This is a genomic window from Leptospira koniambonensis (assembly GCF_004769555.1).
GTDB classification, from domain to species: Bacteria; Spirochaetota; Leptospiria; order Leptospirales; family Leptospiraceae; genus Leptospira_B; species Leptospira_B koniambonensis.
Map to the genome: position 1 here is coordinate 1 of NZ_RQFY01000004.1, position 57671 is coordinate 57671.

Here is a 57671-nt window from a genome sequence, read left to right on the forward strand (position 1 = left end):
GGGCTGCATCTTTCGATATTATTGTAGAATGAGAGTAGCTAATTTGTTTTCAATAGTGTTCGAGATTATTAATATTATGGCGAACTCATCACCATAATCTAATCTCAGCTAATAAAAAAATTTAATTTCTCATTCGCAGTTATATTCGTTGTAAAAGAACTGATTATTTGCCGCAGCGAGTTTCTATTTTTGAGGGAGAAGAATCTCCGTCTTTTGAACTCGTTTGGCCTTGCCGGCGATTTCCCATTCGGAAAAGGCCGTAAAAACCAATGTAGAGAATTGAGTTGGCCGGTCAAGGAAAAACGCGAGTTATCTCTTCTATTTTTTTAGGGAAAACGAAGAGGATTTTTCAGAAAAAATGCTCTGTTTTTGCTTTCTAAACGCCGAACGACGAAAACATATTAGAAATCTATAAAATAGTATAGAAATATGGGTTTCCTGTCCAAGAAAAATCTTAATTTTTCGACTTAGCACCCGGGAAGCTTTGCATCAATTTTGGGATCTCTCTCTTGAGTTCGCTCTTAAGATCATCTAAATCGTCCAATGTGTCTTCTGCCCAACCTCTCCAAACAAGCTGATTCGTTTTACGATCCACTATATCCACAAGAAGAGTCCCGTCCTTAAACTCCTGGATATAAGTTTGAGAAGGTACGTAGTAAGGAACATTATTATAGCCGTAAGGATACATGGAATTATAACCCCCGAAATACGGTGACATTCCGTAAGGAGTTCCGGCGTAATAAGGAGTGTATCCATAACTTAAACCGGAAAATGCAGGAGAGCGATCTTCTACAATTTTATTCTGTATAATACCATGATATTCCACGAGAAGGTCCGGCTTTTTAAGATCCAATTTTAATCCCTTGGATTCCAATTCCTTTTGTAATAGATTTCGGATCTCTTCCTGGACCTTGAAATCTCCGAAATATTGCTGATCTCCCTTTTCACTCGAAGGATACCAAGTAAATGTCTTATACTTTGTAAAATCCAAAGATTTATCATAAGAAGATTCTATTTGAGCAGCGGAACAATCTAGCATCAGCAAAAGGAAACAAAAGAAGATATTTGAGGTACGAAATAAATTCATAATATATGAATATATGGTTTTGTTTTACTTTTCAACTAAAACCGGACTTTTCGATCGTATGTAATGCTTTTTTTAATATCGAGTTCCCCGCGATAGCGATGCGAAGTGCTTTAGTCCGGAACGCGAAAGCGTTACGGATGAGCGCGAATGCGCGAACACGTAGCAGCGCGACTCTCGCGTAGCGAGAGGATCGCCCAAAGTTTTCGTATATTATTTCCGGTCTATTTACTCTTCTTCAGCCGAATAATTTTCGCCGATCGAAAATGCGCAAATCCGGGATAAATGTGTATATGGTAAGCCTGTTTCTTCGGCCCATTCATTCAGTTGTTTTTGGATGAGGATTAGATCCTTTTTGGATTTTCCAGATTTAGAGAGAGGAAGGCCTGCATCACGTAAACATAATATTACATCCGAAGAAAGAATGAAGGAATCTCTTCCGATAAAACGTAAGAAATATTGTCCCGTCATTTCGCCCAACCTGGATCCTCTTTTGGAAAGAAAATCCAATAAACCGATTTGATCCTGGATTGGCCAATTCGCTAAAAATTTTCCGAAACTCCCGTGTTCTATCGCAACGTCTATAACGAACTGGGCGTTCTTTCTTACGGAAGAGATCTTTTGTGCGTTACGAATAATCCGTTCGTCGGAGCTTAAGCCGTCCCAAAATCGATTCGGCTGCTTGAGTAATTTGGCCGGATCGAATCCTAAAAACGCGTCTTCAAATTCGGGCCATTTATTTTCTACAACTTTCCATACGAATCCCGCAGAGAAGACTCGTTTGGTCATTTCGCTGAGGATACGATCGTCCGAGATACGACTAAGTTTATTTTTAGGAGGTACTTTAGGGAGGAGAGTTTGCAGTATATTCTCTCCACCTTTTCTTTTAGCTGCCCGTTTTCGGATCTTTTCAAAAGAGATCATATATATTCCTCGATAAAAACTTAGAAGACCTCGGCCCTAAGATAGAAATACAGATGCCAGTTTTTATTCAATTATTTCACGGCAATAATATGCAGAAGGTATCACGAAAACAGCTGAAGAATTATTCATAACCGACGGTTATCTTTGTAGGAATTCCAACATGAGGAACGGATAAGAATATGTGTTGCGAAAAGATTAGAGATATGATAGGAGATTTTTCGGCGAGTTTGGGTACCACCGCACCGGCCCCCACCCAATAAGGGCGGGGATTTTTTCTACAAAATGGCGGAACGCGGAATCCTCATTCGTAAATCTAAGGATGAAGTTCGGGATTTACTCGCAAATTTGCAAGGACCCTTGATTATCAAAAATAAAAGAATCCGAACCGTCTTCATACGAAACCGCCCAACCTTTAATATCATAACTGATATCGTTAGATAAAGCTTGGATCCCGATCGGAAGTTTGGAATTAGGTCCGAAAGAATAATCCGCGAAGCTTCCGTCCACATCCAATGGGAATCCTTGAAAATTATAATCACCGTATATTCTTTCCGAAGAATTTTCTTGATCAGTAATCTTCAATAGACGATGAGCGGCGTCATACACATAGCTGCAATCGTATAGGATATTACTTGGATTGGATGTTTGGTAGCCGCGATTCCTACCCAAGCCGCGTTGAGATGGGAAAAAACAAAACCCTCCTGGTCCTCCCGGTGGATTGATCAATCCAAGTTGCGCACCTTCGATGGAGGAATATACTCTGCTTTGGGTGTCGTCTGCGGATTCGCATAAATATTCCTTTCCAGATGCGGAACATTCATACTCGATCACTACATTGCTAGTATTGGAATCAATGACAGATACTTTCTTCGGAACATTGACACATTTTTTACTCAGTAGAGCCGCGAGTATCGCAGATGTATCTCCGTTTGAATCTCCTTCACAATTCAAAATAGGTAATAGTAATACAGATAAAAGTAAGATCCGAATTTGTTTTTTCATTTATAGTCTCCGATTCGTTAAAAAGTTTTTTAGTTTTTTCGAGAAGGATGGTACCACGTCGGAGAGCTGGGGACAAGATCGGTAACTACTAGGGATCTTTCGTTTTTAGGTAGTAATACGAGGGTTACAGTCAATGGATACAGTGTACGCGTGTTGGAATTCCAACATGAAAAGTCTGTGTAAAATGTAGTTGCGGGATTTGCGAATATATGATAGGAGATTTTTTTTGTGCGACTTGCGGGTACCACCGCACCGGCCCCCACCCAGAAAAGGGCGGGGATTTTTTCTATAGAGCCGCGGAACGAGGAATCCTCATTCGCAAAATTTTACTGGCCCGCTGTCACAATCCTCTTCCTCGAGCGTCTTTCTTTTAAAAGAGGAAAGAAATGAACACAAGATTCAACTACGCCAAAGTATATCCCCAAGTTTTGGAAAAAATGATGGAGATGGAAAACTTTGCTAAGAATTCAGGGATCGAAACCAAACTTTACGAGCTAATTAAGATCAGAGCTTCTCAGATCAACGGATGCGCTTTCTGTATTAACATGCACACTGTGGACGCCAGAAAATTAGGAGAAGAAGAAAGAAGGATCTATCTTTTGAACGCTTGGAGAGAAGCTCCTTATTATTCAGAAAAAGAAAGAGTCGCTTTGGAATTAACAGAATATGTGACTAAAATTTCTGAGCAGGGAGTTTCGGACGATTTGTATGCAAGAGTTAGAACTCAGTTCGAAGAGAAAGAATTCATCGCTTTGATCGTTGTGATTAACACTATCAATTCCTGGAATCGGATCGCAATCTCAACCGGAATGACTGCTCCGAACTAAAACCGGTCTCTGCTGAAGACTTCATACGTGCCTTTGGATCGATTTTCGATCGAAGGACGTATGAAATTCATTTTGAACTATCGCAGTGGATCTCTAATCTAATTTAGTAGCTTCTAAAGTTTTTGTTAAAGACTGGGAAGTACCTTTCAATCTTTCTAAACTAGTTCTGAGTTTTTCTGTGATTTCAGACATTTCCATGGATCTTCTGCTTAGATACTCTATACCGCTCAGAATTTGTTTTGCTCCATTCGATTGTTCTAATGTAGAATTTTTCATTTCCTTAGAAAGATCTCGGATATGTTTATTTTTATCTTCTACTTCAGTTGAAAGGCTTTTTTGTTTGTCTACTGAATCTCCCACCTGAGCAAGTGCTTCTCCGATAGAACCAATTCCTGAAGTCAATTCACGGAATGCCTGGACCAACTCTCCGAATTTTTCAGAACTTGTATCGGAAGCTTCTCCCAAGGCGCCGATCTGTTTTACTATCTCTTTTGCATTTCGAGAAGAAGAGTCTGCAAGTTTACTTACTTCTTCTGCGACTACTGAAAATCCTTTTCCTGCTTCTCCTGCCCTCGCAGCTTCAATAGCTGCATTTAAGGAAAGTAAATTTGTTTTTCCTGCAAGATCCTGGATCACTCCTAAAATTTTACTCACTTCTTGGACAGTCCCCTTAAATTGAGAGAACACATCTAATGCAACTCGTACGGTGCCCTCTCCTTCGATCGCAGTTGCTGCTGAACCTTCGCCCAGACTTCTGGCAAAAGAAACTGCTTCGAACACTCGTACCATTTGGTCTTTCCATTTATCTATAGATATAGAAGTATCATCTCCAAATTCATCCTGCTTTTCAGCCATTTTTGCGATGGATTCTATACTTGCTCCCATCTCTTCCAAAGTGGCGGATGTTTCTTCTACCATACTTGCAAGATCTCGGCTGCTATCTTCGTTAGCTTTGGCAACATCTTCTACGTCTATTAAGGATTTACGAAGTTCTTCGGCTACTGTTTCAGAACTATGGAGGATCTCTTTTGCAGAATTATAATTTCGGATAGCTCTTTCTTCTGCGTTTTGTGCCTCTTCTACCAATCTTCTTACAAACTTGGTCGCATAAGAGATGGTTACTCCGAATGCAAATAAGAATACTCCCATTAAAATTACTAAAGGAGATCTTAAACGGATCATTCCTTCATAACCCATGGTGAGAAGTTGTGGATTCAGAATTGTAAGAGCTAACGACATCGCAGTGAATTGCACTGCTAAAACTGTAGAAGTGATAAAAGTGAATCTAGGATTAAACCTAAAAATGGTTCCGGCTAAAATTAAAAAATAGATCCCGTAGTTAGCGGGGCTCAATATACCGTTCGGTTTCCATTGGTCTTCTGTTCCGAAATATCCTGCCTGCACGATTGCATAACCGATAAATTCCATGAACACTGTTGCATATTTCAGCCAAGGTCTATAGCCGAAGAACTTCATTACAAAAATGGAAAAGAAGATAATGAAGGAATATGCGAAAATGCCGCCGATATAATAACCTAAAACCGCCTGGATCCCGCTTTTCCAAACTAGGCCGAATGCAGTTCCGAAAATAAAAACTATGGTTAAAAATATTCGCAGATAATTTGCGGCAACTTCTCCTTGGCGCTCCAATTCCAAATTTCTATTCATTATTCCTCGGTTAGGCGATTTTAGTTTTTGGCCCAAAATCGCTTCAAATCGACCGAGTGTCAAGCAGGGATATTATGCAGATCTAAATTAGAAGAATTAAATGTCGATTGGGACCATCAAAGCTAGCTCAAGTGTGCTCATATGGATCGTATATCCTGAATCTTTGAACAACGGTCCATGCCAACTAAGCCTGGCTTTTATAAATCCGAATTTAGGCGTTTCTACATAGAGCATGTAAGCGAAAACTTGTTTATCCTTTGCATTAATGCTGGTTCTGGACAATGCACTCAAAGCTAATAATTCTAGAGGATTGTATTTATCCTGCAAAGTTGAATAAACCAATAGTGATACTATGTCTGTAGAAAAATGGGTGCCCTGACTTGCAAGATACGCTCCCATCAATTCTAAATTATTTCCTTGGCTTAAATTTACTAAAAGATAATTGAATATTGGATCTCCCCTTCTCAGATCCACTAAACCAGAACTCATTTGTATAAAACTCAATGTATTTAGGAATGTATCTCTATCACCCATTGCTCCGTACATTTTTCCGATCGTTTCTCCGGGATCTCTAAAATCTACATTTCCCCTTATTCTCATATCTGCTAATCCGAAACCGAAGCCCATACGAAATCCATCTACTTCAGGATTTCCCCAATAGAATGTAGGTATTATATAATTATAATCTACTCTAACGTTAGTTCCCAGATCTGCAGTGACTGTATTTTTATCATTCTTATCGGAGTTACTACTACTGCCGCTCGAAGAAGAGGAGCTAGAGCCGGAAGAAGAACCTCCCCCTCCATCAAAGGAAGGCACTGAATAAACTTGTTTATCGAATTCTTTTCTAGCAGAGTGAAACAAAAGTTGTACCCCGAAAGCCTCATTGATCTTATAGTCCTTACTTCTAATATCAAAAAAGAAATTCGGTCTTTGAGAGTCTGTGGTCATTGCCGCGGATCTTCCTCTTCCGCTTATATCTAAATCTGAAATGAAATCGTAACTTCCTCCGGGTTGTATGGAAAAAAATCTGGCCTTAGGAGTTTTTGGGACACCCAAGTCCCGATCAAACTTATTTGCTTTCTGTCCAGAATCATAATGATCTCGGATCTCTTTTAGCACATCCTCGTCTAAATCTGTCTTTGTAGGAGAAGCGAAATTGGGGATTGGAAATAAGATACAGAATAAAAGTAAAAAATAAAATTTTGCCTGGATGTTTCGCTTCATGTATATATAAAGATGAATATTGCTTCTTTCAATCCAATCTGAGTCAACTAACAAAACGGATTGAATAAGTAATGCTGTCATTTAAGATGGAACCAATGGACTGGAGATTTAGATCATTACTTTTACTTACTATATCCTTTCTAAGCTTAGGTTGTCTAAAAACATTTCCAGTTTTGGAAGATCCAGCACCAGGGGCAGAAGGATTAGTTGCTTTCGGGCTCATCGTCGCCAAAGGCGGTATCTCAAATGGGATATTCACAGGCATTGAAGAATCCGGTTCCAAAGACACACATGTCTCTTCTATTGCAGGGGACACCTTTCGCATAGATTTAGAAGATCCAGGCAAAGAAATGGAAGGAGATGGGAACTACAGATTTTTATGGGTCCAAAAATTAAGGTTAGGTAAATCAGAAGAAGGAGTCCCTAAATATTTTGTAATTACTAGACTCCCTCAAAACCAATCCTTAGTTTTAGACAGCGCTTCTTATACTTACACCACTACTCATACTTATACAACTGTGAATAAATATGGACATGTACAAACACATACCTCCACAGTTGTTCATTCAAGTTCCATTCCGATAGAATACAATCCATTAGAAAAATCTAAATTTTCTTTTTACAATCCTGGAGGATTAGAGATCCGATTTATAGGAAATTTTATCGCACATCCTAAAGATGAAAATCGAAACTTAAGCGGTCTTTATAAGGGCACTTATGTTTTAACAAACATTGATACTTATCTGACAGAAAACCCTGATTCAAATGCTGGTTTTAAAAATAGATTTTATGGCAAAGAGGAGATAAGTGCAAAAGGTGCTGAGATCCATTTTCTAAAAAGATTTATTAAAGAAAACCGATCTCGCTATTGGCAGGACATCGCTATTAAAAGACTTTTTAGCTTGGATCCGAAAACCAGAGAGGCTGCGATCAAAGCAAAGATCCCAATTCCTTCCCAAGATTTAAGTTTAGAAAATCCGATCCAACAAAATTAAGGCTTAGAGATCAGAGTATTGATCGTTCCACTAAAGCCTGTCTCCAAAACAGTCCAAGAAGAAGGTTCTAATCCTGTTTCAGAATATACTATTCTTCCGGATCTTCCCGCGCCTACGAATTGTTTTGCAAAAGAATTGTAAGTTACACTTAAGAAATCAGGCATTCCATTATCGTATGTACAACTTCCAATAGAATCATACACATTCCAGTTTGCTCCGGAATCCGTAGAATTCATCCAAGTACATGCATCAGCTAATGCTACTATAAGATTCCCCTTATATGCAGCGGCATTTAATAATAGACCATAAGTGTAATCGGCCATCAGTACATTTGTGACTACTTCTACCCATTCGCCTCCGGGCAATTTTCGATTCACATAATTTGCGCTATCACCTTGCCCAAAAGTAAATCTGGAATGATTTGGTCCCCCATAAAACCAAGAAGTGTTTGGATTATAGTTTGGAGGTGTATCCGGAAATGCAGCATAACCCATATAATCCGGTAGATCTGCATCAGATACCCAAACGGCAGAAGAAGAATTGTATTTTAAGATCGCATCAGAATAAGAGCCAGTCTCTCCAGAACATCTTGCAACTCCATTGTCTACTTCCAAATAACAGGTAGTAGTCAAACCCCCATCCACAGTTGGAGTCGGTCCTAATTTTTTAAAGGCCCAGTTCATTCCGTCCAAACTGACTAAACCATAATAATCTTCGTTTGCTCCAGTTCCCATCTTATGACCGGAAGTGAAGAATAATCCAACACCTCCCACATTACCAAACACAACGGACCTAAGAGGAGTATTAGAATAAGTTGATGGACTTGGAGTTGGACAAGTATGTCTCACCCAATCCACACCATTTGCACTACTCCAAAGACCACAATTGTTTGAATTAGTCTGATAAGTATTTGTCAAGGTCCCGACTGCTACCCATCTTCCATTTCCTTGAGCCAATCCATAGATCACACCGCCAGAGCAGCCTGTAAATGAAGTCGAAGCACCTTGCGAAATATTCCAACTAATTCCATCGTTAGAAGTAAAAAGAGAACAATTGTCTCCAGCGGCCATAAACTCTGGCCCCGCATCTCTTCCGTTAATCGCTTCGGAAAGGCTAATGTCCATGAGTAAGCCTATAGGAGATTTTGCGGAATCTATATCGATTGATTTTGCTTGGTTGCAAGCCCAGATAGAAAAGAAGAATAGAACGAAATAAATACGCTTCATGGCAGGTACTCCCAGCTTTTATACCACAAACCAGCGTATAGAAAATTGCTAAATTTTCACTAAAATGAGGGATAGAACAAGCTCTAAAACTTTTTTTCTCTACCTAATAGTTCGGCTAACAAAACACCTGTGAGCACTAAACTACATCCGATCAAACCAGTAGCATCTAATCTTTCTTCCAAAGTAAAATAAGCAAGAATAGCGGAGAAGACTGGCTCCAAAGAAAAAATCAGCCCTGCTCTTGTGGGAGAAATTCCCTTTTGGTATTTTGTTTGTAAGAATGTAGTTCCTACAGAAGAGATCAAGCCATTATAAAACAATGCAGGCATTACTCTTGAATCCATTTTGATAAACAAAGGTTCGAATTCGGTCCAGTCCAGAATGAATGCCAAAAGAAAAGCAAATACGCTCGTCACTAATGTTTGGGATAAAAGAAGAATGTCCAAAGGACAGGACTTACTCGCCTTATCCACATAGATAATATAAAGAGAGAAGAAAAATGCTCCACCTAAAGTAAGAACATCTCCTAGATGATAGGATATTACAAATTTATGATCTTCTCCAACCGACTCAGCCGAAAGAAAGAATAGTCCAAACATTACTACAATCACCCCGATCAAGTTTCCAGAACTGGGCAAACGTCTTAAGAATAAAGTTTGTAAAATAGGAGTGATGACTACTAAGGTCCCAGTCAAAAATCCGGACTTAGTGGCAGTAGTATATTTTAAACCAATTGTCTCGAATGCAAATCCCATAAACATCCAAAAGCCCAATAGGAAAGCTAAGAAGTATAAAGATTTGTTTGTTTTCCAATTCGGATAAGATACTGGGTGCTTTCTATTTTTAAGAAGAATATAAATTACAAAAACAAATGTAGCGATCGCAAATCGAATACCAATAAACAAACAGGAAGAAATAGAAACTAAACTTAGCTTTGTAGCGGAGAAGGTTCCACCCCAAATCAAGGTGCAAAAGATTAAGGCTGCCTCGTTTTTATATCTGGTCATGATCTTATTGGGCAGGAGCTTTTTTCTTTAAAACAATATCTATAGCTTTCCAGGATCTCCAAGTAGTTCCTTCCCAGTTGAATGTTTCGTATCCTTCTTTTTCAACCTTTAACTTAATACCACGTATTCCAGGAAAGGATTGGAAGAACATTCCATCTTCTTTACGAGAAGTCCTAACTTCTCCATGATAAAAAAGAATCTTATCATATTTGATGTTTGCGACTATAGGATTCCCATGTTCATCTTTGATCTTGAAGTATAATTTACTTCCGTCTGCGATTTCCTCCAAAAGAATTGCCCAAGCAGGTCTCAAAGATTCTACAATTTTAGGAACATCTGAATAAGGTGGATTCAAATGAGAAGATTCTATTAAATAAGCAAGTGTTCCATACTTAAAGAAATAATAATCTTGGTCTACTCCGTCTACGCCATAGATATTTTTCTTAGCGCTGAAATTATGATTTGGATTTTTACTTTCTACAGAAGAAGCGATCCTCTTTCCTAAATTCCAAACCAGATCAGGTTCCGGATTTGAAGTCCCATCAATTGTGTACGGAACTAAAATGCAATTTGCAAATGCATGATAACTGATAGAAGCTGCAAACCTCTCCTTCTCCGCTAAATTCATCATTGCTTGTGTCTCAGGCTCCGAACCCGCGTAAGGTCCTCTAAAAAATACACTATTCGATACGGAAGAAGTTTGATTCGATTTTGTTTTTCCCCAAAAGAAAGGATAGTTACGATTTATATCCACTCCTGGATTATCTTTTTCAGTTACCTGTCCCCAACCAGGATATCCGTTCTTTCTTCCCATGGAAATATTTTCATGCCAAAACACACGAGAACCATCTGGGTTTACGATTGGAACTACCCAGATCTTCAACTTTGCGAAAATATCTGAATACTTCTTCTTATGAGCTAAAAGTTCATAGATCACATCATAACAATGTTCTACAGAAACAACTTCATTAGAATGATGGGCGCAATTGAATAGAACTGAAATTTTATCTTCATCTGGAATATTCGTATCTGTGAGTAAAATTGCTGGGATTTCTCTTCCCCTAGCCGATTTTCCTATTATCTTATACTGAGAGTGTTTAGGAAAAAGTTTGTGAACCCAAAACAGATAATGAGAGTTTAAAATATTATCCTTATAACCTTTTTTGATATCTGCTAATGCAAAAATGGATTCTGATAATGAATCCTGGTAATTTCCAGAATAATATTTAAATGGCATTCCTTTCGCAATATTGATCCCTTCTTTAGGGAAACCATAAGTCTTTAGTTTTTCCCTGTGGATCACTGCATAACTATGATCCTTCTCAATGAATGTATAAGGGACTTCCCATGAAGTGGCCTTCTCAAATTCTTCTCTTGCGTTTTTATCTATTTTCAGAAGAACAGAGATAGATCCGTCATTTAATGGGCGAGAAGGAATGGTTTCCCTGAGTACAGAACAGGAAACTATAAAAGAATAAAATAGGAAGCCGAGTAGAAAGACCCGAAAGAAGCCCGTCACAGTTTAAATTTCGGAAAACGAATTGGAAAGAAAAGAAAGAATTCTATTATTGAAAGGAATATTTAGTAACTTACTTAGGAAGGAAAACCGCTAATTCGGGAAAAGTAATAACCCTTCCCGAACCAGAAATGAATATTAAATTATTTTTTCTGCCAGAATTGGGAACGACCAATCAAGGAGAATCCGATATAACCGCGGACTTCTAATTTTTTTCCGCCATCGGTTGCTTTCAGACTACATTTGTACCAAGTTCCATCGTTTGGATCAAGAATACGTCCGCCAGTCCATTTGTCTCCGTCAGCTCCTAATCCTTTGATGATTACCATTCCTAAGATAGGTTTATCTTTTTCAGGTCCATCACATTCAGTACAACGAGCAGGTTTTCCATCTTTATCATTTGGATCGATAAGGGTTAGGATTTTTCCGAAAATTTTTCCGTCCTTCTCATAGATCTCAACTGTAGATTCTTCCTTTGTTCCTGCATCGTTGAATGTTCTCCAAACTCCTGTAACCGGAGCAGGATCTGCAGAAAGACTAAATGCTCCCGCAAAGAATAATACGAATAAGAATATTGCGCTCGTCCTCTTCATTAAATCACCTCGTTAAAATAGAAATAAAACGGGGAGAAATCTCCCCGCCTGCTTGGAATTTTATTTTTTAAGCCAAGTCTGAGTTCTACCGATCAAAGAAAAACCGATGAACCCTCTAACGTTCAATTTAGCACCACCATCAGTGGCTTTTAATTTACATTTATATGTTTTACCGTTATTAGGATCCATAATGGTTCCTCCGGTATACTCGTCATCATCCAGGCTCAGACCTTTGATAATAACAAGACCGATAACAGGTTTGTCTTTGTCTGCACCTTCACATTTGGTACAAACTTTTGGCTTGCCGTCTTTGTCCAAAGGATCTCTTAAGCTAGCAATCTTTCCGTAAATCTTGCCACCTTGCTCGTAGAGTTCTACTACGGACTTTTCTTTACCGTCTTCGTCGTCTATAGTCTTCCATTTTCCGACTACTGGAAGCGCGTCAGCAAATACAGATTCGCCTACTAAAAACGCCGCCAAAACGACAAATAAAACGAGTGATTTTTTCATTTTTGATTAACCCCTTAACGTTTGTATTGAAATCGGTTATATTTAGTCTTCTTTGGAACCAAGCAAGCAAACTATTCTTTGAACCATTTTTTTTGCTCAAAAACCCGAATATTACAGGAAAGAATTAGGGTTTTACGCAAAAACATGTAGTCTTATAGGTTAATTTATATGAGAAACCCGGTTTTTAACCGCCTTTCTCAGAGTATTTTTCATGTTTTCGAATCGTTTTCTCCCCTATTTACGAATATTTCTATCTATCTTCATATCCGTATCTTTCCTATTTTACTGTTCTGGGGAAGATAAAGGTTCGAAAACAAACGATTTGATCGCGTTATCCTTACTTACAAACAGGGACCAAATCGCTGAGGCATTAACATCTGCGATGGATCCAGTTTCTGGTTCTATGGAAGGTTTAAGTGGAGAAGGTACATCTGTTGCTTTCCAAGGAAATCGTATTACTTGGCCAGAAAGGATCAGCTCTTTAGGACATCGACTTTGGAATAGAGGACCTGATTTCGGTGAATTAGAAGCTTATAATTTTTCATTCAACTGTTGGGGCGGAGGAAATTATTCAAGACAAGTTTCTTCCACTGATGCAAGTGCATACGACTTCTTAGATTACATTTTGGATGGGAACGATCCTTCTTCTTCTTTCTTAGTTTCTAAAGAATTTGGGAATTGTAAATTTTTACCTTTTAGCAATTGGACAATTGATGGACTGACTGAAAATATTTGGAGTAATCTTTCTGGTTCTTCTCCTTTCGTACAAAACGGTACGAATTTGAAAATCGGAGTGAATCGTACGATCCAAAATTCCTCCCAAGGAATTTCAGTAAAAGTAACGGGAACAGGTGCACCTCTTGCTTATGGAGCGGGAACTCCAACAACCAATCAGGCGTACTCTTTAACCTGGAATAATATCCTGACAGGAGCTTCTCCTGGAATTTCTTCTTACTCCCAAGATGTTTCCGTTTTGAGAGAGGGATATTCCGGATCCGGTCTTATTTTCTCTCACCAAGTTTCGTCTTTAAGTTCTTTACAATACGGCGCGGATAGAAGCGAATCTAATCCTTTATCCTGGTACCGACTTTGGAGTGCAGGCTCTTTACAAGTGGTCCATGTGGAGAAAAATTTCACATTAACACTTTCAGTAGATGAACCTGTGAAATGGAAATACATCGATTGTCTTCCTAGATCCGGAAAAGTGTCCTTCACTTTGAGCGGAAATCTGACAGGAACTGGGACCATCTCCTTCTCCGATGGCTCAGGTTATTACGTTTACACAGTGACTGATTCCGACGGGAACAATTCTACCGAGCAGGGAAATCTAGACTTTTCTTCTTGTAGCGTTCCACTTTTTATTCTCTAAAAATTTCCGGATCAAAAACTTTCGGAACAAGCGAAAGGTCTGCCCAGTTTAGTCAATTTTTCTCTTGCATAAGAATGCACCAGGTCGAATCCTCTTGGGAAAGGATTCTTCCAGGTTTGATGAACTCATATTCCTTTCGTCCGATCCATTTTATTATTCTATTTTTATCTTTAATCTTTTTGGCCGCCCCTCATGTGCTCGGATCTCCCGACCCGAGCAAACCTTGTTACGGTAAAAAAATCAAAGGAATGCAATGTATTCCGGAAGGATATTTTATCCGCGGAAGTAATACACATGATCCGGACGAATCACCCGAACAAAAAATTTATCTCAGCGACTTCTTCATGGATCTATACGAGGTCACAAATGAAGACTTCAGCAAATGTATAGAAGAAGGTTCCTGCAAAGATTGTCTTTATAACGGAACCTGTGATTATATCGGACCTGCTTATGGAGATCTATATCTAAAGCCAAAACAGCCGGTTCTTGGAGTGAGTTGGTATACTGCAAAAGAATACTGTGAATGGGCAGGTAAACGACTTCCGACAGAAGCAGAATGGGAAAAGGCCGCCAGAGGACCAAAAGGGAATTTATTTCCTTGGGGGAACAAACCCGCAAATTGTAAGTTAGCCGTCATCGAAGAAGACGAAAGAAAAGGTTGTGTTTATAAAAAAATTAATCCTCCAAATTTAATGCCAACCGCTCCTGTAGGAAGTAGACCAGCAGGAGTTTACGGATTATTTGATATGGCAGGAAATTCCTGGGAATGGGTCCAAGACTGGTACTCCGAAAATTACAAAACATGTGGAGAAGCATGTAACGGAAAAGATCCGAAAGGGCCTTGCGAGGGAGAAGATAACTGTCCTGGTTTTGATAAAAAAACCTTAAAAGGTGGATCCTGGTGGTGGCCCTCAAGTTATGCAAGGGGTTCTAAAAGAAGAGCCCATGTTCCTCAAAATTACCCTGAATATCATCATTTTGGGTTCCGTTGTGCGAAAGACGCTGGTTAAAAAGCTATACAACGGATAGCACTCTTATAAACAAATGTAAGAAGCCAAAAATGGTCATGCGAAATGAAAACAAAAAATCTAAAGAAACCTGTCGTTTCTCTCTTGTTGGTCCTCCTACTAGGATGCGGATCTTCGGAGCTTACTCAAATCTCTGGAACGGAGACCCCATCTACAAATTGGGAACAAGATAAAAGTCCTTATATAATTTCTAATTGGGCGTTTTCTGAAATCCCTCCCGGAAATTTTTTCCACGGACATTTTCCTGTTTTACCAGGACAGAATTCAGAAAGTCCGACCGGCCAAGATCCTTATAAGAGTCCGTCCCAGACTCTGGAAGCCCGCGAAGCGGACTATAAACTAGAATCTTTTTTGGCGGCCCCTTCTAATATTTCTAATTATAATCCTAAAAGAAAGGACTCTTCTTTTGTATTTTTTCATTCAGTTAAAAGAAGTAAGAATGATCTAGATATATTACTTTCTGCTTATATACCTTTTTGTCCGTCTGGATGTTATCTTGGAGTAAAATCAGAAGGAAAAGAACAGATAATTGTTCCGGGAGAATCAGAGGATTCATCCAAACCCAGGATCGTAGTCATTCCATTCCAAAACGAAGAAGTTACTCTGGCTCTACAATTATTCCCTTTTAATGGTCCTCGAAATATGATGGAAAATCCCGTCATAGGCAGTTTTTCAGAAATCCAAACTGTTTATCTGGTAAAAGCTCTTAGAGTATTATTATTCAGCTCTTTGGAGTTTTTTTCCTTTTTCTTTTTTGCGTTTATATATATCAGAAGACCCCAAGATAAATTTAATCTCTCTTTTGCTCTTTTGAATTTATCCTTAGCAATCTGGTATCCGGCATACGAAGGTTGGTTCCAATACGTAGTGGATTCTCCCTGGACCTGGGTAATTTTCGGATATTCATTGGGAGCATTTCTTCCTATTCTATTTTATGAATTTACAATTGGGATTTTCCAAGCGCCCAGAAACATTCCTGGAAGAATATTACAATTTCTTTTTATTCTTCTGACCATTTGGCCTTCTTTGGAATACGCGATCACAGGAGGACACCAATACTTCGGAAAAATCGCATTCCATATATTTTTAGTCATATTAGTATTCTTTTATATGAATACTTTATATATATTTTTCAGATATAGATGGAGTAGCATTCTATCTTTCCGTTGGGTAGTCACAGGTTTAATTTTAGTCGCTGTATCTTCTTTTTATACTGTACTAAGTTTTGCGGGTTTTGGTCAGGCCCAACCTTGGGTGAATGAAAGTTTCCTAGGATTAACATTATTATTCAGCTTAGCTCTCGCCAAACGATATGCAGAAGTTTTTAGAGCCTTAGAAAAATCAGAAGGCAAACTCAAATCCTTAAATGAATCCTTAGAAACAAAGGTAGAAGAAAGGACCCAAATTATAGAGCTCCAAAAGGCAGAACTCGTACAAAAAGGTAGAATTTTAGCAAAAGACCTTTCTATTGCGGGGAAGATCCAGAATGCACTTCTGCCGCGAGAACTTCCTGTCATACCAAATGCAAGGATCTCTTATAGATATAAGCCAATGATGGAAATTGGTGGAGACTTACTGGATGTGATCTATGATCCTTCTACAAGTTCGCTGGGAATGTTTATTGGAGATGTGACTGGTCATGGAGTGTCCGCTGCACTTTTAGCATCGATGTTGAAAATGACTTTGGGGGATTGGTCCATTCTTCTACAGGATCCTTCTTCTCTTCTATTACATATTCGTAATCAATTCGAAGGAAAACTAGATGGTCACTTTATTACTGCGACCTTAGTAACTGTTGATCTAAGATCCGGCAAAACATTGATCGCAAATGCAGGACATCCTGAATGCCTTATTTTGAGAAAAGGTGGAGTTGTAGAATTTTATAGACCTAAAGGAGTTGCGATCTATGAGGCAATCCCAACCACTTACCAAACTGAATTTGTAGATTTAAAACCTGGAGATAAAGTTATATTATATACGGACGGCATTCCTGATTCCAGAAATACTGAGGGAGAATTTTTCGGAGAAGATCGTTTATCCGATCTGTTAAGAAAAAATTCGGATCAAGTTCCTGAAGATCTTTGTGATTCTGTAATTCATGGTGTCCAAGCTTTTCAGGGAGAATTCCAAAACCAAGACGATATGGCTTTGTTAGTGGTGGAATATTTAGGATAATTTAGTTAAAGCCAATATTCTTCCAACGGATTTGGGCCTTTGCAAATTTTTGTAATGCCTCCAGATCACATTCAGGATGCCCGGAAAGTGGAAGTGACTCTTCCTCCAATTCTCTGCATTCAGAATCTTTCCAATTGATAGAAAATATTCTGATCGAGATCTTTCCGACTATATCCTTTTTTTCTAATGGAGGATAGAAGATAGGTACTATTCCATAGGTTCGATTGTCTTCCAAAGCAACATATTGGTCATTTCCCAAAGTAATCACTTTGAATGGAAAATATAAAAATAGAGATCGAACCGATTGAGGACTTTCTTGAGAATAAATCGTTTTATAGGTTTTTCCAAAATTGGTTTCATCCAAAGAATGGTTTAGATTAGTTCTTTCTCCATTCTCACCCAGATTTACAAAATCACGATTAAATTCGCCTGAGCGGATCGGGATACCATTCACAAAAATTTCAGTCAAAGCAGGAAGATTTTCCTGGGAATATTTATAAGAAACAGTATCTCGAGGTAGGCCAACGATACGAGAAGGAAGAAGTCCATTCTCCTCTGTTCTTTTTAAGATACCGTCTCCCCTTTTGAGCTCAAGACCCGATTTCTGGACTAAAACCAAATCTCCTCTTTGGAAATTAGGCTCCATTAAATCGGATCTGATCTCATAAACATCGATCCAAAACTCTCTCACAAGCTTAGTCCCGAAATATGAAATCACTAAAGAGAATATTAAAAAAGTCGCAAATACGTAAATTTTTCCATAAGGAAAGAATAAGAAGAAATTTTTCTCTTCTTCATATTTGAAATAACTCTTTCGAGTGAAATAGAATAATAAAAACGGATAGGCAAATATACCTAATACAGAGATCCAAAAGATCAAATATGATAAAACTCCTTCCCCCAAAAATCGAAAGAAAGAAAGAATCACAATGGGAGAAAGATAAACTATCGAAACCAAAACAACGGAAGAGCAGATATCTTTTAAGAGCAAAAAGCCGGTTGGAGGTACAAAAAAATTTAAAATAAAGGAAAGAGTGAATCTCACCGAGAAAAAGACAGCAAAAGAGGAGAATATCTTTTTACTAATAGATTCAGGCACGGCTTGGTTCCGTAATTTTTAAAGAAAGTAAGGAGTTTGAATATTTAGGCAAATGTAGTTCTTCGGCAAGTTTAGAGGCTTCGTTTAAATATGAATTAATTAGATCAGAGATCTGTCTCTCTAATTGATTTTCTTCTAAAAGTCCTAAAATTTCCTGCTTTTTATTTCTTTTCCAATCTTGCCTTTTATCTTCCGGAAGAAAATAGATCATAGAAGAAATGTCTTCATTCTCCAAATCCTCACTTAAATCCTGATAATCGTCTAAAAGTCTCCAAGCTACGCCGAAAGACTCATACATTCTTTTCACAAGTTCTGCTTGGTCCTTAGAAAAAAAAGATCTGGCAAGTAAGTATGGCTGCAGGGACCAAATCCCCATTTGAGAACGAAATCTGGAAAGATGAGCCTCTAAACTTTCTGCAATTCCTAGATCTACAATGGATTTAAAATATCTATCTATGAATTCCTCCACAATCAAAACACCATCATGCACTTCTCTACCAAATAATTTACTAGATTGAGCATATCTGGTCCAAGCCTCGGTCCTAAGCTGCAGAATGATATGATTCGCTCTTAAAGAACCATCTGTTAAATGATCATCTAAAGAATGAAGTAATAACGCAGAAGAATGAGATTCAAGCAGTAATGTCAGCCAAGGATTTTCCCAAGGCAAGGCATGAGCGGATTCGTTAATCCAATACAAGATAGAATAACTTGGACTATAATATTTTCTTAAAAAATTAAAACCCTCGGCTACGCTATTTTGGGAATATTTATATAAGAATAAGACCGCCTCTGTTCTGAGAGAAATTGGCAATCCATAACAAATACTTAAAGCAGAACGATTCAGTAACTTGCAGAATTCTTCCGCCTCTCCGGGGTTATCCGAAAGACCGAAATCAAGCCTTTGCATGGCCACATATTGGAGAAATTTATTTTTTTTACCATTTATTTAATTTCTTCTAAGAAATTTTTGTGATAAATAAGGTTTTTTGAAGATTCTTTCGGTAATCAATATTCCATTTTAGTATTTTAGAATTTGTTAACGGCTTTATCCCAATCATAGTATGCAGCTTTTGGAGCGTTAATTACAATGATAGATTATGTCCCTTAGTTTGGATATAAAATCTTCAGACATACGTTATCTTCCTTATTAACCGAAGTAGGACTTTTAGAAGATTATAAAATTAGAATACAGATTCCGCTATACATCCAATATTGTTCTTGCAGATTTTAAATTCCAGAAAGATTCTCCTGGAATCGGCGGGAAATAGTTTGAGAACTTTTTTAGACTTTATCCATACAGAAAAAGCAAATCATCCTCAATTTATACTTAATATACAAAAAGAAGATCCAAATTTTTTACAAGATTGGTTCCAAACAATGGGTTACGATGTTTCTACTTGGGAATGTACCAAGGTGATTGAAACATTTAAGACCACATCGGGTCATAAAACAAAGGACTCAGGTCCTTCTGCCATACATTAGAATTCTTTAAATCGCTATACCAAATAAAATTTGCAGTTGAGCACCATATGGATTCTGGTGAGACCTAGCTTCTTTTTCTGGTTCTTGCCAATCTTTTTGTAATTGTCTATAATCCCAGCTTGTATTGGTACCGTATGAACCTCTCTGTTCATGAGTACCTCTTTCGGGATAGAATAGAATATTTCCGCCCACATGAATGAAAAACCCTGAAGTGAAAATATATCTAAAGCCAGCACCCGCAGAAAGAAAAAGTTTTTGCTGGGAGATATTCCAAGCATAGTCCCTATAATTTCCACCCGGGACGTAACCTTCTGTTTTTCTTTGTTTTTCTGAATAAGTTTCTAATCCCGCGCCCGCAGCAAAATAATAAGGTCCAGAAAAAGGAAACCATTCCATTTGGAGAGCTAATTGTCTTTGGATCTTCTCTGAATTTGTAAGAGTGAATACTCCTGAAAGATCTGGCTGCACACCATTTACATCCAGATCAAATCTTTGGATCACTCTTTGTTCCTGCCATTGGAGAGAAGCAGCCAATTTGGAAGAAAATTGTATCCCTGAACCGAACCAACTCAGACCGTTTGCAGTAAAACCTCCGATGAAAAATTTTCTGGAACTTCTTCTTCCTGCCTGCTCCAGTTCACCTGGAACAGGAGCAAAATCATTGTTTCCTTGGGCGAAAGCCGCAGGAGCAATCAGTAAGAAGGACACAAAAAAAAGTTTTTGAATGAGGTTTTGTTTCATACAGATCCTAAAGCCGGTCCAGGATTCCAAATTTCTATGGAAAGGTCAAGCTACTCGGAGGAGACGTATACAGTTCCGCCTTTATTTAAGAATTCTTCCGATTTTTCTTTGAAACCTTCTTCCATTGCCTTCTCGTCCGAAATCCCTTTCTCTTCCGCGTATTTTCTAAGCTCCTGGGTCAAATGCATAGAGCAGAAATGAGGGCCGCACATAGAACAAAAATGTGCAGTTTTCATTCTATCTTGGGGAAGTGTCTCATCATGAAATGACTGAGCAGTATCTGGATCCAAGGAAAGTGCGAACTGATCGTCCCATCTGAATTCGAATCTGGCCTTACTCAATAGATCATCTCTTTCTTTAGCGCCAGGGTGTCCTTTTGCAAGATCAGCCGCATGAGCAGCGATCTTATAAGCAATTACCCCTTGTTTTACATCTTCTTTATCAGGAAGTCCCAAATGTTCTTTAGGAGTTACATAACAAAGCATTGCAGTTCCATGCCATCCAATCATTGCAGCTCCAATCGCGGAAGTGATATGATCATAACCAGGTGCAATATCAGTTACTAGAGGCCCTAATGTATAAAATGGAGCTTCCTTACAAATTTCCATCTGCAAGTCCACATTCTCCTTGATCTTATCCAGCGGAACATGTCCTGGGCCTTCTATCATTACTTGGATATCTTCTTTCCAAGCAATTTGAGTAAGTTCTCCTAATGTTCTTAATTCAGAGAATTGTGCCTCGTCGTTTGCATCTGCAATACTTCCTGGGCGTAAACCATCACCTAAAGAGAAAGACACTCCATATTTTTTCATCACCTTGCAGATCTCTTCAAAACCAGTGTATAGAAAATTTTCCTCGTGATGGGCCAAACACCATTTTGCAATGATAGAACCACCTCTGGAAACAATACCTGTTACTCTTTTAGAAGTGAGGGGAATATATCGAAGAAGGACTCCTGAGTGAATTGTAAAGTAATCCACTCCTTGTTCCGCCTGCTCTTCCAATGTTTCTAAAAATACGGAAAGATTTAAATTTTCAGCCTTACCTTTTACTTTTTCCAAAGCCTGGTAGATTGGAACAGTACCGATTGGGACTGGGGAATTACGGATAATCCATTCTCTAGTCTCATGGATATTTTTTCCTGTGGAAAGATCCATCACGGTATCAGCTCCCCATTTAATGGACCATCTTAACTTCTCCACTTCTTCTTCGATGGAAGAAGAAAGAGCAGAGTTACCAATATTTGCGTTAATTTTCACTAGAAAGTTTTTACCAATGATCATTGGCTCGAGCTCAGGATGGTTTTTGTTAGACGGAATGATCGCTCTTCCTCTGGCGATCTCACTTCTTACAAATTCAGGATCCATTCCTTCTCGAAGCGCCACATATTTCATTTCTTCGGTTATCAATCCCTGTTTTGCGAAATACATTTGGGAATGATTTTGGACCGGAGAAGGACCCGAATTTCTTCTCTGGACCCATTCTGCCCTAAGTTTAGGGATCCCCGCTTTCCAATCGGAAGGATTCCAGCCATCTTTCCAAGGGCCTTCTGTAGTATAAGCGCTGTAAACGGATCCGTTGCTTAAGCGTATCTCTTTTCGAGGAATTTCGAATGGAGTTGTAGTTTGATTGGATTCCATAGTGTTTCTCCCATGTTGGGGAAAATTCCGGAATCTGAAATATGAGGAAAAGAAAAAGGACGCAGGAAGAAGTCCATGCAAAATTTATAATCTTTCGCGGACCTAGATCTCGGGCGTTTGTTTTTTTCCGTTTCCCTTCGCAGGCATTATCCTGATCAGGTTCCGGGGACTCTCTCAGAGACTTTTGGTCCCACCCCCAACGGTTCTCTCCATTGGATTCCTAAATTCTAGTCTTGCAAGGAGTTTTTCCAAAACTTCTCACTCGAATTCGCGAGAGATAAGTCACTGATTTTTATCAAAATTTTAAAAATCGAAATTAACGAACGGTTGTTAAGATTCTCATATAAGAGGAAGTGAATGTTTATTTTTTACAACAAATGTTCAAAATAAAATCTTTTATAACGGACTTTTTTATTTTATCCAGAATATCTGTTTGACACCCAAGTCCGCATCGATATTGTCCTGTCCAATGCTTGGACCCCAAGATAGACATAAACGGTCCAGGTGAAAAACCACTCTACTATACGAAAAGTTTAAGGAGCTATTTAAATGGTTCGTAACATCACGAAAGCTTTGTTAGTTTTCGCCGTACTTTGTTCTTCATTCGGCTTAAGCGCAAAGTCTTACATCACTGGAGGCCTCGGTCTTCAATTTGACCTTGGATCATTGGGCGATACAATTGCAACCGACGGTTTGGACTCTTCCAGCAGTTATGCTACTACAGATTCCAAAGGGACTACTACAGGAGTTCTTCCTCGTCGTGCAATCATCCCTGAAAACCGCTTACTCAGTCTACAGCACACTACAAACGGATTGATCAGCGCTAAAACTAGCGGTGCAATGTCCGGTCTTGTTCTTTCCTTAGGTTACGAGCATGATTTCGGAAAAGCATTCTTCTGGAGAGTAAACGCACACTACACTCGTAAAGTTATGGGTGGAGAGACTACTGCAAAATTCTTAGGACAAACCTTCTACGATATCACTTGGGATTATCACGCAATCCAAATTCCATTTAACATAGGTATCAAATTGAATGTAACTGAAGATTCTAGCTTCTATATCGGAGCTGGGGTTCACTACTTCAATGGTGGATGGAGTCTTCAAGGAAGCAACCGTTTGAGCGATGTTCATGATGCTCTTGTTGGAGCTGGTGTTACCAACTCTACTATCTTAGGACTTGTAGCAGATGGAACTGATCCTGCTGCAAACTGGGAAAAAACAACATTCCAAGTTTCCGGAGTGGCTCCAAACTGGTTGATCGGAGCTCAATCCAGAATTTCCGACAAAGGTCATATCTATATGGAAGTTGAGACTCTATTCTCCTTCAAATACGGTATTGCTCACCCATCTTCTGTTGGTGGAATCGCAGGTTTAGCACCTTCCGTTGCTTATCCTCAAGTTCTTGGTGGAAACCAGTACAGATTCGGATACAAACACGAACTCTAATTCTTAGATTTCTTGTCTGTATGCAAAGGCTCTCCGTTGCGGAGGGCCTTTTTTATTTTCACTTCTTCTCCCGAAACGTTAGTTTTCTTCCTAAATTAATAAGCGAAATATAAGTTTCGCCATCCCTAAGGGTACAAATACCCTCTTCAAAACTTTATCACATAACAATCATGTAATGACCTAAAACGAAAAAACGATGGCTGTCTTAGAGTGTATCCATTTCCAGTGAAAATGTTTTAAAACTCACTCCGGAGATAATCATGATAAAAACCGCCAGAAGAACATTTCTGATCCTTCTATTCCTAATACCTGGAATTTACTTAAATGCAAAATCTTACGTGATGGGTAGTGCAGGACTACAATTTGATTTAGGGGATTTAGGAAGCACTATCGCGACTGATGGTTTAGATTCCTCCAGCAATTATGCAACTATGGACAGCACGAACACTACTCCCGGAGTTCTTCCTCGTAGAGCAGTCATTCCTGAAAACCGTCTACTCACATTACAACATTCTTCTAATGGATTAATAAGTGCTAAAACTAGCGGTGCAATGACTGGACTTGTACTTTCCTTAGGTTATGAGCAAGACTTTGGAAAAACATTCTTCTGGAGAGTAAACGCACATTATACCCGCAAAGTTATGGGCGGAGATACAGAAGCGAAATTCGCAGGACAATCTTTCTATCATATGACCTGGGACTATAATGCTATCCAAATTCCAGTAAACGTTGGGATCAAACTTTCAGTTTCAGAAGATGCTTCCATTTATATTGGAGCAGGAGTTCACTACTTTAAAGGTGGATGGAGTTTAGCTGGGAATAATCGTTTGAATGATGTTCATGAACTACTAGTTGCTGCGGGTATAACAGATACAACAGTACTTGGTTTAGTTGCAGATGGAACAGATCCTTCTGCCAATTGGGAAAACACAAAATTTAATGTCTCCGGAATTGCACCCAACTGGCTATTTGGTGCACAGGCAAGAATATCAGATAAGGGTCATATATATATGGAAATGGAAACTTTGTTTTCCTTCAAATATGGAATTGCTCATCCTACCTCTGAAGGTGGAATTATAGGTTTAGCACCAAGTGTTGCATATCCTCAAGTTTTAGGTGGCAACCAATATAGATTCGGATATAAACACGAGATCTGAGTTAACATCTTTTTTTCGTTTGTGCAAAGGTTCGTAAGGAAGGAGAGCCTATCTCGAAATGTAAGAAAGGGGCCCAAAAGTTTAAAGGGAATATGTCTATTATAAACGCCCCCAAGAAGCTGAATAAGCTCCGATAAGGTCTCCTAATTTGTATCCGAAGGATCCATCCTTTGGATACAATCTTTTAATTTCGGTTTTCAACTCACTAGTGATCTGGTCTGCTGCTCCATGGCATTTTAGACAAACGGGATCATTTACATAGATCGGTCGCATGAAATGAAGAGACTTTGGTAAGCTCTCTGAAAATATGAATGCAGGATTTTCCTTAGAACCGAACTCTTTCCATTCGGAAAGCGCTCTTATTTCCCAATCCTTCGGCAGATGATCAGGGTTCCGACTTCTTTCCGAGACCCTTCGAATATCTAATCTAGGATATGTGAATATAAGATTCTTCTCTTTTTCTTCCGAGAAAGTACGGCAGGTCACAAGAGAAGCAAGACTTCCTTTTTTACGGATCGAGTCCTTTAAATCTTTCGTTAAACTCTCTTCAGATTCGGAGAAGAGTTTCATGAGAATTGCTTTCCTTTCTGCATCCTCTTCTCTAACACAGAATGATAATGAAGCCAAGCTTATGCAGATAATGAAAGCTCGAAAATAAATCCCTTCCGAATGAAATAATCTGGAGAATTTCACAAAACGATAATGCGATCCAATCCGTTTTTGCCAATTAATATAATAATCTTGCGATAAGTTTAGACAAACTCTATCCAATTTGGAAGATTTCACTAAACAAATTCTTTACGAATGAAAATCATGTTTTTACCATTACTAGAAAATTTTCAAGTTGAAAGGTTTGATCTTCTGCTTTGACTGTCCGTTATCCGTAATTCTTCTAACTTCGTTTCGGGAATTACGAGTTTATAATAGGATAAGGTTGAATGAAGGTTAAATTACTTATTTTCAGCTGTTTTTTATTCATTGGATTTGCCAATTGCACCGGTGCAAATTTTGGGAATACTATAGGAGCTACTCCAAACACAAATCCCACTAAAAATTATGGATTCGTGTTAGGCTTAAGCCCTCTTGTTACTAAAGGAGCCTACTTAATTCATAGTGGGGATATACCCGGCCAGATCGGCTTCGGAGCGGAAGCGAACTTAACTGGAACAGCTTGCAGCCGAAGTATTCTCAACTTAATCGCTTTCGGTGATTCATCATTAGCGGCCGCTAAAGAAAATGGAAAGATCAATAAGATCGCGGCGGTCAATTATGAGCAGTTTGCAATTTTAGAAGGTGTTTACCATAGCTTTTGTACGGTGATTACAGGTAGTGCTGGTTCTAGCACGCCATCATCCACAATTCCAGTTCTTTCCGCTGATCCAAACCTAACTCCAAAGAAAAGATAATCCAAAATGGCCAAGACAATGAAACATATAACGATCAAAATATTAATTGCCGTGGGAATCATACTAGGCTCTTTCACGAATTGTTCAAATGGACCAGTAGGAGGGTTTATCTATGCTGGAACTGAATTTCCAGGTGAATTCAACACACTGAATAATGTAGCCTCTGTCAAAAAAGCTGAAGGTTGCACGAGAAGCGTCCTGGGTCTTGTTACTTGGGGCGACTCCGGGGTAGGTCAAATTGCTTTAGCAAATAAAATAACAAAAATAGCAACGATAGATCATTCTACAATGTCTGTTCTAACTTTAGTTTATAGAAATTATTGCACCATCGTTGTGGGAGAATAACTATTTATGAAAAAGACAATATTTTTAATATTAATTTCCTTTAGCTCTTTTGCTTCATTCAATTGTGCAACAAGTATCTTGCCTGCAGCAATTTTTGGTTCAGCAGAATATCATGTCTCTGGAACTCCTACCGGAGGACCAACTGATGCAAAAATCCTAAAAAGCGGTCAGTCTTGTAACATTTACTCACTTTTGAATGTTTTCTTCTATTCAGGCGGAGAAGGAAGCATTATCGAAGCGGCGCAAAAAGCAGGAATCAAGAAAATTGCAGTAGTTGATAAAAGTGTACTATCAGTTTTCGCACCTATTTTTTCGAGAGAGTGTGTAGTAGTTTACGGAGAATAAGCCTTACAAATTCTTTCTTACTACAATCCAGTTATTGGGTATAGTTCTGAAAGGAATCCTTGTAAAACCCGAAGAGATTTTATCCTTCGGGTTTTCTTATTTTACCTCAAACCAAATCTATTCTCCCTAAAAGGGGAACAAACTTCACAGGCAATCTGTTTGTTTCTTCAAAGTGATTTTGTTTTTTTCTTAATGTAAGAAGATATTGTACTTCTTCTTTCCATTCTACCGGAAGAACGGCGGTCCCTTCTTCCGGTAGAGATTCAAAGACTAAACTTCCGGGTCCTGGGATTTTTGGGAAACATGCAGAAGACACAAACTTGGAAAATTTCCCTTTTGTTTGAGTGAGGAGTAACGCGTCTCCAAATAGGATCTTATTTCTTTTAGTAAACCCTGGAGACCAACTTTCTAAAACTTCTAAAGATCGTTCGTATAATTCAGGAATGATCTCTGATGAGATCAGTTTTGCTCCGAGCGAATCTAAAATTGCGGCTAAATATCCAGAACCTGTGCCTATTTCTAAAATTATATCTCCGGATCTAACCTGGAGTTGATCAGCGATATAGGCGACTATATATGGTTGGGAGATAGTTTGTTCTTCACCGATCGGAACTGCTTTATCATCGTAAGAATATTCTCTAAATTTTTCAGGAAGGAAAATATGTCTGGGAACTTTTAGAAATGCAGAAAGTAAATTTGGGTCCTTGATCCCTCTTTCTAAAATTTGGGTTCGAACCATTCTCTCTCTTGCAAGAACAGTCCCCTCATCATCAAATTTGGAGACGAAGCCTAAATCAGGATTTTCCATTGACGTATAGGCCCGGCTCAGTAGTTTGGTTATGGGTTCGGCTTTGTAGCTCAGTCGGTAGAGCAGAGGACTGAAAATCCTTGTGTCGGCAGTTCGATTCTGCCCGAAGCCAAAACCCGATTATCCGTTCTTCCTTTCCTCTCCCAATTTCCATAATTCTGTAAATACCAGATCCTCTACTTGTTTGCAAAGTTCGGGCTTATATAATTTTTTTACCGGCGGTTTAGGGTAGATATGTATCTCGTCCGTGTCCGGTATATAAGTAAGCATCCGTAAAATCTGGTCCTCCCCTTCGATTTCGTACATCGTGTAGGACATCCCCTTTGCTGGGATGATTTGAGAAGTTTCCAAGTATTTCATGATTCTACCGCTCTATCAAGTCTAGATCTTTTGGAAAGAGATTTATTCTGTTCATTGATAAGGTATTCCAAACCCACGAGTAAGGGCTAACCGCGATCATAGCATCTGGAGTTTTTATATCCGAGACAACCCGAAGCAGTTACGTATAATATCGCACAAAATTTCAGGAAGAGGCAAAGGATCTCTTAAAAGAAAATCCTTCGCTCTCCTGAAGTTTCATGTTTGAAAGTTCTGGAGTATTTCCAAGATTACTTTAATAAACTCTCCGAATTCGCTCAGAATCTTTAAAACTATAAGTATCAGTTTCAAGTTCATAACTCTCGTTTCTCCTTGGCTTTTTGTGCCACAGTTTTAGAATAGCAAGACTGCCAATTATCGGAAAAGATCCGATGTCGTAAGTCCTCACCCTTCTATTAGTAAGTTTCTCCCAAAATTAGCATTTGTAAGGATATCGGAGGAAATTTTTAGATTTCTTTCCGAAGCTTCCAAACTCAGAATCTCGAGCTATTTAATTAGTAGCGACTTGCTATCTTGTTTTTCTCCAAACAATCCCGTGAAGAGAAGATGAAGTACAATGGATTTCTCTATGATTAGCAATTTTTGAGCCTCCTTTTATGATTTTGGCGAACGTAATATAGTAAAGTTCCCCGACTTATCAACTCCAAGCGGGAGAAATTTCCCTTTAAAATACACTAATGGGAGATCTTTGTCGAGGTCTCAAAAGGACGCATCTGGCGATGGCGATCCTGGTCTGTATTTTAGGTAAAATTTCCTTGAGAGAGAGGAGTTTTCCCCGTTCTAAAAACCCTTAGCGGCTCTGCGCCTCTGTGTGAGAAAATGAATGCAATAAAGTTTCACATGGAGGCTTGGAAATAAAGAAAGGTATTCCTTTCAGAACCTGCGAAGGATCGTAGCGTAAATCCGGCGATGCACCATCGTAATATCGCATTAGTATTAAATTAGAAAACTGTTATGGTGCTTCGCTGATTGAAGCGTAGAGCCTGACCCGAGCGTTTGCGAGGGACGCGGCCAAAATAGGCGCATTAAAAAGCTTGTACTAAAAAGCCTTTTCCTATAATCTTTCCCAATGACTCGGTCCTCTCTTAGAACTGACGGGACTTTTCTTGTCGGGATCACTGGGATGATCGGTGGAGGCAAATCCACTGCTGCTCGGATCTTAGAAGAGTTGGGCGGAGTTAGGATCAGTGCTGACGAGATTGCACGTAAATATACGGATCCAGACAGCCCGATCTCTAAGGAACTGATAGATTCCTTGGGTCCAGAAATCCTGGATGAGTTTGGTAAGATAGATCGAAAAAGGATCGCCACGTTGGTATTCGGTAATCCCGAAAAACTCAAGATCCTAAACTCTTTGACCCATCCAAGGATACGTAAGGAGTTTTTGGAAGTTCTGGGTGGCTTGAAAGAAGCAAGCCTGGTGCTGTGGGAAGTCCCACTTCTATTTGAAACCGACTCCTATACACTTTGTGATGCTACTGTTTGTGTGATCTCAGACCCCGAAGTTTCTTTAGAAAGGACAGTAAAAAGGGACGGGATCAGCAAAGAAGAAGCGGAAGCCAGGGCAAAAAGCCAGCTTTCACTTCAGGAAAAAGCGAAGAAGGCCGACTATTCCATTAAGAACACAGGGGATTTGCTGGACCTTCGTAAAGAATGCGAATATTTGTACGCTGAGTTAAAAGGAAGAATGAAATGAAGGAAAAAATTTTCTACGTCATCAATCTGGACAATAAAAGGATCTCCCTACTCTCTCTATTTTTAGTGGGACTTCTTTTTTCATTCTTCTTCTTAGGAGTTTCCGTAGGTAGAAAGAGAGGCCAAGTGCAAGACGACCTGGCTCTGAACTCCAATAGAGATAATATACAATCCTTATCTTCTTCCACAGTAAACCAAGCTATGGAAGAATCATCGGCGACTTCTAATATTAAAAAAGAAGAAGAAGTTAAATTTAGAAATCTTCCTCCTGGTGCAGAAGTTGTGGACCTAAGATCTGATATTTCTCCTGCAAAAAAAGAAGAACCATCTAAAATAGAAGTAGAAGCTCCATCTTCTTCTCATCCTGAAAAAAAATTAGTTCGGAAAGAAAAGGAATCCAAGAAATCAGTCCATACTTCTCCTCGTAAGGCGGCAGTCCACAAGGCTGATAATGATTTTTTTGTCCAAGTAGCGGCGTTCAAGACTAAAGAAAAGGCAGATGAACTCAAGTCGTCTTTAGGTGGGAAGTCCTACGTGAAAAAAACCAAAAACGGTTATTTTACTGTTCGTATGGGAAATTTTCCGTCCAAAGATGACGCTGAAAAATCCATGAAAAAACTTCCGGGCAACTTGAAAGAAAACGCTTTGGTCTCTAAGGAATAATTTTTTTTCCATATTCCGCCGGCCGATCTTCTATATTTTTTCAATTGACCCAGGAACCGTAAAACCCCAAGTTCGTTGTTAACAGAAATGGATCTGAAAGAACTCGAACCAGTTCGTCTTGCCGTTGTCAGATCCACAATCGAAAGATTGCGTCATACATATTCGGATCTTTTAACATCGATTAAGGGATACGACGGAATTCCTTCCTTTTTCGAAAACAATCTTTATGCTCCTACCAATAAAGAAGAAAGAGATAATGCACTCGAAAGTTTATACGAAAAATTGAAAACGGTCGCGGGTAAGTCCATGACCGACAATATCCATCAGATTATTCTACTAAACAAACTCACCGATTCGTTAGATTTCGATACTGCAAAAGTAGTGATCGAAAACAATCTAATGGAGAATGGAGAAATTCCTCAAGAAAGCCTTTATGCAGCCTTGGGTGCGACCGGCAGATTCGAAGATAGAAGAGCTCAGATCAGCATGGTGGGAGATACTCTAAAGTTTTTCTTCTCTCTTTCAAAACTTCCTATGGTAAAACTCATCATGGCACCGATCAAAGTTGCAGCATCCATGGTAGGAGCTACTTCTTTAGTAGATACTATGGAAGCAGGTTATAATCTATCTTCAAAGATAAAAGATTTACAACCATTCATTGATTCATTTATAGATAGAGAAAACAGACTTTTAGGTAAACTGATCAACGGCGAAAAACACGAGCCGATCCAATTTTAATTTTTCCAAAGAACTCCTTTTCGGATTCCCTCTTGCCTTTTTTTAGATTTCCTAGATCCTTTGCTCCGGCCGGATCTTTGGCCTTGGGGCAAACTCATGTTTATAGGACATTATAGCGTTTCTTTCGCTTCTAAAAAAGCAGAGCCTAAAACTCCTCTTTGGGCGAGTTTTGTGGGAGTTCAGTTCGTAGATATTCTGTTTATGATCTTTATTTTATTCGGGATCGAAGGTATCAGATTCGTTCCTGGTTTTACTGAAGTAAATAATTTTGATCTTTATTATATGCCGATCACTCATAGTTTAGTGGGAGGAATTGGCTGGTCTATCTTATGTTTTTTGATATTTAAATTCGTTTTTCTAAGATCCAAACCATATTCAGATTCTTTAAAGAACAAAATTTCAGGACTTATCGGTTTAACAGTTCTATCTCATTATTTTTTAGATCTTCCAATGCATACAAAGGATCTACCTATTCTATTTGATTCAGGTCCAAAAATAGGTTTCGGTCTTTGGCATTATAGAACTCTTTCCATCGCAGCAGAAGTAACTCTTACATTGATTGGTTTGATCCTATATTTTAGAGCAACTAAACCTGGCCCTACATTTGGTGGAAAATACGGAATGCAGATCTTTGGTGGAATACTTTTGGTCTTAGCGATTGCTACTCCTTTCTTCCCACCTCCACTTGCAATTCCTGAACTTTCTATCCAGGGATTGGTAGGTTATGCCATTCTTGCTTGGGTCGCTGGCTGGCTGGACGGCAAAAGATTGCCAGCTTGATCTTAATTTTTAGAGGTATTTCTTAATTCGTGAAAAATAAAATTCATCCATTCTTAGGAGCATTCGGTCTTTGCGTTTTAGTTATAGCTATAGGTTTTGGAATAGGGATCCTGTTTGCGATCCTTCAATCCGCAGCAAATTTGAATTTAGACGCAAAGATTATCGCGGCAGTTGGAAACTCAGCTTCTTTTGGTCTGGCAATTTGGTTCGGTCTTAAAATTTCTGAAAAAGATTATACGGAAGTTTTAAGACTCAGATCTCCAAAAGTTTTAGAAGTAATCAGTTTTGCGATCACTGCAATTGGTTTTTCCTTTCTTCTTTCCGAAGTGGATAATCTGTTTTCGATGTATTTTCCTAAACCGGATTTCATTATAAACTTATTCCAAGGATTGTTCGATGGTGAGAATGTATTCTTAGCCGCGATCTTACTTTCTGTAGTAGCTCCACTCACCGAAGAATTCATGTTTAGAGGAGTGATCTTAGATAAATTTTTAAGAAAGTATTCTGTAATATCTTCTTTCCTTCTCTCTTCTTTTTTATTCGGGCTAATCCATATGAACCCTTGGCAATTTATCGGATCCAGTATCTTAGGTATCTATATGGCTTGGGTGGTCTATAAAACAGATTCGATCTGGAACTCTATTGTAATTCATGCAGTCTTTAACGGAATTCCTCTTATCGTACTACACGGATTGAAACTCGAGATCCCGGGTTTTTCAGCACCAGTTGTCGGAAAAATTCAGATCCTACAACCTCTCTGGCTAGACCTTTTGGGTTTACTGATTACTTGTTTTGGGCTATCTTTAACATTCTTTTTATTTAGAAGCAGGAACGAAAAAACCGTATAAGCTAACAATCCGAAGACTCATTTTTTCTATTCGGATTACAACTGTGTAGTTTTTTCGTTTTTAGAAGTCGAACAGTATTGGCCGAAACATCTCGGCCATTCGTATATTCGGGTCACTCCGTTAGAATTAGAAAGGCAAACAAACAATGGTGGAAAACTCCGTCCAAACTACAAATTTTTCCGAGAAGGGAGCGATCAGCATCAACAGGATCCGAATTGGATTTTCTATAGTGATGCTTTTTGTGAACGTTTTGGCTTTATTCTCTCAAGGTTCCAGTTCTCAAACCAGTACACTCATCAACTTCTTAATAGAGCTCACAGTTTTCGGTTACGGGGTCACTCAGATCTATTTACTCAAAAAAGGAAAACTCAAAAGTTCTTTTGTAACTCTCTGTGTATTCTTAGATATTTTAATGTATTCACTCATCTTCATCACTGTAACCATTTTTGCTGCGAATGCAGAAGCGATGGTCGGAACATTGAAGATGCCATTCTTCATCATGTTATATTTTTTCGTGATGATCTATTCAGGACTTCTTCTTTCCCCTAAAACTACTTTGATGGTTGGGTATCTAGCATTGATCGGAACATTCTCCATGGATTATTTCGCATGGTTGAATGGAGTAGAGTTCAAATATAATACCGACAAGGCGACTGAGATCTCCGTATTTTTTGAGATCATACGATTTGTATTTTTCGTTTTAGGAATTCATATCTTAACTTCGGTAGTAAAATTTTTAGTTTCAGTTTCAGATGTGGCAATCAAGTCCACCGTTGAGGCAGAAGCAAAAAGTGAAGAAGCGGAGAAGGCAAAAGATAGAATCACTAGCGAAGCTTCTACACTAAACAAAAATACTTCAGAGATGAAAAACGAAATGGATACTCTGAACTCAGAGATCCAAAGCCAGGTTTCTAGTATGGAACAGATCAGCGCGTCTTTAGAAGAATTGGCAGCATCTACAGATAGCGCGGCTGAATTTGTAAAGGCTCAGTTCGGGAAAATAGAAGAGCTGAACAAAGAGAGTGATACATTAAATTCGATCTTAAAAGAAGTGCGCATCTCAACGGACTCTCTCTCTAAAACAACTGAAGAATCCAAAGTGTACAGCAAAGATGTTTCCGGAGCAATGGAAGTATTGGGAAATAATTTTGGAGAAGTGAGTAAATCCTTCCAAAAAGTCCAAGATGTAAACGATATCATGAGAGAGATCGCGGACAGAACCAATTTACTAGCATTAAATGCTTCTATCGAGGCAGCAAGGGCTGGAGAACATGGAAAAGGATTCGCGGTAGTTGCGCAAGAAGTAGCAAAACTTGCAGACAGTGCTTCTGAAAACGCAGCCACAATTTCTAAAATTATTGGAGAAGCGGCAAAACTGATCACAAACGGAAACACAGCTGCAGAAGAAACAAAACGAAAAGTTTCCGTACAAGAATCTGGATTTACTTCTATAGTAGACAACCTTGGCCAATTGAGATCCAGAGTGGAAAACCAGGGAAAAATCCATGAGTCCTTCCTAAAATCTTTCCGCGAACTATTCGATCTATCCAGACAGATCGAATCCATTGCGAGCGAGCAGAAGAACGGAACTAAAGAAGTAGTCCAGGCACTTTCTTCTATCGAACAATCTTCGAATATCATTTCGGAAGGTTCTAATAGAATGAGAGCCAGCTTAGAGGAACTTTCGGAACAATCCAAAAGATTAGTCGTTCAGTAAAGACTCGCCGGGCAGTTTTTAGAAGTTCAATATTCTTGACTTCCCGGCATCCGTTGAAACACTGACTTTCGTAACCCATTCGCGAGTGTGGTGAAATTGGTAGACACGCCAGATTTAGGTTCTGGTGCAGTAATGTGTGGGGGTTCGAGTCCCTCCACTCGCAAAAACTTTCCTCTTTAAAATAATCAAACATTCTAATTGAACAAAACTCGAGGGACTCGAAGCTTTTGAGCGAAAGAGTTTGCAGCGACCCATAGGGAGCGTAAGCAAACTCGTCCCAAGCCATGGATGGCGAAGGGCGCGAAAAAGACGCCGTGGAGCAAACTTTGCCAGGAAGGCAAAGTGCGTAACGGCGAGTCCTCTCCAATTGCAAAATCTCAAAACCCTTTCTTTTTTTTGATAGTCATTATTCTTAATATATCAAAAAACTTTTACAATGAATCGTTTATTAGTTATTTTTTACTTACTAATCCTGAAGAATTTAAGTATCTTCGCACTCCTATAAAGTCCGTTATTTCCGAATTCGATAAACCCAATCTACTTTTTACGACAGGAGAAAGTAAGGAATTTGTAGCAAAGATCGAAAATGGAATTTATCACTTTCAATCTTTTGATGGTAAGAGTAGGCATATAAAGTCACTTTTTACTATACCTTATGAAGGAGATTTTGAGATCGAAGCTTCTGTGTTAGGAAGAAAAGATAAACCTCAGTTTTATGTAGGAATTGCGCTTGTGGATTTAAACGATGGAGAAGATTTTATTGAATCAACTGTAAATTTGAACGGATCCTTCTCAATAGACAATCAAGAAAAATGGATACTACGTTACTCAGATCGGAAAAACAAAAATGATAAATTCCAAATCATAACGATACGAAAAATAGGATCTGATCTTTTTTTCTTTCTGGATGGATCATTCCGTTACAAGCATACGATTGGAAAAGTCAAAAACTTCAAGGTTGCGATTTCGACGGGAGATTCGGATAGGGGTTCCATTGAGTATTTCAAAATTATAAGATATTAGAGCCTAATTATTTTTGATTTTAATTATTGAGTATAAAATTATATGAATCTTTTTAAAAAAACCTTTCTAATTGCCTTCATTGCAAGCTTATTATCTGCCGCATGTAGTTCGACAGAACACAGAGACCATGCACAAGACTTCTTCATTGAAGAAGCATACATAGACTACCCGATCCATCTATTAGCGAGATTCGGAAACACCAACGGAATCGAAAAACTATTCAAAAATAACTATTCGGCTATTGACAGAGTTTCTCCTCCAGATGATTGGACAGCCTTAATGCTTGCTTCCGCGTACGGTCATTTAGATACCGTTAAATTTCTAATCTCTAAAGGCGCTAAGATCGATTTTCGCTCAGAAAAGTGCGGATGCACAGCTTTATTAACAGCAACGCATCAACAAGAAACGAATGAAAATCACTACAAGGTAGTGGAATTTCTACTGTCAAAAGGAGCTGATTCAAATGCAGTCGATAACCTAGGTGACGATGCATTAATAGTACCGGTAAAAAATAAAAAATATGAAATAGTCAAATTGCTTCTTACAAAACGTAAATTCAATCTATCAAGAAGAAATAAAGAAGGCAGATCTGCCATGGATTACGCTAAGGACAATGAGGACACAGAAATGATAAAGATTCTGGAATCCCACTCTAATATTAGCCGTTAATATTAATTTCATAAAAAGCTAAAAGTTTTATAAAAAATCGGTTATCTTCAAGTAATCGAATATCAGGTATTCCAACTGATTAATATTAGAATAAAATACCTCTCTCGCAAACCGCGAAGGATCGAGCCGGGGTCAAAAAATCGTGCATACGAATTTTTGACCGGAGGTGAGAGCCTGGCCCGAAGGGCGCGGCCCCCTACTCCTTCTTCCAACTCTGGAAGAGTGGCAAAATCGCCTCTGCTAAGGCAAGGTCCGACTTTTCTGTAATTTTCAGATTATAAGGATTAGATTCCACTAATTTAGAACCAATCCCATGTCCTTGCGTCCAGGTGCATAGATCTGTCGGTTCTGTTGTGGATGGTTTTTCCAGGATCTTTTTCAGGATATCTCCACGAATTCCTTGCGGAGTTTTCATGAACCAGATCTTCTCGCGGTTTAAAAATTTGAGGCTGTCTTTTTCTTCTTCTAAAACTGTTTCATGATTTTTAGAAGCAAGTGTTGCCACACCAAATTCTTCTGTGGCACTAGATAATCTATCCAGATCATCCGGAGAAATGAAAGGTCTTGCAGCATCGTGGATCAGAATGATATCATTTGCAGAAAATTGAATGCTGGATATTCCAGCTAATGTGGAGCCGTGTCGAGTGTCCCCGCCTTCTACAATTCTATCTCTTTCTCTAAATAAGGGAGAACAAAGTGTTTCGGATTTTAGGATATAATCTTTATGAGATACGAGGATGATACTTTTAGTTTTTCCCCAATCTAGAAAAGTTTCCAGACTATGAAGTAAGATCGATTTTCCGTTTAATTCTAAAAATTGTTTCGGAATATCTGACCCTATCCGGGAGCCTGTTCCTCCCGAAAGAAGTAGTAGATAAATATTACCCGAGGGAAACCAGGAGTTCATTTTCTAGGATTTGTTCCAGAGTTTGTCTTTGTCTTACAAGTTTGGTTGTTCCGTCTGTATCGATCAATACTTCGGAAGTTTCCGGATAAGAATTATAGTTCTTTGTAGACATTGAAGAACAATAAGCTCCTGTTCCTTCCATCACCACTAAGTCTCCGATCTCAGGAGTATGCGTGGTCCTAAGTTGGGGTCCACCTCCTTCTTCCTGAGTGATCAAGTCTCCACTTTCGCAACAATGTCCTACGTATACAAAGTCACCGGTCTTTTGTTCGGAGTTTTCTTTTTGTGAAATGACGATCAATGGATGTTTTGCTGCATATAAAGCAGGTCTTGTATTCACATCCATTCCCATGTCTAGTTTTACGAATGTATATCCACCATCTCCAGTGGAGATAATATCATCTACCTGAGTAAGGATTGCTCCGTTATTCACCATTAAGAAGGAACCTGGCTCTATTTCCATTTTGAGCTGGATGCCTTTTTCTTTGGCGTAATTTTCGAAAAGTTCTTTTACAGGTTTTCCAATACTTTGAGGATCAGTTGTTTTTTCGCCGATCATTCTTCCCACTTTGAAACCACCGCCCAGATTCACGGTCCTACAATCTGGGAATTGTGCTGCGATCTCTAAGGTATAATGAGCAACTGCCTTCCAAACTTCTGGATCGGAACCGGAACCTATATGAGTATGAACTCGGACCAGTTTGAGTCCGTATTTAGAAACGATCTCTTTTACTTTTCCGATCTCTTCATGCCAGATACCGAAGGAGGATGTTTTACCTCCTACATCAGTCTTCTTAGTAGCTCCGGAACCTAAACCAGGATTAAAACGAACGCTTACTTCTTTCCCTGGGAAGTTTTTTCCGAATTCTTCCAGCTGCCTGAGAGAACATGCGTTGAATTGAACTCCTTGTGGGATCAAATCCTTTAAGGATTTTGCTAATTGCTGAGAAGTGAGTAGAATATCAGAAGGTTTGAATCCTGCGAGTATCGCACGTTTCACTTCGTGTTCAGAAGATGCGTCTATATGTATGCCCTTCTTCTTTAATATTTCCAGAACTGTTCTGCCTGGATTTGCTTTCATTGCGAATCGAACGGTCAGACCGAAAGCGTTAGGAAAGGCAAGTGTATCATCGCAACTTTTTTCGATTCCTTTGCGAGAGTACACAAAAAGTGGGGTTCCGAAATTTGTTGCGATTTTTCTAGCTTCTTCGGGGGTCAAAAATTTAAGATTTTCTATTGATTGCATAGGGTTAGAGGGTTTTCTAGATAGTTCTAGGCCATCTTTTAGAGCGGTCCGGGTTTTTTCAAAGGCAAAATTCTGATATGGCAGGCAAAATCACTCATCTCGAAGCTCTTTCCCAAGTCTGCAAACATCTGGATCACGGAACCGCAGAACAAAGAAAGATCGCAAAACTTTTAAGAGAAGAAGGTACCCGTAAGTTTGCCAATATAGGTGCGATTGCTCCTGACATTTTTTATTTTTATCATGTTCTTTCTCCCGTTCGCACCAAAAAGGCCCTGCCTTGGGGAGACCTAAGCCATCATGAAAACGTTTTGGAATTGATCCTGAACTTTTTAGATGGGGTCCTCACTGTTGAGGAAGGAATTTATAGAGATCGTTTTCTTGCATTCACCCTAGGTTATATCATCCACTGCGCTGTGGATATCGTCACCCATCCTTATATCTTTTTTATCTCCGGAGATTATTATAATGCTGATAAAGAGATCAGCTCCAAGGCTCAGTACAATCATATGAGAGTTGAGTTCGCTTTGGATTCTTGGCTTTTGGATTTCAGATGGGGAATGACTCCTAAAGCGTATGACTTTGTGCAACATGTAGATGTGATTTTCAAAGGTAAAGATGGGCAGAAAAAAATGGATCCTATGCTTTGGAACTTTTGGTTAAAAAGTTTAAAGGCAACTTTCCCGAAAGAATTTAAAGAAAAATATATTGGCTCCGAAGAAAAGATCATCCCAGGAGATATTCTAAACGAATCTTTCTTAGGTTATTTGTATTTTCATAGATACTTGGATTCCAGAAGTAAGATAGTAAGAGCAGCACTTAGTTTTTTAGATAAGATCACTTTGCATAAAGTAAATTCTTCCGTTCTAATGCTTCCATTAAAGGAACATATAGATAAAAGGATCATGAACGAAGAAAAAAGAGAATGGTCTTATCCTGCGGACCCTAATTTAATTCGTAATGATTCTTTCGTAGAATTGATCAATAAGGCTTGTGAATCTGCAAAAGATGCAGTTACAAATGCATGGGGTTATGTTCACGACAAAACTTCTCGTTCTTCTATGATCAAAGAATATCAAGGATATAATCTAGATACTGGACTTAGGTTCCATGGCATAGATAAGATGCGCCAATTTTCGCCTTTATAAGAAATCAGAAATAAGACCAAATGAAACACGAACCAGTAGATTTTTTCACAAGATATTTCGTAGTACTTTTTAGAGACAGGATCCAATCTCGTTTGGATTCTTCTGATCCTGTTCGTAAACTTTTATATCTTGTTTTGGGACTTATTTTCTTAAACGGATTTCTATTCGTATTCTCTATCAAAGATATTTGGCAGGTCCCTAAGGCGGATCGTTACGAAAAACCTTCTCTACTTTTCGGACTTAATACGGAAGGAAAATACGAACCAATCGCAGAGTTTTATAGATTTTCCAGAGTTGTAATCACTGACGAAGATCTTCCTGGTGGTTTCGAAGATAATAAAGTCATTCGTTGTTTTGTTTCTACAGAAGATAATAATTTCAGATCTCATAAGGGATTAGATCTTCGAGGGATATTCAGAGCCACAATGGTCAACCTTCTTGCAGGAAGAGTAAAAGAAGGTGCATCTACTATCACTCAACAGGTTGCCAGATTAAAATTCTTAAACACTGAAAGATCTTTCTTACGTAAAGCAAGAGAAGCTTGGCTCGCATTACTCTTAGAATTAGTATTCGATAAGAAAACCTTAATAGGCATCTATCTAAATGAGATCCCACTTGGTCATGGAACCATCGGCGTAGGTGCAGCAGCAAAATTCTATTTCAGAAAAGATATCAAAGACTTAAGCTGGGGAGAAGCAGCACTTCTCGCAAGTTTGACCACAAGACCTAAAGAATTTTCTCCCTTAGTGAATCCAAATACATCTGCCTCAAAAGTAAGGGTTGTATTCAAAAAGTTGGTAGAAAACGGGATCCTAGATGTGGACACAGCAGAAAGGGAGTTCGAAGCATTTTCCGAATATTATATAACCTTAAATCGTTCTCCTAACGACTCTGCATTCTCAGATCGTCTTAACAAATTCCCTTATTTTACGGAATATGTGCGTAAGAACCTGGCTCGTTATATTCCTTCTCAGCAGATCTATGAGGGCGGTTTAAAGATCTATACCACCCTAAACATACAGCACCAATCCCAGGCAGAAAAGGCTCTTGCTGCAGGTTTGAAACAACAAACCCAATTGTCTAACCAAAGGGCTTTTACTAAAATAGATTCATTCGAAGATTCCTATGGCTCTACCTATAAACTTTTAGCAGAACTTCATGATCTTCCTGAATTCAAATTTAGGATCTCCCGTTCTTATAGAACATTCAACAGAGCTTGGCAGGAAGAATTTAGGGACGATTTAGCCGTCTTAAATTTAATCTCAGGTACAGAAGGTTTGGGAGAAGCAATCGATTGGAATTATAGGACCCAAGCTACCGAAGACCATCTACTTCCTGTAGAAGGTGCGTTAATTTCCATTCGTCCAGACACAGGCCATATCACCGCAATGGTAGGAGGTTCTGGATTTAGATCTGATAACCAACAGATCCGTGCATTCCAAGCATACAGACAACCGGGCTCCGCATTCAAACCTTTAGTGTATGCTTCTGCGATGGAATATTATCATGAACATCCAGATGATAAGAAAAATGTTACTGCTGCTTCTTTATTTGATGACTCCCCTCTCCAATATGTTTTGGAAGATGGAGATGAATGGAACCCAAGCAATTATTCAGGAGAATATTCCGGCTTTATCCGTTTAAGACAAGCACTCGAACTTTCTAGAAATAGTGTTGCTGTTCGATTACTGGAACATACTGGTCTTAATAATCTTCTACCAAGGCTCGAAAAACTTTTACAAGTAGAGAATAGAAATCTTCCAAGAGACTTTTCAATCGCATTAGGAAGTTTTGAAGTTTCTCCTTACGAACTCGCAAGATCCTACGCAGTATTTGCTTCCGGAGGAAAACAAGTTTTCCCTCTCAGCGTTTTATATGTAGAAGATGAACAAGGAAATCTGATCAAAGATTTCAGAAAAGAATTCGAATCCAAAGAAAGGAAAAGATTACTCTCCCCTGAAACTAGTTACGTCATCACTTCCATGATGGAAGATGTGATCAAAAAAGGAACAGGAACAGGAGCAAGATCTTACGGACTCACTCGTCCTGCTGCAGGAAAAACAGGAACTACAAATAATTTTAGAGATGCTTGGTTTGCAGGTTACACTCCTGAACTTGTAGCGGTCGTTTGGGTGGGATATGATACAGGAACACTTTCACTCGGCAGAGGAATGTCAGGTGCAGTTGTAGCCGCTCCCATCTGGGGAAGATTTATGGCGAACGCACTTGTTAAAGAAAAATCTAAATCGTTCGATTTCGGAGACGCAAAAATTGTGCGTAGGACCATCTGCTCCATCTCCGGAAAACTTCCTGGGAGCCATTGTTACCAAACAGAAGAAGAAGTTTTTGATAAAGATACAGTTCCTAAAGAAGTCTGCGAAGACCATAGAGGAATGAGCGAGCCGGATCCGACTCCTACCCATACCGCAGACCCGGGAACGACCAAAAAGAAAAAACCGAACCTCTTTGAGGGTGACGAAGATGTAATCCGGTAGATTCTAAATGCAGTGTTCGCGATGTTAAGGCTGCGACGAATTTAAAATTTGACTTTGCGTAGTTTGATCTTTTGATTTTGTAAAATTTCTAAATTTTCACGCAAAGGCGCTAAGAAGAGAAGATTTTCAAACTAGTTAAACAAAAGGCTCTTTTTAGCTTCGCGGCTTCGCGTGGAAAAAAGACCACTAATTAATTAGCCAAGCTCGAAGAGTCCCAAATAAATATCCTATCTAGCAATTACTTTGCCTAAAACCTCTCTGTGGCTCTGCGTGAGACTTAAATTTATTTTCTTACAACCAAGTCGGTCCGGGGTCCGAAGAAATAAGATTCCCGGAGAGGGGGAGCGGAAGACGCAAAGCGGCTGAAGCGAGGGGGACCCTCCCCCTTATATCTTCTCTTATCCACCTTTTACAAAAAGAGTTGTCGATTTCGGAACCGCCCACCAAATAGATGAATCAGCAGTCAGGAGTAACAGATGGCCATCGGTAAGGATAATAATAACAGCGTAATCGGCCCAGGGTCCATATTTGAGGGCAAATTCTATATCGCTGGTTCCCTACGTATCGACGGAAAATTCGAAGGGGAAATTAAAACCGACGACGCATTATTTATTGGAGAAACTGGTAAGGTCCGCACTAACATTTCCGCAAGAGAAGTGATCGTAGCAGGAACCTTGATCGGAAACATTAAAGCGGAATCAGAAGTCCGCTTGGAAGAAACTGGACGTCTCTTAGGTGATATTATCGCTCCCGCTCTTTCCCTGGCAAAAGGTGTGGTAGCTAAAGGAAATATCACCGTAACTGGCGGCCAAAAGAAAGACGTTAAAAAGATCGTAGAAGAATCTTTTGGCGGCACAAGGACATTGGACAACGGAAAGGAAGAATAACTCTCAAACCCCGAGTTCTTTTTCCCACCTCTTAGATTTGTTCGAATCAAAAACTCGGGTGGTTCTCCACCCGATCGACCGATACTCATAGTATGATCTTCAAGAAGCCCAGGCAATTGACCGCAGGAAAAGAAATCCTCCGGACAGATAATTTCACCCTGATCTACCTGGGCGCTTTCCATTTCCATTATTCCTTTTATTTCAGGGGAAACCTATATCACGGGAACCTGGACTTCAGAAGACGTAAATTCCGCGTTATCCCTCTTGTTGCATCGGTCATTTTTATGGTCCTATTTTTAGGAATTTGGATGAGCCCATCTAATGCTTCTATGGAATCTGCTTCTACAGAAGTAACTGAGAACGATTCAGAAGACTTAAAAGCTAAAAAAGGCGACGAAAAGTTCTTAGAAGAATCTGAAAAAGCAAAACTCACTATCTTGATGGCAAATGAGATCAAGAGTGCTTCTGATAAGAAGAAACAACTTAAAGTAGTTACCTATAAAGTTAAAAGAAACGAAACACTTTCAGAGATCGCGACTCGTTATAAGGTCTCCATGGAATCCATCGCAGGTTCTTCTAATATCAATTTAGAAGACACACTGTATCCGGGACAAATATTACAGATCCCGAATAAACAAGGACTATTATATAAATTCAAGGCAGGAGATACCGTTGCTAAGGTAGCTTCTCTTTATAAAGTAAACCTAGATGAAATTTTAGAAGAGAATAAGCTGGATGATCTAGATATTCTTCGTCCTGGCCAAAAAGTTTTTCTTCCAGGAGCTGTGATCCCGGATCCTGCTCCTAAATGGGTGGTTCCTGTTACTTCTCATGTAGTAACTTCTAATTATGGATGGAGAACCTTCCCTCAGCATAAATTCCACGAAGCATTAGACCTAAAAGCAAATTACGAAGCAGTGATGGCTGCTCGTAATGGTAAGGTAGTATTCTCTGGCTGGATGGGTGGTTACGGAAACGCGATCGTGATCGAACATAACGACGATTTTAAAACATTATATGCTCATAATTCCAGGCTGAATGTAAAACGAGGAGACTATGTGGTTGCTGGTAAAAAGATCGCAACCTCAGGATGTACAGGTTACTGTTTCGGTCCTCACTTACATTTTGAAGTTATACAAAAGGGGAAATCGGTAAACCCTGGAAAATATTTAAAAGGCCTCAGTTATAAAAGAGGCTCTAAACCGAACCATTAAGATATTATGATATTTCGATCTTTCTTTTTTTTACTTAGTTTTGTTCTATATTTTGGCTGCGAGCCTTCTATTTCCGAACATCTGAATAAAAGGACCAATTCTCAATATTCTTCCACTCATGGTATCGAAGTATTTTTTAATACTTCCAGAGCGGTTAATCCAGGAACACAAGTTGCTTGTTCTAATTCTTATTTTCTGAATTTCGGGAATATGGGAACTCAATCTGGGTCCTGCGTAATAAATGTTCCTGCAGATAGAGAGATAGGCGCCCTACCCTTTGGTCTGGGAAACAAAGAAAAATCATTTCAATTTTTAGATCATAAACTTGGGATCCAAGGCAAGACCAAAGAAGAGCATGAAAAACTCTGGTGGAAACGAATTGAAGAAGATCCTTTCGAAGAAGTAATCGTGTTCGTTCACGGATTTAATGTAAACTTCGAAGAAGCAATTTTGAGAGCAGCTCAGCTCAAATACGATCTGAAATTCCCGGGTAAGGTGGCATTGTATACTTGGCCTGCGGGAGGAGATGGTTCCATGCTCGGGACCTTCTTCCTAAAAACCACTTACGAAAAAAATTTGGTATCTGCGAGAAGTAGCAGGGAATCTTTCAAAACCTTCCTAAAAAGAATGGCTGCTACCAATAAGAAGATCCATCTATTAGTTCACTCAATGGGACACCAAGTGGTCCTAAATTCAATTTCTGAACTTTCTAAAGAATCGGGAAACAAACCATTTCTAAAAGAATTAGTCTTGAATGCGCCTGATTATGATACAGGTGAGTTCATACTCATCTTGGACAGTTTATTAAAATCTTCTGAAAGGATCACATTATACTGCTCTCCCGGAGACTCAGCTTTATTTGCCTCTGCACAAATACACCAAACAGGAAGATTAGGGGCCTGCTCTAAATTTCCAGGTGTGGATGTGGTCAATGTGAACCCGATCGACTCTTCTTTATTGTCATTGGGTCACGGATATTATTCTTCCCGCCCAATCCTAACAGACCTATACCAACTGTTTTTAGGCCTGGGAGCGGAGAAGAGATTGTTCATCCGTAGGTCATACGGGAACGAAAACTATATTCTCCGAAATTAAATCCTTCTAAATTAGGAATCGATCCACTTGTACCAGGGATGGGGACATCCGTTTGCTAATGCACGTTAGACGATATATCAAAAACTTTCAAATTTTAGTCCGAAAGGATTAGAGAAGTTTTTATATACTGATAGTTGTTTCAAAAAAGATTACAGGTAATAACTGATCTTCACAAAAATCTCACTTATATTCGATTTTACTTGCAAGGATGGGTATAAATTTCGAGCCAACTTTTCCACAGATATTTTCACCTATCATTTTTCATTTATATGGTTGAAACAATCGGTTTTATTCGTAGATTAGAAGTATGCTCACAAAACCTAAGATCCTAGTTGTAGAAGATGAGATCATAGTCGCAGTTAACTTGGGCCAGAAACTTAAAAAATTAGGTTACGATCTTGTAGGCATCACATCCTCCGGAGAGGAGGCCATCCAAAAGGCAGAAGAAAATCATCCTGATCTGGTCCTAATGGATATCAATATAGAAGGGAATCTGGATGGGATCCAAACTGCGGAACTCCTACGAAATAGATTTCAAACACCTGTTATTTATCTTACAGCATACGCGGATGAGAACACTCTCAACAGAGCCAAAAGGACCCAACCTCTAGGTTATATTGTTAAACCGTTTGAGTCTGACCAACTCCGCTCTTCTATCGAAGTAGCTTTGTACAAAAACGAGCTGGAACATAGAAATCGCAAAAACGAAGAATCCTTAAAATCCACTTTAAACCAAATGGAATCGGGGATCATCACTACTGATGAGAATGGCCTAGTATTATTCTGCAATCCAGTGGCCGAAAAGATCGCAGGACTAAGCTACGCGGAATCCATAGGACTTTCTTTAACAAAGATCTTAAAATTAGAAGATTCAAACTTTTCTTCTTATACTCTTCCGCTTTCGGATGTATTATCTTCTAACCAAACAATTGAGAAAAATGGAATATTCGCTGTAGATGGGATCGGAAATAAAACTGCGGTATCTATTCAGATCTCCCCTATCTTAAACACAGAAGGAAAATCCAGCGGAAGTATCACTGTTCTTCGTTTGGGAGAATCGGATAATACAAACCAGTCTTACTTAAAAGAGATCCATCATAGGATCAAAAACAATCTTACTGTTATTTCTTCTCTATTGAGCATGAATGCTTCTAATCTGAAGGATCAAGAGACCTTGGATATTTTCAAGGACAGTCAGCATAGGATACAGGCAGTGGCCCTTCTGCACGAAGTGCTTTATGAAAACCACGATCTTTCATCTATTAGTTTTGATCTATATGTTCGTAAGCTTACCGACCTTTTATTCGAAGTGTATAAAATAGATCGTTCTAAGTTCAAACTAGCGTTGGATATCCAAACTCCTAAGATCCCAAGCGAGATGGGAATGAACTGTGCATTGATCATCAACGAACTTTTAACTAACTCATTCAAACATGGATTCAAAGGTATAGAGAGTGGTTCTATATTGATCCGTTTTAGTTTGAATGACGAACAATATTTCTTAGAAGTCAAAGATGATGGAGTCGGCTTGTCTGATGATATATTGGCCCAAACACGCAATTCAGGCTCTTTAGGACTTTCTTTGGTAGATTCTTTCGTAAAACTTCTAAGAGGAAAACTTAAGCTTGAGAACGAAAACGGCTGTAAAGTCACCTTAAGCTTCCCCGCAAGACACGAGACCTAAAAAACGTTTTACTCGTCGGCTGAATCGGATAACTCTGATCCCGATGAAGACAAACTTTGAATTCTTTGAAATCGTCGAGAGAGAAGACGGAGTAGCTATCGTCTTCTTAAACCGTCCCGACAAAAGAAACGCGATGAACTGGAGTTTCTGGAGAGACCTTCCTGATGTCGTACATGAAATTAACTCCAATCAAAAAATCAGATCCTTCGTAGTTGCAGCAAGAGGCAAATCATTCTCCACAGGTTTGGATCTGGACTCATTCTTCCAGGAATTTGGATCTGTAGTACAAGGTACTTATGGTGATGATCGTAAAAAATTCTACGAGCTGATCCTAAGAATGCAGAAAGGGATCAACGCAGTTTATGATTCTCCCAAACCTTCTGTTGCCGCAGTCCAAAAACATTGTATCGGTGGTGGACTCGATCTGATCTCCGCTTGTGATATTCGTTATGCAACCTACGATGCAAGCATCTCCTTAAGAGAAGCAAAGGTAGCGATCGTAGCAGACATGGGTTCTATCAATAGACTTCCTTCTATTATTGGACAAGGAAACACAAGAGAACTCGCATACACCGGCAAGGACATAGACGGAGAAGAAGCTCTCAGAATGGGGCTTGTCTCTAAATTGTTCAAGGACCAAGACCAACTTTTGGAAGGCGCAATCGCAACTGCTTCCGAGATCGCTGCAAATCCAAGAATAGTGGTAGAAGGTACTAAGGAAGTAATGAACTACTCCGAAGGAAAACCTTTAGCTGTTGGTTTGAACTATGTCGCAGTTTGGAATTCCAGTTTTATGGATTCCAGAGATTTTAGAGAAGCTATGAAAGCCTTTAAAGATAGAAAAAGGCCGGAATATAATAAGAACTGATAAAGCGCGCGTGGATGTGGGAACTCCTACAGACGATATAAATCCGTTTTGTGGAATTCCTACATCCTAATTAAACGTACAGATCCAAAAGTCTGGATCTACCTTCAGAAGCCTGTGCTTGCACTTGAGCCTCTACGTTCAGCTTCAAAAGTTTAGAATTCATATCTGACTGAGCTTGGAATATTTCTCTAGGCAGATTGGCGATTCTTTCGATCATGAGAGATTGGCTGGTTTGGCTACCGATTTCCATTTTCTTTACCTCGTTGAACTGGGGATTTTTTCTTTCCTTTGCCCCCGTTTCAATCATCGGTTGATCTGTGGAAAACTTGATTATTTTAGGAATTTTTTTAGCCTGTCCAGGTCGTGGGTTTTCGGGAACTGATCATAAGCGCCATCCATAGGGAAAGGCAGAGAGAATTTACTAAGGCGTTCAACCTATACAAAGAATCCCTGAATTTTACCCAAAATCCCAAAACCGTAGTAAAGGTAAAAAACCGCCAGGCTTGGTGCCAATATTATATTGGGAATACAAGGGAGACTCTGAATCTTTTCCAGGAATTGCAGGATCGTTTTTCGACTCATCCGGAAAGCAGACTCTATTATGCGAATTACCTCATCAAGGTCCATAATTTTAAATCAGCTAAAAAGATACTCACCTCTGCTATTGAGCTATTTCCAGACCAATTAGAATTATATCTAACTCTTGCGAGTTTATTAAAAGATACTGATAGATCGAATGAAGCGATCCAAGTATTAAAACAGGCATTATCTCAGGAAAAACTTTCCAGAGGAAGAGGAATCAAACGAAAAGATATTTGGTCTGAGCTTGGATATTTGTATTATCAGAGGGGAGATTATAACTCGGCCCTAGCTTCTTTAAAAACTGCCATGAGAATGGACGAAGAAGAAACATTCCTGCATTATGATATGATCGCTCAGTGTTATCTAAAAGTTTCGGATCATAAAAACGCACTTAAGTTTATAGATTTGTATATCAAATATTTCGGAGAATCGGACGCGGACATACTCGTTGTAAAAGCGAGGGCCCACGCCCAATTGCAAGAAAGTCACTTAGCCTGCGCATCTCTGCTACAGGCCTACTCCATGGAAAATGGCCTTAAACTTTCCGCAGAGGATATGGTGGATTTCGGTCCGCTATTGCAGACCGGTTTTTTTGATACATTAGAGAATGTTGAAATAGACGAAGCCTAATTATTTCGCCTCTAATTTTTTCTTAGCCAATTCTTGGATCTTCAGAAAATCTTCCGATTTCAAAGTATTTTTTTCTCCCACAGGAGAATTGTCTATTTCACTATGATTATGAACATAAGGGATCCCGATCTTTGATAGATCTGACTTATCGATCACAATTGTTTTTGTTCCTTTTGTAACAGTAAGATAATCGGATGCAGGGATCATCTTAGAATGATCTGCGCTGTTCTCGAGTTCCACCTTACCTTGGCAATGGCAAATAAGTGTTACATCATCTACTACAGTTGTATAAAATTTAGTTCCTCTTACACCCGCAGTAGTCGTTGGAGTTCCTAAACTTAAACCCTCACCTTTTACAAGCTTATTAGATAGAAGCCAAGATCTTCCTTTTTCTTGGAAAAACTTTTTGTCTGAATTGATATCGTCAAAGCGGAATTTGGAACCGGATTGAATTTCCAACAAAGAAGCATTTTCTCCAAAAGCGATCATTGCAGTTGCGCCTTCGTCTGTAACTAATACGTCACCATTTTGGATCTCTTTGTTCACTTCTGCCTTAGATTTTTTGGAACCTCTCTCTAAGGTTACATTACCTACAACAAATGTGATCACTCCTTTACCAATGTTTGCATCCTTTTTACCGCAAGAAAACAAAACACATGTTAAACCTAGAAAAAATAGAACTGATAATATTTTCATAGCCGTCGATTTTGAAGGTTCCTTTAAAGGAAGTAAATCGATTTTTGAAAAAGAAGACGGTCTTTTAATTATTCTAAACGAAGAAGGAAGCGAATAAAATTCTTATCTAAACTTATTTTTTCTTAGAAGTTTTCTTGGGAGCTGGGACTTTCCGTTTCGTCTTCTTCTTAGCCTCTTTGGCGGTCTTATTATAATCCAAAGCAAGTCCTATCCAATATCCGAACTCTTTCTCTGGTTTTATATCTTCCACATTTACATATAAGAATCCCTTCATCAGATTTCCATTATGGACCATTGGTCTGGCTTTTTTCTTTTCTAAAACAGATTCGTAATCTTTAGGATCTATTCTAAACATAAGTTCTTCATCTCTGACACAAACGCACATCTTTCCATTTACCATGAAGCAGATACCGCCGAACATTTTTTTCTCTTCTACCTCCTTCTGTTTAATGAGAGCTTTTCGAACACGTTCAGCTGTTTTTTCGTTAATCGCCATATACTTTCCTATACCTTATCACTCCGGAACATTCGCAAGTTGGTTCACATCTTCACCTGGGACCAAAACGAATTCTCCATTGGAGCCTTTCCGTCTACTTTCGAGGAAAGGTTTGTATTCTTCCGAATGAAAGAAAGTCTGCATTGCTTCTCGAGAAGGCCATTCAATGATTAAGAATAGCTGCGGAAGTTTTCTATCCCCTTCTATTTTCTCCATATTCGTGGTTCTAGAAAGATATTTTCCCCCGAATTTTTCCACCATCTTGGTTACGTTACGGACATAGGCTGGGATCCAACGAGCACTGGTGATATTCAATTCTGCTACTGAGTAATACTTCATGACCTTCTCCAATCGTAGATTTTGAAATGGTTGCAAGTCTTTTAGGGATTACTTTGAGCTATAAACTACTGTAAATCCGTATATTCTTATGATCTTGAACGAATTTTTGAGGGCGATATTATAAGATCAGTCGAATCTTACTCGGTTTTGGTGCAAAATCCTTCACAGACAAGCGGGATGTAATCGGTCCCTTCAAAGGGATCGATAGAATATATCCCACGAGGAAAAAATGCAAAAAGAACATTTCGACGTGATCACTGTGGGCGCTGGTTTATCAGGGATCAGTGCCGGCTATCATCTGCAAAAACTTTGCCCAGGCAAAAAATATACAATCTTAGAAAGTAGAGCAGATATCGGCGGGACATGGAGCCTATTTCGTTATCCGGGAATTCGTTCAGATTCTGATATGTTTACATTGGGTTATTCTTTCCGACCTTGGAAAGAAGCGAAGGCGATCGCCGACGGACCTTCTATCCTAAATTATGTGAGAGAAACAGCATCCGAATTTGGGATAGATCGTAATATCAGATTCGAACATAGAGTAACATCAACCTCTTGGTCCAGTAAAGAAAACTTTTGGACTTTGAATGTAGAAGTTGGGCCGAAAAAAGAAAAGCGCACATATACTGCGGACTTTCTGTATATCTGCAGTGGTTATTATAATTATGATAAAGGGTTTACTCCAAATTTTCCGGGAGCGAAAAACTTTAAAGGCCAGATCATCCACCCACAACATTGGCCAGAAAATTTAAACTACAAAGGTAAAAAAGTCGTGGTGATCGGAAGTGGTGCAACTGCGGTTACGTTAGTTCCGTCTATGGCAGATGATGCTTCTCATGTTACAATGTTGCAGAGATCTCCGACTTATATTACCAGCCTTCCATCCAAAGATATAGTCGCAGATTTTTTAAGATTTATTCTGCCTGCGAAACTGGCTCATCATATTACTCGGATCAAAAATATTCTGATCCAAATTTGGTTTTACCAAGTTTGCAAAAGATCTCCTAACTTTGCGAAATGGTTGATTCGATTGAGATTGAAGGTTTCTCTCCCGAAAGGTTACGATATAGACACTCATTTCAAACCTAATTACCAACCTTGGGACCAAAGGGTATGTCTGGTTCCTGACTCAGATCTTTTTAAATCAATCTCTAAAGGTAAAGCTTCCATTGTTACAGATCATATTGAAACTTTCACAGCCAACGGAATTAAATTAAAATCTGGAAAAGAATTAGAAGCAGACATTATAGTAACTGCAACTGGACTAGAATTGCTCGCTATCGGCGGGATCCAGTTGAAAGTAGATGGTGAAACAATAGATATTTCTAAACAATTTACTTTCAAAGGATTGATGTTGAGTGGAGTTCCAAACTTCGCATTCTGTGTAGGCTATACAAATGCATCTTGGACTTTAAGAGCAGATTTAACTTCTACTTATGTTGCAAGACTTCTGAACCATATGGAAGCAAAAGGTTATAAACAATGTGTGCCGGTTTGTGATCCTACAAAAATGGAGAAGGAGCCAATCCTAGATCTAAATTCAGGATACATCCAAAGAGCAATAGAACAATTTCCTCAAAGAGGAGCAAACCGTCCTTGGAGATTCCATCAAAATTATCTAATGGATTTATTTGACATAAATTTCGCAAACGTAAACGACTCCAACTTATCGTTCGGATAAATACAAAATAGGAAGAAGAAAAACCAAATGAAAAGTTTTAAAAATAAAGTTGCCGCTATCACCGGAGCAGGATCCGGAATGGGGAGAGAACTTGCAGTCCAGCTTGCTGAACAAGAATGTAATCTTGCATTATCAGATGTAAATGAAGCAGGTCTCGCAGAAACAGTCCAATTAGTAAAGAAGAAGAATCCAAATGTATCTGTTACCAGCCAAAAATTAGATGTATCCGATCGATCTGCAGTCTTCGATTGGGCCTCCAAGGTAGTTAAAGATCATAATAAGGTAAATTTAATATTCAACAACGCAGGTATCGCCTACGGTTCCACGATAGAAGGTTTCGAATCTAAAGATTTCCAAAGAGTAATGGACATCAACTTCGGCGGAGTAGTAAACGGAACCCAAGCCTTCCTACCTTACCTAAAAGAAAGTGGAGAAGGACATATCATCAATACTTCCAGCGTATTCGGGATCATAGCAGTTCCAGGAACTTCTGCATACAATGCATCCAAATTTGCAGTAAGAGGTTTTACAGAAACTCTAAGACAAGAATTGGATTTTACTAAAGCAAAAGTTTCCGCCACTAGTGTTCATCCAGGCGGGATCAAAACTGCAATTGCGAAAAGTTCCAAGACTAATGACAGCGTGAAAGCACTCGGATTAGATCCAAACACTGCAGGAGAAAAAATGTCCGCTCAGTTTATAACAACTGCGGAACGTGCAGCAAAAGTGATCTTAAAAGGAGTAAAGAAAAATTCTCGCAGAGTTCTTATTGGACCAGACGCTGTGTTCTTAGATATAATGCAGAGAATTTTCCCAAGTTCTTATCCAAAAATCATTACTAAGGCCCTTATGGGAAGAATGGCAAAGTAAAGATAGATTCGAAGAGCATAATTTTTATTTTATGAGGCAATAGATTTTATGCTCTTCGAGTTCTTTGCGCGCAGAATATACAATTTTTACAATACTACTCTTCTTCCACAGATGCACTTGGTGCATTTTTCTTAACAGATTCAATCCCGCTTTCACAAGCCTGTTTAGAAGAATATCCTTCACTCGAAGCAATAATCTCTCCGTTTGCGGCCTTTAATCTAAATCGATATTCTCCTTTCGCATCCTTATAAATTACAAATTTTGCGGACATTTCCAACCTCCGATAGGTGGAAGAAATATAGTGCCAAACAAAAGAACGAGTCAATTTATTTTTACGAAGTCTTCAACAAATCCAAGGCAACATCTACTATCATATCTTCTTGGCCACCTACCATTTTCCGTTTACCTAATTCGATCAGTATATCGACCGTTTTGATGCCGAATTTGCGAGATGCCTCTTCCGCATGACGTAAAAAACTCGAATAAACTCCTGCATATCCGAGTGCGAGTGTTTCTCGATCTACTCGAACCGGTCGATCCTGCAAAGGGCGAACTAAATCTTCTGCAGCGTCCATCAAAATGAAAAGATTAGTCCCATGATCCCAATTCATCCGAGAAGCGGCCGCTATAAATACTTCTAGAGGAGCATTCCCAGCACCGGCACCCATACCGGCGAGGCTTGCATCAATTCGGTCACATCCTTCTTCCACTGCGGCAATAGAATTTGCTACTCCCAAAGAAAGATTATGATGAGCATGAATTCCAGTCTGAGTTTCGGGATTTAGAATATCTTTCATTGCACGGAAACGATCTCGAATATCATTCATATTCATAGCACCGCCGGAATCCACTACGTATATACATTCTGCCCCGTAACTCTCCATCAATTTGCCTTGTTCTGCCAACTTTTGAGGGGAAATCATATGGCTCATCATCAGAAAACCTACTGCATCCATTCCTAAATGTTTTGCATATTCTATATGCTGCTTAGAAATATCAGCCTCTGTACAATGAGTTGCGACTCTCACTGAACGAACACCCGCGTTATACGCGTCTTTTAAGTCATGAATTGTTCCGATACCAGGAAGAAGTAAAGTAGCGATTCTTGCATGTTTAACTATTTTACTTGCTTCTTCGATCATCTCCAAATCGGTATGAGCAGAAAATCCATAATTAAAACTTGAACCTTGGAGTCCATCTCCGTGAGCAATCTCGATACTATCCACTTTAGCATCATCAAGCGCCTGCACTATATTTTTTATATGATCAAGTGAATATTGATGGCGGATCGCATGGCTCCCATCTCGCAAAGTGACATCAGAAATAAAAAGTTTTTTGTTGCCTGGAAGGATCATTTTACGACCTCACGCAATTTAGAATTTTTTAATTTAGAAATCCTTTCTCCTGTCGCCAAAGCAGCAGAAGTCATTATATCTAAGTTTCCTGCGAAAGATGGCAGATAATGTGCCGCGCCTTCTACTTCTATGAATACTGTAGTTTTTAATCCTGAATATGCTCCGATACCAGGAATTTTAAGAGGTTTATCTTCTGGAATGATATCGAATAAAACTTTCTGTTTCAGACAATATCCAGGAACGTATCTTTGGACTAAGCTTACCATTTCTAAGATGGAAGCTTCGATTTTAGATTGTTCTTCTAATTTCGACAGTATATAAATTGTATCTCTCATCATCGGAGGAGGTTCCGCAGGATTCATTACTATAATCGATTTTCCCTTCTTCGCTCCGCCAACTAATTCCAGTGCTTTCGAGGTTGTCTCTGTAAACTCATCAATATTTGCTCTAGTACCTGGACCCGCAGATTTGCTACTAATTGATGCAACAATTTCCGCATAATAAACTTCCGCAACTCGGGAAACTGCATACACAATCGGAACAGTTGCTTGACCACCACAAGTGATCATATTGATATTTTTTTGATCTATATTCTGCTCCAAATTTACTACCGGAACACAATAAGGACCAACTGCAGCAGGAGTTAAGTCGATCATTTGAAGATTTGGATTTTTAGACCTTAATATTCTATCATTCTCGATATGAGAAGAAGCTGAAGTTGCATCGAATACGATCTCTATTTCATCAAAATTAGGAAATTCCAATAAACCTTGCACACCTTTGTGAGTAGTGGGAATTCCTAATCTATTTGCCCTGGCTAATCCGTCTGAATTTTTATCGATACCTACAAGGGCACTTAACTCCAAGTCTTTCGAATTTCTCAAAATTTTGATCATTAGATCCGTTCCAATATTACCGGAGCCTATAATTGCGGTTTTTACTTTTTTTTCCATAAGAAGTACCTAATATACGATTAAACCATTTTACAAGAGACTCTTCCAAGCCCTTTGATCTCTGCATCCAAATCATCTCCAGATTGAACGGAAACCATAGGACCTAATGCGCCTGATAAAATAATCTCTCCCTCTTTCAGGCCTTGACCTCTCTCTATTAGATTTTTTGCAAGCCAATAGGCTGCTCTAAGCGGATGGTTTAAACAAGCGGCACCGGATCCAACGGATTCTATATTTCCATTTTTTCTGAGAAACATTCCTGTCCCGGCAAGATCCAAATTTCCCAATGAGACGGGCTGATTCCCCAATACAAAAAGGCCGCAAGAAGCATTGTCTGCTACCGTATCTTCAAGTTTTATCTTCCAATTTTCAATTGCGCTATCGACTATTTCCAAAGCAGGAAGAGCGTATAAGATTGAATTTAAAAATTCTCCATAACTCGGTATTCTTTCTGTGATTTCCCGGGCCAATACAAAAGCTACTTCTGCCTCAACTTTAGGTTGGAGAAGTTTAGATGTAGGCACCTCATCTGAATCCAAATATTCCATATCGGAAAAAAGAGCCCCAAAATCAGGTTGATCTACACCTAGTTGGAGTTGAACTGCTTTTGACGTCAGCCCTATCTTCTTACCTATCTCTTTAGCACCAGTTTTCAATCTTTCTAAATTGTTAATCTTTGCGATTTCATAAGAAATTTCTAATCCGCGAATACCATAAGTTTCTGTGATTGGCTGAATAGGTTTTCTAGTCCTTCTTGCTTCCAGTAACGCAGATGCTGCAAATCGAATATTGGTGGAATTTTCTAAATCGACCATCTTAAACCCCAGCAAACGATTTCACTTGTTTATTTTGAACAGAGAATTTTGAGCCAAGTTGACTCTTCAGCTCTTCCACAAGATTATCACCTTTCAATTTTGCCATACCGAATACGAATTTATCGGGACGAAGAAGGACTAACGCGTCTTTCTTATACCCCGCTTCACGAAACCAAGGTTGTAAAAGACTATAAATGTCTTCGACTTCGTTCAAATCCTGATCAAAATCTCGGCCAACTCCACGAATTCCTTGCGGCCTTCTTCCTTTTTCATATACGGTCATATATTTGGTTCCAATAGAGTTCAGAAAAGAAAGTGACTTATCTGAAAGACATTCTCGAGGATCTACGCCTTGCCCGATCAAAGCAAAGGAGTTGCCTAGTATCTGATCCATTTTCCTATTTGTACCGTCCATGATCTGAAGATCCGGTTGAGGCATTAAAGTTCCTGCATGGCGATTCGCAGAATTTCTAGGTAAACCGAAATACTTTCCATTTTTGTATTTAGGCTTAGGTTTAAATTTTCCTTCTTGGAAAATTTTATAAACACTTGGGATTGATTTAATGATCCTTAATATACCGTTCCGCAATGAAGCCAGGAACTTATTCTCCAATGAAACTACATCTTTTAAAAGTGTTGAAACTTGGATCATCGCTTTCGCGTGAAAATATCTCTCGCTCTGGTATGTATCTAATAATTTTTCGTTTGCTCTTCCATCGATTACTTCAATCAATTTCCATCCTAGATTAAAGGCGTCTCTAATTCCTGAACTCATCCCCTGTCCCATAAATTGAGGAGTCATATGTGCGGCATCTCCCGCCAAAAGAACACGACCTTCTCTCCATTTTTCTGCAACAAGTCCGTTAAATGTATAAACCAATCTGCGTTTTATTTCGAAATGATCCGGATTCACATGCTTGGATAATAACATCCTTATTGTTTCCGGTCTTTCCATGTATTCCTTAGATGTTCCTGCCTTTAGCCTAAATTCGAATCGATGATATCCATCAGGTTGAGGACAACTCACGACTGGACCATTCGGATCACAGTAAAAATTAAAATACGGTAAATGACGAAGTCCCAGTTCCAGATTTTTCTGCCTTAAGTCCACGACTAGCCAAGGTTCCGGAAAGTTTTTCCCTTTTAATTTTATATTTAAGAATTCTCGGACCTTACTTCTTCCGCCGTCGCAGCCAACTACAAAGGAAGCTCTGATAGACTGCTCATCTTCTTGTTCCTTTGGTTTGGGAATTTCTGACTTTTGCCCATAAGCCGTTCCATCAGAAGCTATATGATAAACAGTCACTCCTTTTGCATCCTGAACAAGAGAACGGAATTCTCTACCTCGAAGAACACGGACATGATTGTAATGGCCCAGCTTCTCACTAAGTTTCGTTTCCAAATAAGGTTGGTATAAAAAATTAACGATAGGCCAGCCATTAGGAGTTCCAGTCGGTATGTATTGACCGATAGGTGTTCCGTCTTCATAAGTGAATTGGACAGGGATATCAAACATCATATCCTTATGAATGTCATCCGCAACGCCTGCAGCCTGAAAAGCCCTTAGGCATTCGTCGTC

At 39.1% G+C, this 57671-nt stretch carries 57 protein-coding genes, 2 tRNA genes and 1 riboswitch (1 of these 60 running past the window's edge); of the genes, 31 read left to right on the top strand and 28 right to left on the bottom strand.

Translation table 11 applies throughout. The features are described 5' to 3' along the window. Nucleotides 1-454 precede the first annotated feature (454 nt). From EHQ52_RS04005 to EHQ52_RS04015, 3 genes are all read right to left on the bottom strand, one after another. A complete protein-coding gene (locus EHQ52_RS04005; protein WP_244244791.1) occupies nucleotides 455-1039 on the bottom strand; it encodes a DUF4136 domain-containing protein in 585 nt (194 codons plus the stop codon). A 273-nt stretch (nucleotides 1040-1312) separates the two neighbouring features. After that, complete coding sequence (locus EHQ52_RS04010; RefSeq protein ID WP_135613999.1) at nucleotides 1313-2008, bottom strand: DNA-3-methyladenine glycosylase I; 696 nt, start codon at nucleotides 2006-2008, stop codon at nucleotides 1313-1315. A gap of 333 nt (nucleotides 2009-2341) precedes the next feature. Beyond that, complete coding sequence (locus tag EHQ52_RS04015; protein ID WP_135614000.1) at nucleotides 2342-3010, bottom strand: hypothetical protein; 669 nt, start codon at nucleotides 3008-3010, stop codon at nucleotides 2342-2344. Nucleotides 3011-3396: 386 nt separating this feature from the next. Between EHQ52_RS04015 and EHQ52_RS04020 the strand changes: the two genes are divergently transcribed. Beyond that, entirely contained in the window at nucleotides 3397-3837 is a 441-nt protein-coding gene (locus EHQ52_RS04020; protein ID WP_135614001.1) for a carboxymuconolactone decarboxylase family protein, read from the top strand. A 93-nt stretch (nucleotides 3838-3930) separates the two neighbouring features. Here the strand turns inward: EHQ52_RS04020 and EHQ52_RS04025 are convergent, their stop codons facing one another. Together EHQ52_RS04025 and EHQ52_RS04030 are read right to left on the bottom strand one after the other, a co-directional pair. After that, complete coding sequence (locus EHQ52_RS04025) at nucleotides 3931-5505, bottom strand: methyl-accepting chemotaxis protein (RefSeq protein ID WP_135614002.1); 1575 nt, start codon at nucleotides 5503-5505, stop codon at nucleotides 3931-3933. A 96-nt stretch (nucleotides 5506-5601) separates the two neighbouring features. Beyond that, nucleotides 5602-6813, bottom strand: coding sequence for a hypothetical protein (locus EHQ52_RS04030; RefSeq protein WP_244244792.1), 1212 nt, complete (start codon nucleotides 6811-6813; stop codon nucleotides 5602-5604). Here EHQ52_RS04030 and EHQ52_RS04035 point away from each other — a divergent pair. Then, nucleotides 6804-7727: a hypothetical protein gene (locus EHQ52_RS04035; RefSeq protein ID WP_135614003.1), complete on the top strand. Its 924-nt coding sequence runs from the start codon at nucleotides 6804-6806 to the stop codon at nucleotides 7725-7727. The two genes, EHQ52_RS04030 and EHQ52_RS04035, sit on opposite strands and share 10 nt — an antisense overlap. On the opposite strand, the gene EHQ52_RS04040 is transcribed toward EHQ52_RS04035, so the two are convergent. The 5 genes from EHQ52_RS04040 to EHQ52_RS04060 form a co-directional block, all read right to left on the bottom strand. After that, a complete protein-coding gene (locus tag EHQ52_RS04040) occupies nucleotides 7724-8953 on the bottom strand; it encodes a hypothetical protein (RefSeq protein ID WP_135614004.1) in 1230 nt (409 codons plus the stop codon). The genes EHQ52_RS04035 and EHQ52_RS04040 overlap by 4 nt on opposite strands. 83 nt (nucleotides 8954-9036) lie before the next feature. Then, a complete protein-coding gene (locus EHQ52_RS04045) occupies nucleotides 9037-9960 on the bottom strand; it encodes a DMT family transporter (RefSeq protein WP_135614005.1) in 924 nt (307 codons plus the stop codon). A gap of 4 nt (nucleotides 9961-9964) precedes the next feature. Next, nucleotides 9965-11479, bottom strand: coding sequence for a M14 family zinc carboxypeptidase (locus EHQ52_RS04050; RefSeq protein WP_135614006.1), 1515 nt, complete (start codon nucleotides 11477-11479; stop codon nucleotides 9965-9967). Between the two features lie 140 nt (nucleotides 11480-11619). Further along, nucleotides 11620-12069, bottom strand: a complete 450-nt coding sequence (locus EHQ52_RS04055; RefSeq protein ID WP_135614007.1) for a DUF2147 domain-containing protein — start codon at nucleotides 12067-12069, stop codon at nucleotides 11620-11622. Between the two features lie 60 nt (nucleotides 12070-12129). Next, a complete protein-coding gene (locus EHQ52_RS04060; protein WP_135614008.1) occupies nucleotides 12130-12579 on the bottom strand; it encodes a DUF2147 domain-containing protein in 450 nt (149 codons plus the stop codon). A 322-nt stretch (nucleotides 12580-12901) separates the two neighbouring features. On the opposite strand from EHQ52_RS04060, the gene EHQ52_RS04065 reads away from it, so the two are divergent. The 3 genes from EHQ52_RS04065 to EHQ52_RS04075 all read left to right on the top strand — a co-directional run bounded on the left by EHQ52_RS04065 (nucleotide 12902) and on the right by EHQ52_RS04075 (nucleotide 17151). Further along, nucleotides 12902-13948, top strand: coding sequence for a hypothetical protein (locus EHQ52_RS04065; protein ID WP_244244793.1), 1047 nt, complete (start codon nucleotides 12902-12904; stop codon nucleotides 13946-13948). Between the two features lie 119 nt (nucleotides 13949-14067). Then, entirely contained in the window at nucleotides 14068-14958 is an 891-nt protein-coding gene (locus EHQ52_RS04070) for a formylglycine-generating enzyme family protein (RefSeq protein WP_135614010.1), read from the top strand. A gap of 63 nt (nucleotides 14959-15021) precedes the next feature. After that, entirely contained in the window at nucleotides 15022-17151 is a 2130-nt protein-coding gene (locus tag EHQ52_RS04075; protein ID WP_135614011.1) for a PP2C family protein-serine/threonine phosphatase, read from the top strand. A 1-nt stretch (nucleotide 17152) separates the two neighbouring features. Here the strand turns inward: EHQ52_RS04075 and EHQ52_RS04080 are convergent, their stop codons facing one another. Next, nucleotides 17153-18031: a S26 family signal peptidase gene (locus EHQ52_RS04080; protein WP_135614012.1), complete on the bottom strand. Its 879-nt coding sequence runs from the start codon at nucleotides 18029-18031 to the stop codon at nucleotides 17153-17155. A 211-nt stretch (nucleotides 18032-18242) separates the two neighbouring features. After that, nucleotides 18243-19160, bottom strand: a complete 918-nt coding sequence (locus EHQ52_RS04085; protein WP_208653450.1) for a class 1 isoprenoid biosynthesis enzyme — start codon at nucleotides 19158-19160, stop codon at nucleotides 18243-18245. A gap of 362 nt (nucleotides 19161-19522) precedes the next feature. On the opposite strand from EHQ52_RS04085, the gene EHQ52_RS04090 reads away from it, so the two are divergent. Beyond that, the gene (locus EHQ52_RS04090) at nucleotides 19523-19735 is read left to right on the top strand and encodes a hypothetical protein (RefSeq protein WP_135614014.1); all 213 of its coding nucleotides are present in this window, start codon (nucleotides 19523-19525) and stop codon (nucleotides 19733-19735) included. Nucleotides 19736-19741: 6 nt separating this feature from the next. Here the strand turns inward: EHQ52_RS04090 and EHQ52_RS04095 are convergent, their stop codons facing one another. Further along, nucleotides 19742-20476, bottom strand: a complete 735-nt coding sequence (locus EHQ52_RS04095; protein ID WP_135614015.1) for a hypothetical protein — start codon at nucleotides 20474-20476, stop codon at nucleotides 19742-19744. A 50-nt stretch (nucleotides 20477-20526) separates the two neighbouring features. Further along, complete coding sequence (gene thiC / locus EHQ52_RS04100; RefSeq protein ID WP_135614016.1) at nucleotides 20527-22116, bottom strand: phosphomethylpyrimidine synthase ThiC; 1590 nt, start codon at nucleotides 22114-22116, stop codon at nucleotides 20527-20529. Between the two features lie 115 nt (nucleotides 22117-22231). Next, nucleotides 22232-22324: riboswitch (TPP riboswitch) on the bottom strand. A 341-nt stretch (nucleotides 22325-22665) separates the two neighbouring features. Between thiC and EHQ52_RS04105 the strand changes: the two genes are divergently transcribed. Further along, nucleotides 22666-23562, top strand: a complete 897-nt coding sequence (locus tag EHQ52_RS04105; RefSeq protein WP_135614017.1) for a porin OmpL1 — start codon at nucleotides 22666-22668, stop codon at nucleotides 23560-23562. 260 nt (nucleotides 23563-23822) lie between these two features. Then, nucleotides 23823-24719 (top strand): porin OmpL1, encoded by an 897-nt coding sequence (locus EHQ52_RS04110; RefSeq protein WP_135614018.1) that lies wholly within the window; start codon nucleotides 23823-23825, stop codon nucleotides 24717-24719. 99 nt (nucleotides 24720-24818) lie between these two features. On the opposite strand, the gene EHQ52_RS04115 is transcribed toward EHQ52_RS04110, so the two are convergent. Further along, nucleotides 24819-25505 carry a Tll0287-like domain-containing protein gene (locus EHQ52_RS04115; protein WP_341867163.1) on the bottom strand — a complete coding sequence of 229 codons (687 nt, stop codon included), beginning with the start codon at nucleotides 25503-25505 and terminating at the stop codon, nucleotides 24819-24821. A 152-nt stretch (nucleotides 25506-25657) separates the two neighbouring features. Between EHQ52_RS04115 and lsa14 the strand changes: the two genes are divergently transcribed. Genes lsa14 through EHQ52_RS04130 form a run of 3 tightly spaced genes read left to right on the top strand, consistent with a single transcriptional unit; the run spans nucleotide 25658 to nucleotide 26815 of the window. Next, nucleotides 25658-26125: an adhesin Lsa14 gene (lsa14, locus tag EHQ52_RS04120; RefSeq protein ID WP_135614020.1), complete on the top strand. Its 468-nt coding sequence runs from the start codon at nucleotides 25658-25660 to the stop codon at nucleotides 26123-26125. Between the two features lie 18 nt (nucleotides 26126-26143). After that, nucleotides 26144-26470, top strand: coding sequence for a TRL-like family protein (locus EHQ52_RS04125; protein ID WP_135615641.1), 327 nt, complete (start codon nucleotides 26144-26146; stop codon nucleotides 26468-26470). Between the two features lie 6 nt (nucleotides 26471-26476). After that, entirely contained in the window at nucleotides 26477-26815 is a 339-nt protein-coding gene (locus tag EHQ52_RS04130) for a TRL domain-containing protein (protein WP_135614021.1), read from the top strand. 106 nt (nucleotides 26816-26921) lie between these two features. On the opposite strand, the gene EHQ52_RS04135 is transcribed toward EHQ52_RS04130, so the two are convergent. Beyond that, entirely contained in the window at nucleotides 26922-27623 is a 702-nt protein-coding gene (locus tag EHQ52_RS04135; RefSeq protein WP_135614022.1) for a protein-L-isoaspartate O-methyltransferase family protein, read from the bottom strand. 39 nt (nucleotides 27624-27662) lie between these two features. On the opposite strand from EHQ52_RS04135, the gene EHQ52_RS04140 reads away from it, so the two are divergent. Continuing rightward, nucleotides 27663-27735: transfer RNA gene (locus EHQ52_RS04140), tRNA-Phe, on the top strand. Between the two features lie 8 nt (nucleotides 27736-27743). On the opposite strand, the gene EHQ52_RS04145 is transcribed toward EHQ52_RS04140, so the two are convergent. Next, entirely contained in the window at nucleotides 27744-27983 is a 240-nt protein-coding gene (locus EHQ52_RS04145) for a hypothetical protein (protein ID WP_008593308.1), read from the bottom strand. Nucleotides 27984-29070: 1087 nt separating this feature from the next. On the opposite strand from EHQ52_RS04145, the gene coaE reads away from it, so the two are divergent. The 9 genes from coaE to EHQ52_RS04190 all read left to right on the top strand — a co-directional run bounded on the left by coaE (nucleotide 29071) and on the right by EHQ52_RS04190 (nucleotide 36134). Continuing rightward, nucleotides 29071-29697: a dephospho-CoA kinase gene (gene coaE, locus EHQ52_RS04150; RefSeq protein ID WP_135614023.1), complete on the top strand. Its 627-nt coding sequence runs from the start codon at nucleotides 29071-29073 to the stop codon at nucleotides 29695-29697. After that, a complete protein-coding gene (locus EHQ52_RS04155) occupies nucleotides 29694-30359 on the top strand; it encodes an SPOR domain-containing protein (protein ID WP_135614024.1) in 666 nt (221 codons plus the stop codon). The genes coaE and EHQ52_RS04155 overlap by 4 nt, the downstream gene beginning before the upstream one ends. Nucleotides 30360-30446: 87 nt before the next feature. Then, nucleotides 30447-31097, top strand: a complete 651-nt coding sequence (locus tag EHQ52_RS04160; protein ID WP_135614025.1) for an FFLEELY motif protein — start codon at nucleotides 30447-30449, stop codon at nucleotides 31095-31097. A gap of 96 nt (nucleotides 31098-31193) precedes the next feature. Beyond that, nucleotides 31194-31877: a hypothetical protein gene (locus tag EHQ52_RS04165; protein WP_135615642.1), complete on the top strand. Its 684-nt coding sequence runs from the start codon at nucleotides 31194-31196 to the stop codon at nucleotides 31875-31877. Nucleotides 31878-31906: 29 nt separating this feature from the next. Then, nucleotides 31907-32725, top strand: coding sequence for a CPBP family intramembrane glutamic endopeptidase (locus EHQ52_RS04170; RefSeq protein ID WP_135614026.1), 819 nt, complete (start codon nucleotides 31907-31909; stop codon nucleotides 32723-32725). Nucleotides 32726-32870: 145 nt separating this feature from the next. After that, a complete protein-coding gene (locus EHQ52_RS04175) occupies nucleotides 32871-34442 on the top strand; it encodes a methyl-accepting chemotaxis protein (RefSeq protein WP_135614027.1) in 1572 nt (523 codons plus the stop codon). An 81-nt stretch (nucleotides 34443-34523) separates the two neighbouring features. Continuing rightward, nucleotides 34524-34605 (top strand) — tRNA-Leu (locus tag EHQ52_RS04180). 179 nt (nucleotides 34606-34784) lie between these two features. Next, the gene (locus EHQ52_RS04185; RefSeq protein ID WP_135614028.1) at nucleotides 34785-35465 is read left to right on the top strand and encodes a hypothetical protein; all 681 of its coding nucleotides are present in this window, start codon (nucleotides 34785-34787) and stop codon (nucleotides 35463-35465) included. 42 nt (nucleotides 35466-35507) lie between these two features. Next, nucleotides 35508-36134 carry an ankyrin repeat domain-containing protein gene (locus EHQ52_RS04190; RefSeq protein WP_135614029.1) on the top strand — a complete coding sequence of 209 codons (627 nt, stop codon included), beginning with the start codon at nucleotides 35508-35510 and terminating at the stop codon, nucleotides 36132-36134. 196 nt (nucleotides 36135-36330) lie between these two features. On the opposite strand, the gene EHQ52_RS04195 is transcribed toward EHQ52_RS04190, so the two are convergent. Together EHQ52_RS04195 and EHQ52_RS04200 are read right to left on the bottom strand one after the other, a co-directional pair. Continuing rightward, nucleotides 36331-37041, bottom strand: coding sequence for an IspD/TarI family cytidylyltransferase (locus EHQ52_RS04195; RefSeq protein WP_135614030.1), 711 nt, complete (start codon nucleotides 37039-37041; stop codon nucleotides 36331-36333). Next, nucleotides 37016-38287: a diaminopimelate decarboxylase gene (locus EHQ52_RS04200; RefSeq protein ID WP_135614031.1), complete on the bottom strand. Its 1272-nt coding sequence runs from the start codon at nucleotides 38285-38287 to the stop codon at nucleotides 37016-37018. Before EHQ52_RS04200 ends, EHQ52_RS04195 begins: the two co-directional genes overlap by 26 nt. Nucleotides 38288-38364: 77 nt before the next feature. Here EHQ52_RS04200 and EHQ52_RS04205 point away from each other — a divergent pair, with 77 nt between their 5' ends. From EHQ52_RS04205 to EHQ52_RS04235, 7 genes are all read left to right on the top strand, one after another. Continuing rightward, nucleotides 38365-39432 carry a zinc dependent phospholipase C family protein gene (locus tag EHQ52_RS04205; RefSeq protein ID WP_135614032.1) on the top strand — a complete coding sequence of 356 codons (1068 nt, stop codon included), beginning with the start codon at nucleotides 38365-38367 and terminating at the stop codon, nucleotides 39430-39432. Nucleotides 39433-39452: 20 nt separating this feature from the next. Beyond that, entirely contained in the window at nucleotides 39453-41927 is a 2475-nt protein-coding gene (locus EHQ52_RS04210; protein ID WP_135614033.1) for a penicillin-binding protein 1A, read from the top strand. Nucleotides 41928-42403: 476 nt separating this feature from the next. Then, nucleotides 42404-42814, top strand: a complete 411-nt coding sequence (locus EHQ52_RS04215) for a bactofilin family protein (protein WP_086446969.1) — start codon at nucleotides 42404-42406, stop codon at nucleotides 42812-42814. 92 nt (nucleotides 42815-42906) lie between these two features. After that, on the top strand, nucleotides 42907-44028 hold the full coding sequence (locus EHQ52_RS04220) for a peptidoglycan DD-metalloendopeptidase family protein (RefSeq protein ID WP_100711330.1): 1122 nt from the start codon (nucleotides 42907-42909) through the stop codon (nucleotides 44026-44028). A 6-nt stretch (nucleotides 44029-44034) separates the two neighbouring features. Then, nucleotides 44035-45123: an alpha/beta hydrolase gene (locus EHQ52_RS04225; protein ID WP_208653451.1), complete on the top strand. Its 1089-nt coding sequence runs from the start codon at nucleotides 44035-44037 to the stop codon at nucleotides 45121-45123. 307 nt (nucleotides 45124-45430) lie between these two features. Beyond that, nucleotides 45431-46807 carry a histidine kinase dimerization/phosphoacceptor domain -containing protein gene (locus EHQ52_RS04230; RefSeq protein WP_135614034.1) on the top strand — a complete coding sequence of 459 codons (1377 nt, stop codon included), beginning with the start codon at nucleotides 45431-45433 and terminating at the stop codon, nucleotides 46805-46807. A 43-nt stretch (nucleotides 46808-46850) separates the two neighbouring features. Next, nucleotides 46851-47675, top strand: a complete 825-nt coding sequence (locus EHQ52_RS04235) for a crotonase/enoyl-CoA hydratase family protein (RefSeq protein WP_100711333.1) — start codon at nucleotides 46851-46853, stop codon at nucleotides 47673-47675. A gap of 70 nt (nucleotides 47676-47745) precedes the next feature. On the opposite strand, the gene EHQ52_RS04240 is transcribed toward EHQ52_RS04235, so the two are convergent. Continuing rightward, the gene (locus EHQ52_RS04240) at nucleotides 47746-47925 is read right to left on the bottom strand and encodes a hypothetical protein (protein ID WP_024864064.1); all 180 of its coding nucleotides are present in this window, start codon (nucleotides 47923-47925) and stop codon (nucleotides 47746-47748) included. Nucleotides 47926-48038: 113 nt separating this feature from the next. On the opposite strand from EHQ52_RS04240, the gene EHQ52_RS04245 reads away from it, so the two are divergent. Then, on the top strand, nucleotides 48039-48887 hold the full coding sequence (locus EHQ52_RS04245) for a tetratricopeptide repeat protein (RefSeq protein WP_086446975.1): 849 nt from the start codon (nucleotides 48039-48041) through the stop codon (nucleotides 48885-48887). Here EHQ52_RS04245 and EHQ52_RS04250 read toward each other — a convergent pair whose 3' ends face one another. From EHQ52_RS04250 to EHQ52_RS04260, 3 genes are all read right to left on the bottom strand, one after another. After that, nucleotides 48888-49583, bottom strand: coding sequence for a FecR family protein (locus tag EHQ52_RS04250; protein ID WP_135614036.1), 696 nt, complete (start codon nucleotides 49581-49583; stop codon nucleotides 48888-48890). A gap of 112 nt (nucleotides 49584-49695) precedes the next feature. After that, the gene (locus EHQ52_RS04255; RefSeq protein WP_135614037.1) at nucleotides 49696-50079 is read right to left on the bottom strand and encodes a TfoX/Sxy family protein; all 384 of its coding nucleotides are present in this window, start codon (nucleotides 50077-50079) and stop codon (nucleotides 49696-49698) included. An 18-nt stretch (nucleotides 50080-50097) separates the two neighbouring features. Beyond that, complete coding sequence (locus EHQ52_RS04260) at nucleotides 50098-50418, bottom strand: DUF1330 domain-containing protein (protein WP_135614038.1); 321 nt, start codon at nucleotides 50416-50418, stop codon at nucleotides 50098-50100. Between the two features lie 229 nt (nucleotides 50419-50647). Here EHQ52_RS04260 and EHQ52_RS04265 point away from each other — a divergent pair, with 229 nt between their 5' ends. Beyond that, nucleotides 50648-52099 carry a flavin-containing monooxygenase gene (locus EHQ52_RS04265; RefSeq protein ID WP_135614039.1) on the top strand — a complete coding sequence of 484 codons (1452 nt, stop codon included), beginning with the start codon at nucleotides 50648-50650 and terminating at the stop codon, nucleotides 52097-52099. A 27-nt stretch (nucleotides 52100-52126) separates the two neighbouring features. Next, nucleotides 52127-52969, top strand: coding sequence for an SDR family NAD(P)-dependent oxidoreductase (locus tag EHQ52_RS04270; protein ID WP_135614040.1), 843 nt, complete (start codon nucleotides 52127-52129; stop codon nucleotides 52967-52969). A gap of 94 nt (nucleotides 52970-53063) precedes the next feature. Here EHQ52_RS04270 and EHQ52_RS04275 read toward each other — a convergent pair whose 3' ends face one another. The 5 genes from EHQ52_RS04275 to EHQ52_RS04295 form a co-directional block, all read right to left on the bottom strand. Then, nucleotides 53064-53240, bottom strand: coding sequence for a YegP family protein (locus EHQ52_RS04275; protein WP_135614041.1), 177 nt, complete (start codon nucleotides 53238-53240; stop codon nucleotides 53064-53066). Nucleotides 53241-53301: 61 nt separating this feature from the next. Continuing rightward, nucleotides 53302-54324: a 4-hydroxy-2-oxovalerate aldolase gene (dmpG, locus tag EHQ52_RS04280; protein WP_135614042.1), complete on the bottom strand. Its 1023-nt coding sequence runs from the start codon at nucleotides 54322-54324 to the stop codon at nucleotides 53302-53304. After that, on the bottom strand, nucleotides 54321-55277 hold the full coding sequence (locus EHQ52_RS04285; protein WP_135614043.1) for an acetaldehyde dehydrogenase (acetylating): 957 nt from the start codon (nucleotides 55275-55277) through the stop codon (nucleotides 54321-54323). Before EHQ52_RS04285 ends, dmpG begins: the two co-directional genes overlap by 4 nt. A gap of 20 nt (nucleotides 55278-55297) precedes the next feature. Next, nucleotides 55298-56092, bottom strand: a complete 795-nt coding sequence (locus EHQ52_RS04290; protein ID WP_135614044.1) for a 2-keto-4-pentenoate hydratase — start codon at nucleotides 56090-56092, stop codon at nucleotides 55298-55300. Nucleotide 56093: 1 nt separating this feature from the next. Then, on the bottom strand, nucleotides 56094-57671 hold the 3' portion of the coding sequence (locus tag EHQ52_RS04295; protein WP_135614045.1) for a bifunctional 3-(3-hydroxy-phenyl)propionate/3-hydroxycinnamic acid hydroxylase. 165 nt of this gene lie beyond the right edge of the window; 1578 of the gene's 1743 nt are visible here — the last part of the coding sequence; the start codon falls outside the window, past its right edge; it ends in the stop codon at nucleotides 56094-56096.

Coding starts and splice junctions, on each gene's coding strand:
- EHQ52_RS04195 (WP_135614030.1), bottom strand. CDS start 37,041: ATGAACTCCTGGTTTCCCTCGGGTAATATTTATCTACTACTTCTTTCG.
- EHQ52_RS04285 (WP_135614043.1), bottom strand. CDS start 55,277: ATGGAAAAAAAAGTAAAAACCGCAATTATAGGCTCCGGTAATATTGGA.
- EHQ52_RS04175 (WP_135614027.1), top strand. CDS start 32,871: ATGGTGGAAAACTCCGTCCAAACTACAAATTTTTCCGAGAAGGGAGCG.
- EHQ52_RS04200 (WP_135614031.1), bottom strand. CDS start 38,287: ATGCAATCAATAGAAAATCTTAAATTTTTGACCCCCGAAGAAGCTAGA.
- EHQ52_RS04240 (WP_024864064.1), bottom strand. CDS start 47,925: ATGGAAATCGGTAGCCAAACCAGCCAATCTCTCATGATCGAAAGAATC.
- coaE (WP_135614023.1), top strand. CDS start 29,071: ATGACTCGGTCCTCTCTTAGAACTGACGGGACTTTTCTTGTCGGGATC.
- EHQ52_RS04040 (WP_135614004.1), bottom strand. CDS start 8,953: ATGAAGCGTATTTATTTCGTTCTATTCTTCTTTTCTATCTGGGCTTGC.
- EHQ52_RS04235 (WP_100711333.1), top strand. CDS start 46,851: ATGAAGACAAACTTTGAATTCTTTGAAATCGTCGAGAGAGAAGACGGA.
- lsa14 (WP_135614020.1), top strand. CDS start 25,658: ATGAAGGTTAAATTACTTATTTTCAGCTGTTTTTTATTCATTGGATTT.
- EHQ52_RS04255 (WP_135614037.1), bottom strand. CDS start 50,079: ATGGCGATTAACGAAAAAACAGCTGAACGTGTTCGAAAAGCTCTCATT.
- EHQ52_RS04290 (WP_135614044.1), bottom strand. CDS start 56,092: ATGGTCGATTTAGAAAATTCCACCAATATTCGATTTGCAGCATCTGCG.
- EHQ52_RS04165 (WP_135615642.1), top strand. CDS start 31,194: ATGTTTATAGGACATTATAGCGTTTCTTTCGCTTCTAAAAAAGCAGAG.
- EHQ52_RS04220 (WP_100711330.1), top strand. CDS start 42,907: ATGATCTTCAAGAAGCCCAGGCAATTGACCGCAGGAAAAGAAATCCTC.
- EHQ52_RS04105 (WP_135614017.1), top strand. CDS start 22,666: ATGGTTCGTAACATCACGAAAGCTTTGTTAGTTTTCGCCGTACTTTGT.
- dmpG (WP_135614042.1), bottom strand. CDS start 54,324: ATGATCCTTCCAGGCAACAAAAAACTTTTTATTTCTGATGTCACTTTG.
- EHQ52_RS04210 (WP_135614033.1), top strand. CDS start 39,453: ATGAAACACGAACCAGTAGATTTTTTCACAAGATATTTCGTAGTACTT.
- EHQ52_RS04130 (WP_135614021.1), top strand. CDS start 26,477: ATGAAAAAGACAATATTTTTAATATTAATTTCCTTTAGCTCTTTTGCT.
- EHQ52_RS04125 (WP_135615641.1), top strand. CDS start 26,144: ATGAAACATATAACGATCAAAATATTAATTGCCGTGGGAATCATACTA.
- EHQ52_RS04025 (WP_135614002.1), bottom strand. CDS start 5,505: ATGAATAGAAATTTGGAATTGGAGCGCCAAGGAGAAGTTGCCGCAAAT.
- EHQ52_RS04265 (WP_135614039.1), top strand. CDS start 50,648: ATGCAAAAAGAACATTTCGACGTGATCACTGTGGGCGCTGGTTTATCA.
- EHQ52_RS04060 (WP_135614008.1), bottom strand. CDS start 12,579: ATGAAAAAATCACTCGTTTTATTTGTCGTTTTGGCGGCGTTTTTAGTA.
- thiC (WP_135614016.1), bottom strand. CDS start 22,116: ATGGAATCCAATCAAACTACAACTCCATTCGAAATTCCTCGAAAAGAG.
- EHQ52_RS04275 (WP_135614041.1), bottom strand. CDS start 53,240: ATGTCCGCAAAATTTGTAATTTATAAGGATGCGAAAGGAGAATATCGA.
- EHQ52_RS04270 (WP_135614040.1), top strand. CDS start 52,127: ATGAAAAGTTTTAAAAATAAAGTTGCCGCTATCACCGGAGCAGGATCC.
- EHQ52_RS04215 (WP_086446969.1), top strand. CDS start 42,404: ATGGCCATCGGTAAGGATAATAATAACAGCGTAATCGGCCCAGGGTCC.
- EHQ52_RS04145 (WP_008593308.1), bottom strand. CDS start 27,983: ATGAAATACTTGGAAACTTCTCAAATCATCCCAGCAAAGGGGATGTCC.
- EHQ52_RS04225 (WP_208653451.1), top strand. CDS start 44,035: ATGATATTTCGATCTTTCTTTTTTTTACTTAGTTTTGTTCTATATTTT.
- EHQ52_RS04205 (WP_135614032.1), top strand. CDS start 38,365: ATGGCAGGCAAAATCACTCATCTCGAAGCTCTTTCCCAAGTCTGCAAA.
- EHQ52_RS04020 (WP_135614001.1), top strand. CDS start 3,397: ATGAACACAAGATTCAACTACGCCAAAGTATATCCCCAAGTTTTGGAA.
- EHQ52_RS04155 (WP_135614024.1), top strand. CDS start 29,694: ATGAAGGAAAAAATTTTCTACGTCATCAATCTGGACAATAAAAGGATC.
- EHQ52_RS04095 (WP_135614015.1), bottom strand. CDS start 20,476: ATGAAACAAAACCTCATTCAAAAACTTTTTTTTGTGTCCTTCTTACTG.
- EHQ52_RS04035 (WP_135614003.1), top strand. CDS start 6,804: ATGCTGTCATTTAAGATGGAACCAATGGACTGGAGATTTAGATCATTA.
- EHQ52_RS04045 (WP_135614005.1), bottom strand. CDS start 9,960: ATGACCAGATATAAAAACGAGGCAGCCTTAATCTTTTGCACCTTGATT.
- EHQ52_RS04075 (WP_135614011.1), top strand. CDS start 15,022: ATGAAAACAAAAAATCTAAAGAAACCTGTCGTTTCTCTCTTGTTGGTC.
- EHQ52_RS04230 (WP_135614034.1), top strand. CDS start 45,431: ATGCTCACAAAACCTAAGATCCTAGTTGTAGAAGATGAGATCATAGTC.
- EHQ52_RS04005 (WP_244244791.1), bottom strand. CDS start 1,039: ATGCTAGATTGTTCCGCTGCTCAAATAGAATCTTCTTATGATAAATCT.
- EHQ52_RS04110 (WP_135614018.1), top strand. CDS start 23,823: ATGATAAAAACCGCCAGAAGAACATTTCTGATCCTTCTATTCCTAATA.
- EHQ52_RS04015 (WP_135614000.1), bottom strand. CDS start 3,010: ATGAAAAAACAAATTCGGATCTTACTTTTATCTGTATTACTATTACCT.
- EHQ52_RS04085 (WP_208653450.1), bottom strand. CDS start 19,160: ATGCAAAGGCTTGATTTCGGTCTTTCGGATAACCCCGGAGAGGCGGAA.
- EHQ52_RS04250 (WP_135614036.1), bottom strand. CDS start 49,583: ATGAAAATATTATCAGTTCTATTTTTTCTAGGTTTAACATGTGTTTTG.
- EHQ52_RS04030 (WP_244244792.1), bottom strand. CDS start 6,813: ATGACAGCATTACTTATTCAATCCGTTTTGTTAGTTGACTCAGATTGG.
- EHQ52_RS04070 (WP_135614010.1), top strand. CDS start 14,068: ATGAACTCATATTCCTTTCGTCCGATCCATTTTATTATTCTATTTTTA.
- EHQ52_RS04055 (WP_135614007.1), bottom strand. CDS start 12,069: ATGAAGAGGACGAGCGCAATATTCTTATTCGTATTATTCTTTGCGGGA.
- EHQ52_RS04260 (WP_135614038.1), bottom strand. CDS start 50,418: ATGAAGTATTACTCAGTAGCAGAATTGAATATCACCAGTGCTCGTTGG.
- EHQ52_RS04190 (WP_135614029.1), top strand. CDS start 35,508: ATGAATCTTTTTAAAAAAACCTTTCTAATTGCCTTCATTGCAAGCTTA.
- EHQ52_RS04010 (WP_135613999.1), bottom strand. CDS start 2,008: ATGATCTCTTTTGAAAAGATCCGAAAACGGGCAGCTAAAAGAAAAGGT.
- EHQ52_RS04135 (WP_135614022.1), bottom strand. CDS start 27,623: ATGGAAAATCCTGATTTAGGCTTCGTCTCCAAATTTGATGATGAGGGG.
- EHQ52_RS04160 (WP_135614025.1), top strand. CDS start 30,447: ATGGATCTGAAAGAACTCGAACCAGTTCGTCTTGCCGTTGTCAGATCC.